Annotated in this window: 55 protein-coding genes (1 of these 55 only partly in view); 35 read left to right on the forward strand and 20 right to left on the reverse strand. The window is 44.7% G+C overall.

Going from position 1 to position 57,126, the window contains the following annotated elements:
- The first annotated feature begins 264 nt into the window (after positions 1-264).
- The 5 genes from gap to glnA all read left to right on the forward strand — a co-directional run bounded on the left by gap (position 265) and on the right by glnA (position 5,063).
- Entirely contained in the window at positions 265-1,275 is a 1,011-nt protein-coding gene (gap, locus tag AALA56_RS03235) for a type I glyceraldehyde-3-phosphate dehydrogenase (protein ID WP_115271082.1), read from the forward strand.
- Between the two features lie 126 nt (positions 1,276-1,401).
- Positions 1,402-2,598, forward strand: a complete 1,197-nt coding sequence (locus AALA56_RS03240) for a phosphoglycerate kinase (protein ID WP_115271080.1) — start codon at positions 1,402-1,404, stop codon at positions 2,596-2,598.
- A gap of 110 nt (positions 2,599-2,708) precedes the next feature.
- The gene (locus AALA56_RS03245; protein ID WP_369908730.1) at positions 2,709-3,239 is read left to right on the forward strand and encodes an FUSC family protein; all 531 of its coding nucleotides are present in this window, start codon (positions 2,709-2,711) and stop codon (positions 3,237-3,239) included.
- 75 nt (positions 3,240-3,314) lie between these two features.
- Positions 3,315-3,686, forward strand: coding sequence for a MerR family transcriptional regulator (locus AALA56_RS03250; protein ID WP_115271076.1), 372 nt, complete (start codon positions 3,315-3,317; stop codon positions 3,684-3,686).
- A 30-nt stretch (positions 3,687-3,716) separates the two neighbouring features.
- The gene (gene glnA / locus AALA56_RS03255; RefSeq protein WP_369908731.1) at positions 3,717-5,063 is read left to right on the forward strand and encodes a type I glutamate--ammonia ligase; all 1,347 of its coding nucleotides are present in this window, start codon (positions 3,717-3,719) and stop codon (positions 5,061-5,063) included.
- Positions 5,064-5,143: 80 nt separating this feature from the next.
- Here the strand turns inward: glnA and rnjA are convergent, their stop codons facing one another.
- Both rnjA and AALA56_RS03265 read right to left on the reverse strand, forming a co-directional pair.
- Positions 5,144-6,883: a ribonuclease J1 gene (rnjA, locus tag AALA56_RS03260; protein ID WP_369908732.1), complete on the reverse strand. Its 1,740-nt coding sequence runs from the start codon at positions 6,881-6,883 to the stop codon at positions 5,144-5,146.
- A 1-nt stretch (position 6,884) separates the two neighbouring features.
- Complete coding sequence (locus AALA56_RS03265) at positions 6,885-7,115, reverse strand: DNA-dependent RNA polymerase subunit epsilon (protein WP_115271070.1); 231 nt, start codon at positions 7,113-7,115, stop codon at positions 6,885-6,887.
- 180 nt (positions 7,116-7,295) lie between these two features.
- Between AALA56_RS03265 and tsaB the strand changes: the two genes are divergently transcribed.
- The 5 genes from tsaB to AALA56_RS03290 all read left to right on the forward strand — a co-directional run bounded on the left by tsaB (position 7,296) and on the right by AALA56_RS03290 (position 10,523).
- Positions 7,296-7,988 carry a tRNA (adenosine(37)-N6)-threonylcarbamoyltransferase complex dimerization subunit type 1 TsaB gene (gene tsaB / locus AALA56_RS03270; RefSeq protein ID WP_369908775.1) on the forward strand — a complete coding sequence of 231 codons (693 nt, stop codon included), beginning with the start codon at positions 7,296-7,298 and terminating at the stop codon, positions 7,986-7,988.
- Entirely contained in the window at positions 7,972-8,385 is a 414-nt protein-coding gene (rimI, locus tag AALA56_RS03275) for a ribosomal protein S18-alanine N-acetyltransferase (RefSeq protein ID WP_369908733.1), read from the forward strand. Before tsaB ends, rimI begins: the two co-directional genes overlap by 17 nt.
- Before the next feature lie 9 nt (positions 8,386-8,394).
- Positions 8,395-9,408, forward strand: coding sequence for a tRNA (adenosine(37)-N6)-threonylcarbamoyltransferase complex transferase subunit TsaD (gene tsaD, locus AALA56_RS03280; RefSeq protein WP_369908734.1), 1,014 nt, complete (start codon positions 8,395-8,397; stop codon positions 9,406-9,408).
- A gap of 100 nt (positions 9,409-9,508) precedes the next feature.
- Positions 9,509-10,213: an AzlC family ABC transporter permease gene (locus AALA56_RS03285; RefSeq protein ID WP_369908735.1), complete on the forward strand. Its 705-nt coding sequence runs from the start codon at positions 9,509-9,511 to the stop codon at positions 10,211-10,213.
- Positions 10,197-10,523, forward strand: a complete 327-nt coding sequence (locus AALA56_RS03290; RefSeq protein ID WP_164683795.1) for an AzlD domain-containing protein — start codon at positions 10,197-10,199, stop codon at positions 10,521-10,523. Before AALA56_RS03285 ends, AALA56_RS03290 begins: the two co-directional genes overlap by 17 nt.
- On the opposite strand, the gene AALA56_RS03295 is transcribed toward AALA56_RS03290, so the two are convergent.
- A complete protein-coding gene (locus AALA56_RS03295; protein WP_369908736.1) occupies positions 10,512-10,913 on the reverse strand; it encodes a MarR family winged helix-turn-helix transcriptional regulator in 402 nt (133 codons plus the stop codon). The two genes, AALA56_RS03290 and AALA56_RS03295, sit on opposite strands and share 12 nt — an antisense overlap.
- 94 nt (positions 10,914-11,007) lie before the next feature.
- Here AALA56_RS03295 and AALA56_RS03300 point away from each other — a divergent pair, with 94 nt between their 5' ends.
- Complete coding sequence (locus tag AALA56_RS03300) at positions 11,008-12,033, forward strand: threonine aldolase family protein (RefSeq protein ID WP_369908737.1); 1,026 nt, start codon at positions 11,008-11,010, stop codon at positions 12,031-12,033.
- 32 nt (positions 12,034-12,065) lie between these two features.
- On the opposite strand, the gene AALA56_RS03305 is transcribed toward AALA56_RS03300, so the two are convergent.
- The gene (locus tag AALA56_RS03305) at positions 12,066-13,238 is read right to left on the reverse strand and encodes an NAD(P)/FAD-dependent oxidoreductase (RefSeq protein WP_369908738.1); all 1,173 of its coding nucleotides are present in this window, start codon (positions 13,236-13,238) and stop codon (positions 12,066-12,068) included.
- A gap of 124 nt (positions 13,239-13,362) precedes the next feature.
- Here AALA56_RS03305 and AALA56_RS03310 point away from each other — a divergent pair, with 124 nt between their 5' ends.
- From AALA56_RS03310 to AALA56_RS03320, 3 genes are all read left to right on the forward strand, one after another.
- On the forward strand, positions 13,363-13,902 hold the full coding sequence (locus tag AALA56_RS03310; protein WP_369908739.1) for a DUF536 domain-containing protein: 540 nt from the start codon (positions 13,363-13,365) through the stop codon (positions 13,900-13,902).
- 60 nt (positions 13,903-13,962) lie between these two features.
- A complete protein-coding gene (locus AALA56_RS03315; protein ID WP_369908740.1) occupies positions 13,963-14,562 on the forward strand; it encodes a 3'-5' exonuclease in 600 nt (199 codons plus the stop codon).
- Between the two features lie 143 nt (positions 14,563-14,705).
- On the forward strand, positions 14,706-15,452 hold the full coding sequence (locus AALA56_RS03320; RefSeq protein WP_369908776.1) for a MerR family transcriptional regulator: 747 nt from the start codon (positions 14,706-14,708) through the stop codon (positions 15,450-15,452).
- A 36-nt stretch (positions 15,453-15,488) separates the two neighbouring features.
- On the opposite strand, the gene AALA56_RS03325 is transcribed toward AALA56_RS03320, so the two are convergent.
- Positions 15,489-15,788, reverse strand: coding sequence for a YbaB/EbfC family nucleoid-associated protein (locus AALA56_RS03325; RefSeq protein WP_369908741.1), 300 nt, complete (start codon positions 15,786-15,788; stop codon positions 15,489-15,491).
- Between the two features lie 224 nt (positions 15,789-16,012).
- Between AALA56_RS03325 and AALA56_RS03330 the strand changes: the two genes are divergently transcribed.
- From AALA56_RS03330 to AALA56_RS03340, 3 genes are all read left to right on the forward strand, one after another.
- A complete protein-coding gene (locus tag AALA56_RS03330; protein WP_369908742.1) occupies positions 16,013-16,600 on the forward strand; it encodes a TetR/AcrR family transcriptional regulator in 588 nt (195 codons plus the stop codon).
- A 1-nt stretch (position 16,601) separates the two neighbouring features.
- Complete coding sequence (locus AALA56_RS03335) at positions 16,602-17,153, forward strand: NAD(P)H-dependent oxidoreductase (RefSeq protein ID WP_369908743.1); 552 nt, start codon at positions 16,602-16,604, stop codon at positions 17,151-17,153.
- A gap of 214 nt (positions 17,154-17,367) precedes the next feature.
- The gene (locus tag AALA56_RS03340) at positions 17,368-17,724 is read left to right on the forward strand and encodes a DUF1304 domain-containing protein (protein WP_369908744.1); all 357 of its coding nucleotides are present in this window, start codon (positions 17,368-17,370) and stop codon (positions 17,722-17,724) included.
- A gap of 27 nt (positions 17,725-17,751) precedes the next feature.
- Here the strand turns inward: AALA56_RS03340 and AALA56_RS03345 are convergent, their stop codons facing one another.
- From AALA56_RS03345 to AALA56_RS03355, 3 genes are read right to left on the reverse strand one after another with little or no spacing between them, the layout of a single operon-like run.
- Complete coding sequence (locus AALA56_RS03345; protein ID WP_369908745.1) at positions 17,752-18,567, reverse strand: DUF4097 family beta strand repeat-containing protein; 816 nt, start codon at positions 18,565-18,567, stop codon at positions 17,752-17,754.
- Positions 18,564-19,145 carry a DUF1700 domain-containing protein gene (locus AALA56_RS03350; RefSeq protein ID WP_369908746.1) on the reverse strand — a complete coding sequence of 194 codons (582 nt, stop codon included), beginning with the start codon at positions 19,143-19,145 and terminating at the stop codon, positions 18,564-18,566. Before AALA56_RS03350 ends, AALA56_RS03345 begins: the two co-directional genes overlap by 4 nt.
- Positions 19,132-19,461: a PadR family transcriptional regulator gene (locus tag AALA56_RS03355; protein WP_369908748.1), complete on the reverse strand. Its 330-nt coding sequence runs from the start codon at positions 19,459-19,461 to the stop codon at positions 19,132-19,134. The genes AALA56_RS03350 and AALA56_RS03355 overlap by 14 nt, the downstream gene beginning before the upstream one ends.
- Before the next feature lie 215 nt (positions 19,462-19,676).
- Here AALA56_RS03355 and AALA56_RS03360 point away from each other — a divergent pair, with 215 nt between their 5' ends.
- Positions 19,677-20,822, forward strand: a complete 1,146-nt coding sequence (locus AALA56_RS03360) for a cobalamin-independent methionine synthase II family protein (RefSeq protein WP_369908750.1) — start codon at positions 19,677-19,679, stop codon at positions 20,820-20,822.
- Positions 20,823-20,877: 55 nt separating this feature from the next.
- Here the strand turns inward: AALA56_RS03360 and AALA56_RS03365 are convergent, their stop codons facing one another.
- The 7 genes from AALA56_RS03365 to AALA56_RS03395 form a co-directional block, all read right to left on the reverse strand.
- A complete protein-coding gene (locus tag AALA56_RS03365; protein ID WP_369908751.1) occupies positions 20,878-21,384 on the reverse strand; it encodes a DinB family protein in 507 nt (168 codons plus the stop codon).
- Between the two features lie 11 nt (positions 21,385-21,395).
- On the reverse strand, positions 21,396-22,919 hold the full coding sequence (locus AALA56_RS03370) for an ABC transporter permease/substrate-binding protein (protein ID WP_369908752.1): 1,524 nt from the start codon (positions 22,917-22,919) through the stop codon (positions 21,396-21,398).
- A gap of 3 nt (positions 22,920-22,922) precedes the next feature.
- A complete protein-coding gene (locus AALA56_RS03375; RefSeq protein WP_369908753.1) occupies positions 22,923-23,645 on the reverse strand; it encodes an ABC transporter ATP-binding protein in 723 nt (240 codons plus the stop codon).
- A 29-nt stretch (positions 23,646-23,674) separates the two neighbouring features.
- On the reverse strand, positions 23,675-24,130 hold the full coding sequence (locus tag AALA56_RS03380; protein ID WP_369908754.1) for a MarR family winged helix-turn-helix transcriptional regulator: 456 nt from the start codon (positions 24,128-24,130) through the stop codon (positions 23,675-23,677).
- Between the two features lie 256 nt (positions 24,131-24,386).
- The gene (locus AALA56_RS03385) at positions 24,387-26,717 is read right to left on the reverse strand and encodes an HAD-IC family P-type ATPase (RefSeq protein ID WP_369908755.1); all 2,331 of its coding nucleotides are present in this window, start codon (positions 26,715-26,717) and stop codon (positions 24,387-24,389) included.
- A gap of 78 nt (positions 26,718-26,795) precedes the next feature.
- Positions 26,796-27,467 (reverse strand): DUF1129 domain-containing protein, encoded by a 672-nt coding sequence (locus tag AALA56_RS03390; RefSeq protein WP_369908756.1) that lies wholly within the window; start codon positions 27,465-27,467, stop codon positions 26,796-26,798.
- A gap of 24 nt (positions 27,468-27,491) precedes the next feature.
- Positions 27,492-28,436: a magnesium transporter CorA family protein gene (locus AALA56_RS03395; protein ID WP_115271018.1), complete on the reverse strand. Its 945-nt coding sequence runs from the start codon at positions 28,434-28,436 to the stop codon at positions 27,492-27,494.
- A gap of 183 nt (positions 28,437-28,619) precedes the next feature.
- Between AALA56_RS03395 and uvrA the strand changes: the two genes are divergently transcribed.
- The 6 genes from uvrA (at position 28,620) to nusB (ending at position 34,733) form a co-directional block, all read left to right on the forward strand.
- The gene (gene uvrA / locus AALA56_RS03400) at positions 28,620-31,448 is read left to right on the forward strand and encodes an excinuclease ABC subunit UvrA (RefSeq protein WP_369908757.1); all 2,829 of its coding nucleotides are present in this window, start codon (positions 28,620-28,622) and stop codon (positions 31,446-31,448) included.
- A gap of 190 nt (positions 31,449-31,638) precedes the next feature.
- On the forward strand, positions 31,639-32,706 hold the full coding sequence (locus tag AALA56_RS03405; RefSeq protein WP_369908758.1) for a M24 family metallopeptidase: 1,068 nt from the start codon (positions 31,639-31,641) through the stop codon (positions 32,704-32,706).
- A 9-nt stretch (positions 32,707-32,715) separates the two neighbouring features.
- Positions 32,716-33,171: a deoxycytidylate deaminase gene (locus AALA56_RS03410; protein WP_115271010.1), complete on the forward strand. Its 456-nt coding sequence runs from the start codon at positions 32,716-32,718 to the stop codon at positions 33,169-33,171.
- 150 nt (positions 33,172-33,321) lie between these two features.
- Entirely contained in the window at positions 33,322-33,882 is a 561-nt protein-coding gene (gene efp, locus AALA56_RS03415) for an elongation factor P (protein ID WP_164683738.1), read from the forward strand.
- Positions 33,883-33,913: 31 nt separating this feature from the next.
- On the forward strand, positions 33,914-34,303 hold the full coding sequence (locus tag AALA56_RS03420; RefSeq protein WP_369908759.1) for an Asp23/Gls24 family envelope stress response protein: 390 nt from the start codon (positions 33,914-33,916) through the stop codon (positions 34,301-34,303).
- Entirely contained in the window at positions 34,296-34,733 is a 438-nt protein-coding gene (gene nusB / locus AALA56_RS03425) for a transcription antitermination factor NusB (protein WP_276770432.1), read from the forward strand. Before AALA56_RS03420 ends, nusB begins: the two co-directional genes overlap by 8 nt.
- A gap of 63 nt (positions 34,734-34,796) precedes the next feature.
- On the opposite strand, the gene AALA56_RS03430 is transcribed toward nusB, so the two are convergent.
- Positions 34,797-35,762, reverse strand: a complete 966-nt coding sequence (locus tag AALA56_RS03430) for a LacI family DNA-binding transcriptional regulator (RefSeq protein ID WP_115270998.1) — start codon at positions 35,760-35,762, stop codon at positions 34,797-34,799.
- Positions 35,763-35,774: 12 nt separating this feature from the next.
- Positions 35,775-37,214: a sucrose-6-phosphate hydrolase gene (locus AALA56_RS03435; RefSeq protein ID WP_369908760.1), complete on the reverse strand. Its 1,440-nt coding sequence runs from the start codon at positions 37,212-37,214 to the stop codon at positions 35,775-35,777.
- Positions 37,215-37,406: 192 nt separating this feature from the next.
- Here AALA56_RS03435 and AALA56_RS03440 point away from each other — a divergent pair, with 192 nt between their 5' ends.
- Both AALA56_RS03440 and scrK read left to right on the forward strand, forming a co-directional pair.
- Positions 37,407-39,350 carry a sucrose-specific PTS transporter subunit IIBC gene (locus AALA56_RS03440; protein ID WP_369908761.1) on the forward strand — a complete coding sequence of 648 codons (1,944 nt, stop codon included), beginning with the start codon at positions 37,407-37,409 and terminating at the stop codon, positions 39,348-39,350.
- 146 nt (positions 39,351-39,496) lie between these two features.
- Positions 39,497-40,378, forward strand: coding sequence for a fructokinase ScrK (gene scrK, locus AALA56_RS03445; protein ID WP_164683733.1), 882 nt, complete (start codon positions 39,497-39,499; stop codon positions 40,376-40,378).
- Between the two features lie 49 nt (positions 40,379-40,427).
- Here the strand turns inward: scrK and AALA56_RS03450 are convergent, their stop codons facing one another.
- Positions 40,428-41,390, reverse strand: coding sequence for an asparaginase (locus tag AALA56_RS03450; RefSeq protein WP_369908762.1), 963 nt, complete (start codon positions 41,388-41,390; stop codon positions 40,428-40,430).
- Between the two features lie 189 nt (positions 41,391-41,579).
- Between AALA56_RS03450 and AALA56_RS03455 the strand changes: the two genes are divergently transcribed.
- A complete protein-coding gene (locus tag AALA56_RS03455; protein ID WP_369908763.1) occupies positions 41,580-42,410 on the forward strand; it encodes a PrsW family glutamic-type intramembrane protease in 831 nt (276 codons plus the stop codon).
- Positions 42,411-42,537: 127 nt separating this feature from the next.
- A complete protein-coding gene (locus AALA56_RS03460; RefSeq protein ID WP_369908764.1) occupies positions 42,538-43,938 on the forward strand; it encodes a Cof-type HAD-IIB family hydrolase in 1,401 nt (466 codons plus the stop codon).
- Between the two features lie 46 nt (positions 43,939-43,984).
- On the opposite strand, the gene AALA56_RS03465 is transcribed toward AALA56_RS03460, so the two are convergent.
- Positions 43,985-44,593, reverse strand: coding sequence for a TetR/AcrR family transcriptional regulator (locus AALA56_RS03465; protein ID WP_369908766.1), 609 nt, complete (start codon positions 44,591-44,593; stop codon positions 43,985-43,987).
- A 218-nt stretch (positions 44,594-44,811) separates the two neighbouring features.
- Between AALA56_RS03465 and AALA56_RS03470 the strand changes: the two genes are divergently transcribed.
- Positions 44,812-49,113: an acyl-CoA dehydratase activase-related protein gene (locus tag AALA56_RS03470; RefSeq protein WP_369908767.1), complete on the forward strand. Its 4,302-nt coding sequence runs from the start codon at positions 44,812-44,814 to the stop codon at positions 49,111-49,113.
- Positions 49,114-49,166: 53 nt separating this feature from the next.
- Here the strand turns inward: AALA56_RS03470 and AALA56_RS03475 are convergent, their stop codons facing one another.
- Complete coding sequence (locus AALA56_RS03475; RefSeq protein WP_115270986.1) at positions 49,167-49,619, reverse strand: universal stress protein; 453 nt, start codon at positions 49,617-49,619, stop codon at positions 49,167-49,169.
- A gap of 185 nt (positions 49,620-49,804) precedes the next feature.
- On the opposite strand from AALA56_RS03475, the gene AALA56_RS03480 reads away from it, so the two are divergent.
- From AALA56_RS03480 to alr, 6 genes are all read left to right on the forward strand, one after another.
- Complete coding sequence (locus tag AALA56_RS03480; RefSeq protein ID WP_369908768.1) at positions 49,805-51,016, forward strand: pyridoxal phosphate-dependent aminotransferase; 1,212 nt, start codon at positions 49,805-49,807, stop codon at positions 51,014-51,016.
- A 122-nt stretch (positions 51,017-51,138) separates the two neighbouring features.
- The gene (gene secA, locus AALA56_RS03485) at positions 51,139-53,679 is read left to right on the forward strand and encodes a preprotein translocase subunit SecA (RefSeq protein WP_369908769.1); all 2,541 of its coding nucleotides are present in this window, start codon (positions 51,139-51,141) and stop codon (positions 53,677-53,679) included.
- A 94-nt stretch (positions 53,680-53,773) separates the two neighbouring features.
- Positions 53,774-54,808 (forward strand): 3-deoxy-7-phosphoheptulonate synthase, encoded by a 1,035-nt coding sequence (locus AALA56_RS03490; RefSeq protein ID WP_369908770.1) that lies wholly within the window; start codon positions 53,774-53,776, stop codon positions 54,806-54,808.
- A 4-nt stretch (positions 54,809-54,812) separates the two neighbouring features.
- Positions 54,813-55,868: a 3-deoxy-7-phosphoheptulonate synthase gene (locus tag AALA56_RS03495; RefSeq protein WP_369908771.1), complete on the forward strand. Its 1,056-nt coding sequence runs from the start codon at positions 54,813-54,815 to the stop codon at positions 55,866-55,868.
- Between the two features lie 99 nt (positions 55,869-55,967).
- Positions 55,968-56,327, forward strand: coding sequence for a holo-ACP synthase (gene acpS, locus AALA56_RS03500; protein WP_369908772.1), 360 nt, complete (start codon positions 55,968-55,970; stop codon positions 56,325-56,327).
- Positions 56,324-57,126, forward strand: the 5' portion of a protein-coding gene (alr, locus tag AALA56_RS03505) for an alanine racemase (RefSeq protein ID WP_369908773.1). Its footprint extends 319 nt past the window's final position; only the first 803 of its 1,122 coding nucleotides appear in the window; its start codon is at positions 56,324-56,326; the stop codon falls past the right edge of the window. The genes acpS and alr overlap by 4 nt, the downstream gene beginning before the upstream one ends.

Consider the following 57,126-nt stretch of genomic DNA (forward strand, 5'->3'; position numbering starts at 1 on the left):
GTGGTGATTACAATTATATCTCTCTGAGGTGTTTTTTCATACTTTTAAGTGGCTAACTTCATTTTAGAACTTTTAATCAAAATAGCAGGACTTACTTTTTTCACTTATATCAGCAAAAAGATTGCAATTTCAGCGAAATAAGTATATAATATGAATTGTTGAAAGGACTTGCATAACCAGTCAAGTTAATCTTTTCACATTGTCTGAGAGCTTGTCTCTCTTAAAAATATTATTTAATTGATTTTCATAAGGAGGAAATCACTAATGGTAGTTAAAGTTGGTATTAACGGTTTCGGTCGTATCGGTCGTCTTGCTTTCCGTCGTATCCAAAACGTTGAAGGTGTTGAAGTAACTCGTATCAACGACCTTACAGATCCAGCAATGCTTGCACACTTGTTGAAATACGATACAACTCAAGGTCGTTTCGACGGTACTGTTGAAGTTAAAGAAGGTGGATTCGAAGTTAACGGTAAATTCGTTAAAGTTTCTGCTGAACGTGATCCAGAACAAATCGACTGGGCAACTGACGGTGTAGAAATCGTTCTTGAAGCTACAGGTTTCTTTGCTTCTAAAGAAAAAGCTGAAAAACATTTGCACGCAAACGGTGCTAAAAAAGTTGTTATTACAGCACCAGGTGGTAACGATGTTAAAACTATCGTTTTCAACACTAACCACGACATCCTTGATGGTACTGAAACAGTAATCTCAGGTGCTTCATGTACTACAAACTGTCTTGCACCAATGGCTAAAGCTTTGAACGATGCATTTGGTATCAAACAAGGTTTGATGACTACTATCCACGCTTACACTGGTGACCAAATGACTCTTGACGGTCCACACCGTGGTGGTGACCTTCGTCGTGCACGTGCTGCTGCAGAAAACATCGTACCTAACTCAACAGGTGCTGCTAAAGCTATCGGTCTTGTTATCCCAGAATTGAACGGTAAACTTGACGGTGCTGCACAACGTGTTCCTGTTCCATCTGGATCAGTTACTGAATTGGTAGCAGTTCTTGACAAAGAAGTTACTGCTGAAGAAGTGAATGCAGCTATGAAAGCAGCTTCAAACGAATCTTACGGTTACAACGAAGACCAAATCGTATCTTCTGATATCGTTGGTATTTCATACGGTTCATTGTTTGACGCTACTCAAACTAAAGTTCAAACAGTTGACGGACACCAATTGGTTAAAGTTGTTTCATGGTACGACAACGAAATGTCATACACTTCACAACTTGTTCGTACACTTGAATACTTCGCAAAAATCGCTAAATAATTTTTGCTAGTAGCAGAAGCCAGAGATTTTCTCTGGTTTCTTTTTTTATTCTATATTCTTTTTAGAAACTTTGTGAAAAATATGGTATAATAAAACGGTAGAAAAAATTATAAGGAGTCTTTACTAATGGCTAAATTAACTGTTAAAGACGTGGATTTGAAAGGTAAAAAAGTCCTCGTTCGTGTTGACTTTAACGTTCCTTTGAAAGATGGCGTTATTACTAACGATAACCGTATCACAGCTGCTCTTCCAACAATCAAATACATTGTTGAGCATGGTGGACGTGCTATTCTTTTCTCACACCTTGGACGTGTTAAAGAAGAAGCAGACAAAGAAGGTAAATCTTTGGCGCCTGTAGCTGCTGACTTGTCAGAAAAGCTTGGCCAAGAAGTTATCTTCCCAGGTGTTACACGTGGTGAAAAATTAGAAGCTGCTATCGCTGACATGAAAGATGGCGACGTTCTTCTTGTTGAAAACACTCGTTTTGAAGATGTTGATGGCAAGAAAGAATCTAAGAACGACCCAGAACTTGGTAAATACTGGGCAAGCCTTGGTGATGGTATCTTTGTTAACGACGCATTTGGTACAGCTCACCGTGCACACGCTTCAAACGTAGGTATCTCAGCTAACGTTGACAAAGCAGTGGCTGGTTTCCTTCTTGAAAACGAAATTGCATACATCAAAGAAGCTGTTGAAAACCCAGTTCGTCCATTTATCGCTATCCTTGGTGGTTCAAAAGTTTCAGACAAGATTGGTGTTATCGAAAACTTACTTGAAAAAGCTGATAAAGTCCTTATCGGTGGTGGTATGACTTATACTTTCTTCAAAGCACAAGGAATCGAAATCGGTAACTCTCTTGTTGAAGAAGACAAACTTGATGTGGCTAAGTCTCTTCTTGAAAAAGCAAACGGTAAATTGATCTTGCCAGTAGACTCTAAAGAAGCAAACGCTTTTGCAGACTATACTGAAGTGAAAGATACTGAAGGTGAAGCTGTTGACCCAGGTTTCCTTGGTCTTGACATCGGTCCAAAATCAATCGCTAAATTTGACCAAGAATTGACTGGTGCTAAAACAGTTGTTTGGAATGGTCCTATGGGTGTCTTTGAAAACCCTGACTTCCAAGCTGGTACTATCGGTGTAATGGACGCTATCGTTAAACAACCAGGCGTGAAATCAATCATCGGTGGTGGTGACTCAGCTGCAGCTGCTATCAACCTTGGTCGTGCAGACAAGTTCTCATGGATCTCTACTGGTGGTGGTGCTTCTATGGAACTCCTTGAAGGTAAAGAACTTCCAGGTCTTGCTGCCCTTACAGACAAATAAAATAAGTTAAAAGAGTTGCTTAATGCAACTCTTTTTCTTGTGGGAAATAGCCTTTTTGTTTTGGTCAAGTTATGTTAGAATAGAACTAATCAAAAAGGTTAGGATTATTTATGTTAAAAAAATACAAGTTTTCTCCTGATAAGTTTCATCTAGGCATGCGGACGGTCAAGACTGGACTTGCTGTTTTTATTGTTCTGTTGGTCTTTCATCTCTTTTATTGGGAGGGCTTGCAAATTGGTGCTTTGACGGCTGTTTTTAGCTTGCGTGAAAATTTTGATAAGAGCATTCACTTTGGGGTGTCCCGTATCGTTGGTAATAGCATTGGTGGTCTTTTAGCTTTAATCTTTTTTCTCCTCAAGATTTGGTTTCACGAAGCCTTTTGGGTGACGCTCTTTTTTGTCCCAATACTAACCATGCTCTGTATCATGATCAATGTCGCTATCGACAATAAATCTGGTGTCATTGGAGCAGTAGCTGCTCTACTCATCATCACACTTTCTATTCCTACGGGCAATACCATTTTATACGTGTTTGCGAGGGTTTTTGAGACCTTCTGTGGGGTTTTTATCGCTACTTTGGTCAATACCGATGTGGACTGGTTGCGCCAGCGATTTCTCAAAAAGAAAACTAAAGAAAAATGATGTTATAAAATATAACATAAAGTCTTGACAGAATGCCATAAAGGTTTTATAATGAAGTAGTGAAAGGAGGACATCATGAAAGGTAAGGAATTACGTCGTAGTATGGCAGTTTTTTCCATAGGTGCTGTCATGAAGTTGACAGATTTATCAGCTAGGCAGATTCGTTACTATGAGGATCAGGGCTTGATTTCCCCAGAGAGAACGTCTGGAAATCGCCGCATGTTCTCATTAAATGACATGGATCGTCTGCTAGAGATCAAAGACTTTCTGGATGAGGGGCTTAATATTGCAGCAATCAAGCGGGAGTATGCTGACCGTAAGGATCGCAATTTGCAAAAGCAACAGGCTCTGACAGACGAGGACGTCAGACGTATCTTACGTGATGAACTCCAAAATCAAGGTCGCTTTGCGACTCCTTCACAAACCATTGGTAAAGGCCGCTTTTAGGCGTTAGTGCAGTAAATCTAAGGAGAGAAGATGGCAATCACAGCAGCAGACATTCGTCGTGAAGTAAAAGAAAAAAACGTAACTTTTTTGCGTTTGATGTTTTCAGATATTGCAGGAACACTTAAAAATGTTGAAATTCCAGCAACACAAGAGCAACTAGATAAGGTCTTGTCAAACAAGGCTATGTTTGACGGCTCTTCCATCGAAGGATTCGTTCGTATCAACGAATCTGACATGTACCTCTACCCTGACTTGGACACATGGACAGTCTTTCCTTGGGGTGGTGAAAATGGTGCTGTGGCAGGCCTGATTTGTGATATTTACACAGCAGAGGGTGAACCATTTGCAGGAGACCCTCGTGGAAACCTCAAATGTGCCCTTAAACACATGGAAGAAGTTGGTTTCAAATCCTTTAACCTTGGTCCAGAGCCAGAGTTTTTCCTTTTCAAATTGGATGAAAAAGGTGAGCCAACGCTTGAAGTGAACGACAGAGGTGGTTACTTTGACTTGGCACCAACTGACCTTGCGGACAACACACGTCGTGAGATTGTTAATGTCTTGACAGAAATGGGCTTTGAAGTGGAAGCGAGTCACCACGAAGTGGCTGTTGGTCAACACGAGATTGACTTTAAATATGCTGATGTTTTGAAGGCTTGTGACAATATCCAAATCTTTAAGCTGGTTGTTAAGACTATCGCTCGTAAGCATGGTTTGTATGCAACCTTCATGGCAAAACCAAAATTTGGTATCAACGGTTCAGGTATGCACTGTAACATGTCTCTCTTTGACCAAGAAGGCAACAATGCTTTTTACGATCCTGAGGATCCTCGTGGTATGCAATTGTCTGAGACGGCTTACGCTTTCTTGGGTGGTTTGATGGCGCATGCTTACAGCTTTACAGCTATCATGAACCCAACGGTTAACTCTTACAAACGTTTGGTTCCTGGCTATGAAGCTCCTGTTTACATTGCTTGGGCAGGACGTAACCGTTCACCACTTATCCGAGTACCTGCTTCTCGTGGCATGGGAACACGTCTTGAGTTGCGCTCAGTTGACCCAACGGCTAACCCATACCTAGCGCTTGCTGTTTTGCTTGAAGCTGGACTAGATGGTATTAAAAATAAAATTGAAGCGCCAGCTCCAGTTGAGTCTAACATCTACGTGATGTCACCTGCTGAGCGTAAAGCTGCTGGTGTCGTAGACCTCCCATCTACACTTCACAACGCTCTTAAAGCTCTTGAGGAAGATGAAGTGGTTAAAGCTGCACTTGGTAACCACATCACAACCAACTTCCTAGAAGCCAAACGTATCGAGTGGGCAAGCTACGCTGCCTTTGTCTCACAATGGGAAATCGATAACTATTTAGACTTGTATTAAAATACAAAAGATTGAAGCAAAGGCTTCAATCTTTTTTGTTAAACCATTTAGAGAAAGTAAAAAATAGCAAGTAATCCTTGCTATTTTTGTTTCTTCTTATTTGCTTTTTTATGTGGTTTTGAGGTCTTTTTTTGTGGTTGTGATTTATCTGGTGTCAATACCATAGGGATGATAATAGGCTCACGCTCTGTACGTTCGTAAAGGAAAGGACGTAGAGCATTGACAATGGCACCGTTGACTGATTGGATGCTGGCTTCTTTGTTTTTAAGCGCAATCCGAATGGCGTTAAAAAGAATGCGTTGGCTTTCTCTGATGAGACTTCCAGACTCACGCATGTAGATGAAACCGCGGCTGAGAATGTCAGGACCTGCTAAAATCATCTTAGATTTGAAGTCGACAGTAGCAACCGCTAGGACAACACCATCTTCTGATAAATCACGGCGATCACGCAAGACAGCAGCTCCGATATCACCGATACCATTACCATCGACGTAGATGTCTTGGGCGTTGAAATGCCCAGCACGACGTGCGCTATCCTTTGTGAGGGCAAGCACGTCACCATTTTCCATGATAAAGATATTATCCTTTGGCACACCAACGTCCTGAGCGAGGCTGGCGTGAATCTTTTGCATGCGGTACTCACCGTGAACAGGCATGAAGTATTTTGGCTTAATCAAGCGCAACATGAGTTTTTGCTCTTGCTGACCACCGTGTCCAGAGGTGTGGATGTTGTTAATCTTACCGTGGATAACCTCAACACCTGCTTCTTGGATGGTGTTGATAAGTTTGTTGACACTTGTGGTATTTCCAGGAATAGGGCTAGATGAGAAGATGACCGTGTCACCAGGCTGTAGAGAGACCTGACGGTGCATGCCGTTTGCGATACGAGCAAGGGCTGCCATCGGCTCCCCTTGGCTACCGGTACACATAATCATCACTTCGCTGGCATGGTAATTTTTAAGCTCACTTGGCTCGATGAAAGTCCCTTTTGGCACTTTGATGTAACCAAGCTCAATACCATTGACAATCGCCTTTTCCATAGAGCGTCCAAAGACAGCGATTTTACGTCCTGTCTTGACCGCAGCGTCAGCCGCTTGCTGCAAGCGGAAGATGTTTGACGCAAAAGAGGCAAAGATGATACGTCCGTGGATACCCTCGATAATTTTCATAATGGACTGTCCAACGACTTTTTCCGAATTGGTAAAGGTTGGAATCTCAGCGTTGGTTGAGTCTGATAGGAGACAGAGGACACCTTCCTCACCCAGCGCAGCCATTTTGTGCAGGTCAGCTGGCTCACCAACGGGTGTAAAGTCAAACTTGAAGTCACCTGTACAGACGATTTTTCCTTGAGGCGTGTCAATCACGATACCTAAAGGCTCTGGGATAGAGTGGGTCGTCCTAAAGAAAGTAACGCTCAAGTTTTTAAAGGTCAACTCAGTATTGGCGTTAATCTCATAGAGCTTAGCGTCACGCAAAAGCCCATGCTCTTCTAGCTTACCACGGATAAGCGCTAGCGCTAGCGGTCCAGCATAGACAGGGATATTGGCTTGCTTGAGTAAAAATGGGATACCACCGATGTGGTCCTCGTGACCGTGTGTGATGACAAGAGCCTTGATACGGTCTTGGTTTTCAACAATATATGAGTAATCAGGGATGACATAGTCAATCCCAAGGAGGTCATCTTCTGGGAATTTGATACCAGCGTCTACGATGATAATCTCATCTTGATACTCAATGCCGTAGGTGTTTTTACCGATTTCCCCTAGACCACCAATGGCGTAGACTCCGACCTCCTCTGGTTTTAAATGTATTTGTGACATATTAGAGCTCCGTTATTTGAAAAACGCCGGTTTCTTTTTCGTATTCTAAATGTTTGTCAGACAATAATTCGATAAACTCGACGTTGTAAGAAGTGTTTTCTTCGATACGTTTGCGAGCGATGATACGTCCTTCAAGTTCGCTTGAAGCATCAATGTCCAAGTAAAGGGCTTTTGTTTGCTCACGACGTGGGCTGCGGTCTTTTGACTCTTGATAAAAAACTTTGTAAATCATGTCAATCCTTTCTAATATCAAAACGGTTTATCAAGCTACTACAAATCTATCAAGCCCCAAGAGGGACTTGATAGCTATCTATAAAATAAAGAAATGGAGTAGTTGATTTCACCTTGATTCGTTGCAATTATCCCAATTATATCATAAAATAATAGAGACAATCAAGTGTAAGGGAAGTTAATCATGAAAGTTTTATCCTTTGATAGCTCTAATAAAGCTTTATCTGTCGCTATTTTGGACAATGAGTCCATGCTGGCAGAGACGACTATCAACATCAAAAAAAATCATAGCATCAGCCTCATGCCGACCATCGATTTTTTAATGGCGTCTGTAGGATTAGAGCCGCAAGATTTGGAGCGTATCGTTGTGGCAGAGGGGCCTGGATCTTATACGGGCTTACGTGTGGCTGTTGCGACTGCTAAGACGCTAGCTTATACCTTAGGTATTGAGTTAGTTGGGGTATCTAGTCTTTATGCGCTTACGGCTTGTGGGAAGGCAGATGAGCTTATCGTGCCTATCATAGATGCGAGACGTCAGCATGTCTATGCAGGCTTTTACCGCAACGGCAAAGCGCAAAGAGAAGATGCTTATCTGTCCTTTAGCGATGTGCTCTCAAGTCTACATGATGAGGAAAAAGTGCACTTTGTAGGGGAAGTTGACGCTTTTAGAGAGCAGATAGAAAAAGCTCTTCCAGAAGCGCAAATAACAGAGACTTTGCCATCAGCTGTTTTGATTGGGCGCTTAGGCACACAGCTCTCACCCGTTGATGTGGATGCCTTTGTCCCACAGTACCTGAAACGTGTCGAAGCTGAGGAAAATTGGCTCAAAGACCACACTGAATCAGAGAACACCCACTATGTCAAACGTGTATAGGGAAGAAAGAGCTAGAGCTGTCTTTGAGGTGCTTACAGACGTTTACGACAGCTCACCTTGGACTTATAAGCAGGTTCTAGCAGATATGACAAAACCTGATACGGATTACTTTTTTGTCTATGACGACAAGGCAATCGTTGGCTTTTTGTCGCTGCAGCAGTTGGTAGGTGAGTGCGAGTTAACCAATATTGCCATTAAAAAAGCCTATCAAAAAAAGGGCTATGGTAAGCTCTTGCTGGCAAAACTAGATGATGTTGCCTGTCCTATCTTTTTAGAAGTGCGTGCGTCGAATACCCGTGCACAAGCCTTGTACCAGAAGGCAGGTTTTGAGGTGATTGGCAAGCGTCGTAACTATTATCACAATCCAGTAGAAGACGCTATTATTATGAAACGATGAGGAGAAAACATGCGTAAAGATCGCTATATTTTAGCTGTTGAGAGTTCTTGTGACGAGACTAGCGTTGCGGTTATCAAAAACGATACTGAGTTGTTAAGTAACATTATCGCCAGTCAAGTGGAGAGTCACAAGCGCTTTGGTGGGGTCGTGCCTGAGGTGGCGAGTCGCCATCATGTCGAGGTCATCACCACTTGCTTTCAAGACGCTTTGAGTGAGGCTGGGCTTAGAGCTTGTGACTTGGATGCGGTTGCTGTGACCTATGGACCGGGGCTTGTGGGAGCTCTCCTTGTGGGCTTGTCAGCCGCCAAGGCTTTTGCTTGGGCAAATCATCTGCCACTGATTCCTGTCAATCACATGGCTGGACACCTCATGGCAGCAAGAGTCGAAAAAGAGCTTAGCTATCCGCTGCTAGCGCTGCTTGTAAGTGGTGGGCACACCGAGCTTGTCTATGTTGAGCGTGAGGGGGATTACAAGATTGTCGGTGAGACACGTGACGATGCGGTTGGTGAGGCTTATGACAAGGTTGGTCGCGTCATGGGGTTGACTTATCCAGCAGGACGTGAGATTGACCAGCTGGCTCATCAAGGCGTAGACAGGTATGATTTTCCACGTGCTATGCTTAAAGAAAATAATCTTGACTTTTCCTTTTCTGGGCTCAAGTCAGCCTTTATCAATCTCCATCACAATGCTGCTCAAAAAGGTGAGGAGCTCTCTAAAGAAGACTTGGCAGCTTCTTTTCAAGCAGCTGTGCTTGATATTTTGATGGCAAAAACTAAGAAAGCACTGCAGGATTATCCTGTTAAAACCTTAGTGGTTGCTGGTGGTGTCGCTGCCAATCAAGGCTTGAGAGAGCGCTTAGCGCAGGAGATGACAGACGTTGATGTTGTCATTCCTCCGCTGCGACTCTGTGGAGACAATGCTGGTATGATTGCCCTAGCAGCCGCCATCGAGTACAAGCAGGCAAATGTTGCCCCCCTTTCTATCAATGCTAAACCAAGTTTAACCTTTGAGCGCCTAGATTAAATTCAAAAGCCCTTCATATTTAGGTGAAAGGGCTTTTAGCGTGTTTACATCAGTAATACTCTATGTTATAATAGACGGAATATTCTGAGAAAGGAAAGAAATGGAAGCATTAACGTTCAGTCAAGGTGTGAAAGCCTCTCTTCCAACGGCTTTAGGCTATGTGAGTATCGGGATAGCCTGCGGTGTTGTGGGTGCCAGCTCTGGCATAAGCCCGCTTGAGATGGGGTTGATGAGTGCTCTCGTCTATGGAGGGAGTGCGCAGTTCATCATGTGCGCACTGCTTGCGGCACATGCACCGGTGTCCTCTATCGTCTTGACCGTTTTCTTGGTTAATCTGCGCAATTTTCTCATGAGCCTGCATGCGACGACGATTTTTGAGAAAGCTTCGCTACTAGACGGTATCTTTATCGGTTCTTTGATAACCGATGAGAGCTACGGGGTTCTGCTCAATACCTACACGCACCAAAAACGAATAGCGCCTATCTGGATGCACGGCAACAATGTGACGGGCTACATCACTTGGGTTCTATCTGTTTTTATCAGCACGATTTTGGGTCAATACATCCCAAATCCAGAGCAGTTTGGGCTAGACTTTGCCTTGGTTGCCATGTTTGTGGCAATCTTTGCTGCACAGTTTGAAGCTATCGTCATCACGACAACTGTCAAAAAGATTGTAGCTGTTTTAGGAGCTGTTAGCTTGTCTTACTTTGTCTTAGCCAGTCTGGTGTCTGAGTCCATGGCTGTTCTTTTAGCGACCTTGATCGGTTGTTTTGTGGGGGTGTCTTATCATGAGCGTGTCAAGTGAGGTTTTAGTCGTTATTCTCTTATCAGCAGTGGTCACGTGGTTGCCAAGAGTAGCACCCTTTTTATTGACCAAGTATCAAAAGCTGCCAGATAGCCTTATTCGTTTTCTGGATTATCTACCGATTTCCATCATCTTTGCCTTGCTGCTCTCAAGTGTCATGACCGAAAAAGTCGGGCAACTGCCTAGTCTTGATATACTGACTTTTCTAGCGGTTATTCCCACCTTGTGGGTGGCGGTTCGCTATAAAAATATCCTCTTATCCGTCCTTGTCGGCGTGCTTGCCATGGCGCTTTTGCGGTTAATAGGTTAACTTTGCAAGGAGAAGCTCGAGGGCTTTTTTTTCCTTATCTGTTAAATGGCTGAGCAGTTTATCAGACTGCTGCTGTTCATAGGCGTGGAGCTTTGGATAGATGTCTAGGCTCTTTTGTGTGGGATAGATACGCTTGATTTTCTGATTGTGAGCGTCCTTTTCAAGGGTCAAATATCCCTGCTTGACCAATTTTTGCACGGCACGAAAGCTGGTTGTTCGGTCAATTTGAATGCTATCTGCTAGCTCATTTAAAAAGAGCCCTGGTGTTTCACAGATACGGATGATGTAGATGAAGAGATTGTTATTGAGCCCCATTTCTTTAAAATAGCGATTGGAGTCCATCTGGATGGTGCGTGTAATTGCCCCTATAGTACGAATGGTTGTAAACATAAGTCCTCCTTTTTCCTTTAGTTTATCAAAAAAAGATTGCTTTTGCAATAAAATATGTTATGATATATTGTAAATACAACAAAAGGAGAGAGCCATGCTACATTTTGAAAATGACTATAATAAAGGAGCCCATCCTAAATTACTACAAGCCTTAGTTGAGACCAATAACCAAGCCCAAGCAGGCTATGGCATGGACGAGTACAGCCAACAGGCTGCGGAGAAAATCAAGCAAACCTGTGCTTGTCCGCAAGCTGAGGTAACTTTCCTAACTGGCGGCACCCAGACCAATCAAGTGGTGATTGACAGCATGCTGTCCTCTTATGAGGGGGTCATCGCAGCAGAGAGTGGGCATGTGGCGGTGCATGAGGCAGGTGCCATTGAGTTTACAGGACACAAGGTCTTGACGCTTCCGACAGAGGATGGCAAGATTGATAGCAGCCAGCTTGAGCGCTATCTGAGTGATTTTTATGCGGATGGCAATCATGAGCATATGGTCTTTCCAGGCATGGTTTACATCTCTCATCCGACAGAGTACGGCATGCTCTACAGCAAGGCTGAGCTGGAAGCTCTTTCTAAGGTGTGTCGTGCCTACTCCATTCCTCTCTTTTTGGACGGCGCACGCTTAGGCTATGGTTTAGCCAGCAAGGAGAGCGACCTTGATTTGAAGGCAATAGCAGAGCTGACAGACGTTTTTTACATCGGAGGGACAAAGCTAGGTGCTCTTATGGGAGAGGCAGTTGTCTTTACCAAGTCCAATCAGCCTAAGCACTTTACCACCATTGTCAAGCAGCACGGTGCTCTGCTAGCTAAAGGACGCCTGTGTGGTGTGCAGTTTGACGCTTTCTTTACAGATGATTTGTATTTAGAGATTGGACGTGAGACCTTGGCACTTGCCGAGCAATTAAAAGCCATCCTAAAAGAAAAAGGCTACCGCTTTTATTTGGAGTCTCCAACCAATCAACAGTTCATCATCATCGAAAACCACAAGCTAGAAAGCTTAGCTAAGCAAGTCGCCTATAGCTTTTGGGAAAAGTACGACGACAATCACACCGTCATCCGTCTAGCCGTCAGCTGGTCAACCACACAAGAGGACATTGACGCACTAAAAGCGATTTTATAAAGTCAAAAAAGCTGGGTAACCAGCTTTTTGTCTTAATAATGAACTGCTCCAGCTACCCAGCCCGTGCAAAGTGCGGATGTGATGTTAAAGCCACCTGTGTGGGCATTGATGTCTAGCACCTCGCCAGCAAAGTGAAGACCGCTCACTTTCTTACTCTCGAGCGTCTTGGTATTGATTTCCTTGAGGTCGACACCGCCCTTTGTGACAAATGATTTTGCCAGCGACATTTTCCCAGTCACTGGGATTGGCATTGCCTTGACTCTTTCGATGAGTTCTGTGATTTGGTGCTTAGGGACTTGTTTGATTTTTTGTGGAAATGGCTGTGCGATAAAGTCTGCCAAGCGCTCTGGCATGAGTGTCTTGAGGACATTTTTGATGGCCTTGTCACGATTTTCTTCAAAAAGAACAAGCAATTCATCACGAGACAGCTCTGGCAAGAGATCAAGCTCAATCACCTCACCACCAGAAACAAAACTCGACATCCTAAGAGCAGCAGGTCCAGACAGACCAAAGTGCGTAAAAAGTAAATCATGCGTGATATGATGTTTGCCACAAGACAAGGTGACATCTGTCAGCGAGATACCTTGAAGTGCCTTGTGGGGAAAGTCCGTCAGCAGTGGGCTTTCAGCCGCTTCTAGGTCTGTGACATGGAGCTTGAAGTGTCTAGCAATCTCGTAGCCAAAGCCTGTAGAGCCTGTTGAGGGATAGGACTTTCCGCCAGTTGTAACGATGAGTTTTGCTGTTGTAAAGCTATCTGTTTGTGACTTGACGTCAAAGAGACCGTCTCTTTTTTTGACGGAGACGACCTCAGTCTGTGTGAGAACTTGTCCGCCGAGCTCTGCAATTTTTTTCTCTAGTGCTTGGATGATGGTTTTGGATTTGTCAGTTTTTGGAAAAATTCTACCGTGGTCTTCTTCTTTGAGTGCAACGCCATTGTCCTCAAAAAAAGCGATAATATCATGGTTATCAAACTGAGAAAAGACGCTGTAGAGAAAGCGCCCGTTGCCTGGGATACCTGCCATCACATCTTCCAGTGTCCCGCTGTTTGTGACATTGCAGCGCCCACCGCCAGTTCCAGCTAATTTTTTACCCAGTCTGCGATTTTTCTCGATGAGTAGGGTCTTTTGCCCGTAAAAGGAAGAGGAGATGGCTGCCATCATACCAGCAGGACCGCCTCCAATGATAATAGTGTCAAAATAAGTCATAATCTTATCATAGCACAAAGCCTGTCAATTTGGTAGTTGTGGCTTGTGATATCTAGCATTCATTGACAGAATGGACGTAATGTGATACTATTTTTAAGAACGATATCACAAAAAGAGGATCGATATGGCAATAGAAAAGACAGTCAGCGAAATCGCTGAAATCTTGGGTGTCAGTCGTCAAGCGGTTAACAATCGTGTCAAGTCATTTCCAGAGGAGTTTGTCTCTAAAAATGAAAAGGGTGTGACCGTTGTCAATCGTGAAGGATTAGAAAAACTAGAAGAAATCTATAAAAAGACGATTTTTGAAGATGACCCCATCGATGAAGAAACACAAAAACGTGAGTTATTAGAAATTCTTGTTGATGAAAAAAACACAGAAATTACACGTCTCTATGAGCAACTAAAAGCAAAAGATGTTCAGCTCAACTCTAAAGATGAGCAGTTGCGTGTCAAGGATGTGCAAATTGCAGAAAAAGACAAGCAACTAGACCAGCAACAGCAGTTGACTCTAGCCGCTATGGAAGACACTAAGCGTCTGCAATTGGAGCTAGACGAGGCTAAAGCTGAGGTTGAAGAAATTCAAACCAAACAAGATGAAGAGCAAGAGACAAAAAGCGAGGTCAAAAAAGGCTTCTTTGCTCGACTTTTTGGTGGCAACGAGTAAATAGCTAAGAGGGAGGAGACTGCAACTTGCCCTCTTTTTTTGTTTTGTTAGGAGGAGAAAATGAAAGCACTAAGCAACTACATTGCCTTTGATTTGGAGTTTAATACGTTCAAGGATGTCAGTCATATCATACAGGTCTCTGCCGTTAAGTTTTGTGACCACAAGGAGGTTGACAGCTTTGACACTTATGTTTACAGCGATGTGCCCTTACAGTCCTTTATCAACGGATTGACAGGTATTACCGCTGACAAGCTACGTGATGCGCCTAAGCTGGAACAGGTGCTTGCTGACTTTAAAGCTTTTGTTGGCGATAGCCCTTTGATAGGCTATAATGCGCTAAAGAGTGATTTACCACTTCTTGACAGTTATGGGCTGGATTTGTCAAGCCAATATGCCCTTGATGTTTTTGATGAAGCTTATGAGCGTAGAAGTAGTGACTTAAATGGCATTGCCAATCTGAAGTTGCACACTGTGGCTAAGTTTTTAGAGATTGACGGCAAAAGCCATGACAGTCTAGAGGACGCTCGTATGACAGCTCTTGTCTACGAGAGATTTCTCGAGTTTGATGATAATAAAGCCTTTCTCACGCAGCAAGAATCACAAGATACGACTAATCCATTTGCCAGTCTCAGCGGTCTTTCCCATTTTTTTGATGAATAGTAAAAAATCCTCTAAGGTTAGGGCTTGCATGTGACCTAAGGTCATGAGCTATGATAGACTTACAAGATAAGAGCACTCCTAGGGAGTGAGACGAGGCCTCCTTATCTTGACAACTATTCTACAATGAAAGTGAGGTGAAGAGAGTGTCTGTCACTTACTCGACAGGTGAGCTGGCAAGGCTGGCTAAGGTTTCTGTTAGAACTGTGCAGTATTATGATAAGTGTGGTATCCTGCCACCAACTTCTCTTAGTGATGGTGGGCGCAGGATTTACACTGAGTCTGACCTGCATGTGTTAAAGCAAATTTGCTTTTTACGAGAGCTTGATTTCTCTATTGAGCAAATCAAGAGGCTGCTCGCAGAGGATAATGCTACTGAGACTTTGCAGTTGTTACTGGTGGACCATATCACTCACCTAAACCAGGATATTCATCATAAAAAGGAGCAGGTTGACATGGCTGTCAACTTACTTGACAGTCTTAAAAAACAGCCTGATATGCCTTTAGAGCAATGGACAGATCTCTCCTTAGTTATGAAAAATCATAGTCTTTGGCGTAAAAACTTTGTATCTAGCTGGGTAAAGCTTGCTCTTCTAACCTTTCTCTTTATAGGAGTGGTGTATGTGCTTGGTTACTATTTTGAGGGACAATTATGGGCGCAGGTACTTGGCGTTAGTTTAGCTTTACTGTTTCTCCTTGTGCTTATCTGGATGGTTTATCGCTATTATCAAAAGGTGGCTTATCTCTGTCCGCATTGTCACAAGCCCTTTGTGCCGACTTTCAAGGCTTTTAGCTTGGCGGCACACACTCCAAAAACGAGATGTCTCACCTGTCCACATTGCCATTACAAGTCCTACTGCCTTGAGATTGCAAGAGCAGATGAAGCCAAATAAAAAGAACCTTCTGCTTGATCGCAGAAGGTTTTTCGCTTAGAAGGGCAATTTACCAGCAAAAGCGCCCATAGTCTTTTGCGTTGCCGCATCCACTTGCGCAAGTGCATCGTTGATAGCTTGCGTTGTCATATCTTGGAGTGTCTCGATATCGTCAGGATCGACAATGGCTTCCTTGTAGTCAATAGAGACCAGCTTTTTATCGCCTGTAAAGGTCGCAGTCACTAAATCTTGGGAGGACTTGCCCACAAAAGTTGTACTAGCAAGCTCCGCTTGCTTTTTTTCCATTTGCTTTTGAAGCTTTTGTGCTTGCTTCATCATGTTCTGCATATTCATCATAAGATTATAAGTTCCTTTCGTAGCAAGGGGTAGACCTTGTTTGTTGTTGCCTGATTTCGCCTTATTGTTTTCCTAAGTTAAGGTGTCTCTAAAGCCCTTATTCATTATATCACGATTATAGGTGAAGGCAAAGGTTTTAAAGGGGTGTTTTGTTTCTTGACATCTAGATAGGTTTTTACTAAAATAAGTTTACAGTGTCTACTTATTATGTGAAAGGAGAGCTTATGCCAAGAAAACCAACACAACTGCGAGAAAAGCTGATTCAAACTGGGCTAGATTATATTGAACAACATGGTGTAGAGACTATTTCTCTGCGCCTGATTGCAGAAAAATGTCAGGTTAGTCATGGTAGTCCCTACAAGTATTTTAAAAATAAGCAGGACTATCTTGATACTGTACTTGCTGAGATTCGGGCTATTTTTGCTGAGGCTTTACTGCAGGGCATTACTGAGGCTGCTAGTGACCGTCAGCGTTTGCTACAAATGGGGACCAACTTTGTTGCTTTTGCTACTTGCCATCCTCACTATTTTAACGCTCTCTTTTTAGACAGCACCTTGGTGCCAGTCAGCTTAGCTGACTTAAAATCAGACAAAAGTGCTCACCTGCCCGCTCTTAGCTATTTTCAAAAAGCCATCACAGCGCTCAATCACGAAGCAAAAAGAGAGACGCAGCAAGCGCTCATTCACCTGTGGAGCTATATTACAGGGCTTACTCTGCTCGTGTCTCGAGATGACCTTATGGATATCAGCCAATTTCAGATTGAGCACAATATCGCACAAATGATTAGCATTTACTTTGGGGAAGGAGACTAATATGCAAACGACCATCATCTATGCCCATCCTTATGACAAAAGCTTTAACCACGCTATCTTGGAGAAACTTCTAGCAAAATATGCTACAGAAGACCTAGCTGTCGTTGACTTGTACAAGGATGGCTTTAATCCTATCTATACCAGTGAGGAGCTGGCTCTCTTTAAGACGGGAGAAACGCTAGACCCACTAGTGCGCCACTATCAAGAGCAACTGATAAAGACGGATAAACTCATCATTGTAAACCCCATTTGGTGGAACAATATTCCTGCTATCCTTAAAGGCTTTTTTGACAAGGTGCTAGAGATGAACTTTGCCTACTGTCCAACCAAGACTGGTGTTAAGGGACTATTGACCAATATTACATCAGCTGAGGTAGTGACCACATCGACGTCGCCGACCTTTTATCTGCGTTATTTTGCGGGAAATTGTATCAATGGCTCGGTCAAATCCACCCTCAAACAAATCGGTGTCCAGCACTTTTCTTGGAAACATTTGGGTGGTATAAGTAAGTCAACAGCCAAAAAGCGGGAAAAATTTCTGGCGACTCTCTAAAGTTTAAGCTTGTTTAAGGTTTCTTTAAGCGAGTCTAGCTATACTATAGTCATCCTAAAACTTTTCTTTTTCATAAATCTCCTGAGAGAGTCCTAGTGCACTGGGGCTCTTTCGTTTTGTCTTGATAAATGAGCAAGTCAGTTGCTTTTTTGAGTGAGCTAGGATATACTTGTCCTTGACTATGTTACATTTGTTATATTGAAGGAGAAAAAGCATGTCACTTATTACTGTTATTTTGGCAACATTGGTTGCTTTAGAGCATTTTTACATCATGTACTTGGAGACTTTTGCGACTCAGTCAGACGCAACGAGTCGTGTTTTCAGTACGGACAAAGAAGAACTCAGCCGTCCGTCGGTTGATAACCTCTTTAAAAACCAAGGGGTCTACAATGGTTTAATCGGTGTTTTCTTGCTCTACGGTCTTTTTGGGGCGCACAGCGTGGAGTTGGTAACGGTCTTTTTGATTAACGTGGTTGCAGTTGCCGCTTACGGTGCCATCACTGTTGATAAGAAAATCATCTTAAAACAAGCAGGGCTTGCTATTTTAGCGCTCTTGAGTTTACTCTTTTAAAAAAACGAACCTGTAAGGTTCGTTTTTTTATTGAACGGTAATATCATCGTCTCTAGCTACGAGGTTGAGTGTGTTTTCGCTAGAAGCTGTTAGGCGCTTTGTGATGTCATCGTCTTCTTCAGCGTTGTGCGTGACGGTGAGGTTATAGTCATTGAGGGAAATGTCTATGCCATCTGCGATGATGCTATTTTTTTGCTTAAAGGTCAGACCATTGCCTTCAAAGTCCCCGTCTTGAATAGTGATATTTGTGTTTATCAATGTAGTTTGCTTCATATCGATGGTGTTGTAGTTGACTGATAGTTTGGTGCTATCGAGGTTAACATTTGTCGTTTCAAAGTAGCTGCTTGTCTCAATGGTGGTGTCTTTAAGTCTTAGATTTTTAAGAATGAATCCGCTGATATTGCTTACTGAGATAGTCTTTAGGTTGCTATTCTTAGGTAAGGTGAGTGTGATTTGATTATCAAAGCTAAAACCCTCTCTAGCAAGGTCTAATAATCCACCAGAAATATGTCTACTTGTTGCATAGCTGGCTTTACTAGTAAGGCTTAGCTCCCCATTTTTGAAGCTGTAGTCTGTCGTATAAATTGAATTTTGGGCTTTGACTTTGGTATAAGTCAGCGTTGGTTTGGTGACATTACCAGATGTCACAATCAGATAATTCTCTCCAGAGACCGTAAGCGAGTCAAGATTATCAAAAGTCTTAGTATACTTTTGGGTAGTAGCTTCTGCTTTGGCTCTAATATCATCAATGCCTCCAGTGTAGTAACCAAAGACGCCAAAGAAAATGCCCAATAAACTAAAGCTCAGTGCAATCCCTAATACCACTTTTGTTCCTGTTTTCATGCTTTTTCTCCTTTTTTAGTCAATGTGTGAATGAGCAGTAACAACCCACGTCCACACAGTTTGATGAGCTGGTAGAGGATGAGACAAGCTAACAGCCCAATCCCAACAGCTAACATTCCTCCGCCAAAGCTGATACTGGCTGCTGACAGCGAGACTTGCTGCCAGAGATTGACCGCATCAACCATGTAAAAGATACCTACAGCAAAGAGCGCAAGCAGTAATATCACACCAATTAACATGATACCAAGGATAAAGAGAGCAACTCCTAAAAGAAAGCCCAATAAAGCAATAGCAAGAGGCAGTCCGATAGGTGCTGCTAGAATGGCTAAAACTGCTATCGTGAGTGTTTGCTTGTAGGAGCGTGGTTTATCCTCAGCAAGGGTCTTTCCAAGGATATTGTGGATAATCTCGCTGGCTGCCTCTTTTGGTGTGCCCAGCTCACGGATGACCTCTTCTTCCTTGTCCTCGCCTGATTCGTCGAAATATTCTGTAAAATATTCCATCGCCTCCTTGTAGTCGGCTTCTGGTAGTTTACGCAGATGGCGGTCTAGCTCCGCTAGGTATTCAGTCTTTTTCATGTCTTATACTCCCTTCGATAATGCCTAAAATCGTTTCTGTGTAAGTCTGCCATTCTTTCTTGAGAAAGGTCAGCTCGTCTTTGCCTGAGTCTGTGATGCGATAGTATTTGCGTTTGCGTCCTTGATGTTCTTGCGAATAAGTCGTCACAAAACCCGCTTTTTCCAGCTTTTTTAAAATGGGGTAGAGTGAGGACTCTTTGATGTCTGCGATGAGTTTTATGGTCCTGCTAATCTCATAGCCATAGGAGTCCTGCTCATCGACAATGGCTAGAATCAAAAACTCAATCACCACAGCAGATGTTGGAAAATGCGCCATGTCAACCTCCTGAGTAGTATGTAAATTTTTGATATATCATATCTTTATATATATTATATTTTTATATATAAGAAATGTCAATAGGTTTTATATAAAATTTTTATATATTATGGGTATAGTTCATATCTATATGAAAATCTTGAAAATAACTATTTTTCAAGTGACTCTATCTTTGTTAGAATAGCAAGCATAATAAAGTTAAAGAGGGAATAGATATGACAAGATCAAGATTTCAATTGGTGGGCTCACTGTTGCGCCCAGAGGAGCTAAAAGCTTATAAAACACAAATCGAACACCGTGACGACATCCGCTATCCTTTCTATGAGGACTTTGACGGCTACAAGGACACAGAAGAAAAAGCGATTCGCCAGATTATCGCTGACCAAAAGGCAAATGGCATTGATGTGGTGACAGATGGTGAGTACTCGAAATCCATGTGGCACCTTGATTTTCTTTGGGGCTTTACAGGTATTGAACGCTACATCGCAGAAAACGGCTATACTTTTAAAGACCATGACGGAGGTCAATACGAAACCCGTAAAGACATCGGACTGCGCATTACAGAGCCCTTGTCTGGTAAAAACCACCATTTCCTAGAGATTTACAAGGATGTTAAGGAGCAAGCAGGCGATACGACGAGCAAGATTACGGTTTGGGGACCTGCACACGCCTTTACCGAGCTATCTGTTTTTGATGGGCTCTACGGAGAGGATGAGGTCTACAAGACACAAGAGGAGCTTCGTGCTGGCGTGATTGACGCTTACAAAGAGTTTTTGACCGATTACAGGGCAGCTGGCGGTGAGATTGTTCAGTTTGATGATTGCCTTTGGGAGCTCTTTGATGAGAACAACCCAGACAGTTTCTTTAAAGAAGGCAACAGTGACCTTGCGGACTTGGCGGATGCCTTTATCGCTATCAATAATGAAGTGGTCGACTTTGCGCATGAGCTTGGTCTGACGGTCTGGACACACAATTGCCGTGGTAACTACGAGAGTCGCTCAGCCTCTGGTGGGACTTATGAAGCTATCGCAGAGAAGTTCCTGCGTGACCAGCACTATGACCGTTTCTTCCTTGAGTGGGATGATGAGCGTGCAGGTGACCTAGAAGCGCTCTCCGTTCTCAAGGATAAGGATGCAGAAGTGGTGCTAGGGCTTCTCTCTAGTAAGACATCAGGACTTGATGATGAGAAGCGTGTCCTAGATAGCCTTGAAAAAGCAGCCAGCATTTTGCCAAAAGAGCGTCTTTATCTATCTCATCAGTGTGGCTTTGCCTCATGTGATAGTGGCAATGAGCTCTCTATCAATCAGCAATGGGCTAAAATCAAGCAAGGTCAAGCCATTGCCCAACAGTTTTGGGGATAAAAAAACAAGCTCAATGAGCTTGCAAGGAGAGCTCTTTCTAAAGGGAAGAGCTCTTTTAATGCCCTAAAACCAGTCGTTTGCTGTAGACGGCTTGTCCAGAGTGCATGACGGCGTCATCAATGGTAGAGACGATGCGGACTTGTCGTGTAACAGCGGGTGTCCAGCTGGTATCAATGATGTCTGATAAGCTTTCTTCGGGCAGATTTTCCAGATAGCTGTGAGCACGTGTGATAGCGGCGTTGAGGTAGTTTATCAAGACTTCTTTACTAGGTGCGATGACTTTGGCAGCTTCTTGTGGTGTGTGCCTCCAGTCCCCTGTATCATCAGGCAAATCAAGTCGAAAGGCTTCTTTGTGCCCGTCAAACCAGACAGGAGAAAGACCCGCCAAGTTTGAGATTTGATAGTCAATGGTGCGACTGGTGTGCCAGATGAGCCAAGTAACCGACTTGATAAGGGGCTGTGGCATGGTGTTTGCCTTGTCCAGTGTCATCTCTTCTAACGTCTCTAAGAAACGCTCTCTAGCACGCTCTAGCGTGTCAATGGATAGTTGTGTAGCCTTCATAGTGGTCTCCTTTAGTTTTTGCTTAGTAGTTGGTGCTTGGTGAGGTAGTTTTTAGCGACGGTAGAGGCAGATTTGCCTTTGACAGCGACAGCGTAGTTCATCTCTTGCATGTCTTTTTCGGAAATTTTTCCTGCCAGTTTGTTGAGGGCTTTTTCGACCTGTGGGTATTTCTTTCGGGTTTCCTCTGTCATGAGCGGAGCTCCTTGGTAGGGCGGAAAGAGCTGTTTATCGTCTTTTAGCGTGGTCAGGTCATACTGCATCAATTCGCTATCTGTTGAGTAGGCGTCGATAATCTGGACCTTACTAGCATTGATGGCTTGGTATCTGAGTGAGGGCTCCATAGTGGAGACCGAAAGGTTTAAGCCGTAGCGGTTTTTGAGTCCTAGATTGCCATCCTCACGGTCGTTAAACTCCAGTGTAAAGCCAGCTTTTGCGGTCGTTTCGACCTTTTTGAGGTCGCTGATGGTCTTGAGATTGTGCTCTTTGGCGTAGCTTTTTTTGACAGCGATAGCATAGGTATTTTGGTAAGCCATAGGCTTTAGGAGCGCTAGCTTGTCCTGCTTTAAAATGCCTGTCTTTGCAGCTTTGTAGACGGATGTAGGGTCGTTTTCGACCTGTGGTGGATTTTTTAAGAGGCTTGAGGTGATGGTGCCGGTAAACTCTGGATAGATGTCAATATCACCTGCTTTGAGCGCTTCGTAGAGAAAGGAGGTCTTGCCAAAGTTCGGTTTTGTAGTGACTTTGATGTCTGTGCTGTCCTCGATGAGGAGCTTGTACATATGGATGAGAATATCAGGCTCAACGCCCATTTTCCTAGCGACGACTAGTGTTTCTTGTTTTTTCTGCGGCTGCCACTGTGGCGCATAAGAAGCCCCAAGCCCTACAATCATAACAAGCAGTGATAGCAAAATGGTTTTAAGCTTTGCCTTTTCCAAAAGACCGATGACAAGGCTAAATAAAAGAGCGAGTAGAGCCGATGAGATGGCGCCGATGAGGATGAGCGAGGGGTTGTTGCGGTCGATACCAAGAAGGATAAAGGAGCCAAGCCCGCCTGCGCCGACCAGGCTAGCTAGCGTTGCAGTTCCGATAATCATGACAGTCGAGGTGCGCACACCAGAGACGATGACAGGCAAACTCAGCGCTAGCTCAAACTTTTTCAGACGCTCCCAGCGTGTCATCCCAAAAGCTGTCGCTGCCTCGATCAGATTGGGGTCAATCTGTCGGATGGCGGTGATGGTGTTTTGCAAAATCGGAAAGATAGCGTAGAGGACAAGGGCGACTGTCGCAGGCAGTGTCCCAATTCCCATAAATGGGATAAATAGTCCGAGTAAGGCAAGTGAAGGGATGGTCTGAAAGATACCTGTGATTTGCAGGATAAGGCTGCTTAGGCGCTTATAATTGCTTGTGACAATGCCTAGCGGAATGGCAATCAGCATGGCAAGGAGCAAGCTCAACAGTGAGATTTGCAAATGCTCAAGGAGGCTCGTCGTCCACTCTCCAAAGCGGTCGGTAAATGTTGAAATGAGTGCAGCCATGGTCTAATCCTCCGTCTCAAAAAGCTGGGCAACAAAGGCGTTTTTCGGTGCTTCTTTGATAGCCTGCGGGCTGTCTACTTGGACGATTTTGCCTTGATTGATGATACAAATGCGATCAGCCAGTCGCATGGCTTCTTTCATATCGTGGGTGACAAAGACAAGTGTCATACCAAGCTCTTTTTGTAGGCTCTTGGTCAAGTCTTGCAGTTGCCTGCGTGAGATGGGGTCAAGCGCTGAAAAAGGCTCGTCCATCAAAAGCAACTCAGGATTGGTGATGATAGCCCGTAAAATGCCGATACGCTGTTGCTCGCCTCCAGAGAGCTCGCTTGGGTAGCGGTGGCGGTATTTGCTAGGAGCAAGCCCCACTTTTTGAAGGAGAGTATCGCTCGCTTCCCTGCGTCTCTTGGCGTCCCAGCCTTTCATCTCCGGGATGAGCTCGATATTTTCTGCCACGGTGAGATTGGGAAAGAGTGCGATTTGCTGCAAGACGTAGCCTGTCTCAAGCCGTAATTGCCTAAGATTGATGGTGTCAATAGCAACGCCGTTTCGCAAAATACTGCCAGCAGTTGGTGTAATCAAGCGGTTGAGCATTTTGAGAAGCGTGGTTTTTCCGCTACCGCTAGGACCTACCAGCACAAAAAACTCGCCTCGCTTGATATGTAGTGTAATGTCCGATAAGACAACTCTCTCCCCGTACTGTTGACTTACGTGTGAAAAGTCAATCATATAATCCTCTTTCTATCAGTCTTTGAAACTTATTTTCCTTTTTTTCTTTTGAGTCCGTCCTCTAGGTTGTGGAGGATACGCTCTAGATAACCGTCTGCCTGCTCAATCTCTTCTTCTGAAAAGCCTTGATAAAAGATGTCGGCTAATTGCTGACTGACCTTATCGCCGATAATTTCCTGTTCTTTTCCAAGTGTTGTGAGTGTGTAGAGTTTTTTGCGCTTATCCTGTGGATGTGACAGACATTGGATGAGTTTTTGGTCTATCAAGCGCTTGAGCATGGCTGTTAGTGTGTTATTGGCAAGTCCTGTATGACCTGCAAGCTCCGTTGCTGTCTGAGGCTCTTTTTCCCATAGGCTTGAGAGGATTTTCCCCTGCTCTGCTGAATAGAGCGCTCGCCCGTCAGCAGCCAAGAGGTAGTTGAAGAGCCTAGCATTTAACAGCTGGATGTGTAAGGTTAGATAACCGCCTTTTTTACTGGCTGGCATACAATTTCCTCTCTCTAAAAAGTTCTATTTAGAAATATTATACCGATAGTACCACACACTTTTAATAAGGTCAAGAAAGATGTCTCATAAAAAGTAACAACTGTCAATCTATGCTTTAAGGTTTTTTTAAGCCAGCGTAGCTATACTATAGTCATCCTAAAACTTTTCTTTTTCATAAATCTCCTGAGAGAGTCCTAGTGCACTGGGGCTCTTTCGTTTTGTTTAATAACCTAAAAAAGCCCTTGTCAAGGGCTTTTTAGCTTGTGTAGTGTTTTTTGAGCCAATGATCTGCCCAAAAGAAGATAAGGCTAGCTATCGCCATAAAGACGATAAGCGGTGTAAAGATGTGGCTTGTGACCTTGATTTGCAAGAAAGGACTGAGGTAGTAAGCTGAAATCATAAAGCCTAGGAAAGACCAGAAAAAGAGCAACAGACCACGCCAGAGGTTGAGTGGCAGACTTGCTCGCAAGACAGAAAGCAGTGTCACAAGTCCTAGGATGTAGTAGGCAAGGGCGGATTGCTCTGGCAAGCTCCAAGAAAGGAAGTGCCCTAGAATGCGACTGGCTAAAAGGCCAGCTGTAATCAAAAGCCCACTTGGAATCGCCTTGAGAACCGCTAAGCGTAAGAAATCTTTTTCAACTAGCTTGTTGTTTCTCTCAAAGCTGAGAAGAAATGGTGGTAATCCCTCCATGAACTGGTCGACAACAGTCACTTGCAGTGGTGTAAATGGAAAAATAATCACATCGCCAAACAAAGGACTAATCAAGCAAAGGAGAGCCAGAGCAAAGGAGTAGACCGTTTTAACCAGAAAGATAGGGGCTACACGAGCGATGTTGTTGACGACACGGCGCCCTTCAAATAAAATCTCTGGCACGTCGTTAAAGTCAGACTCTAAGAGCACGAGATTTGCGACTTGGCGAGTGGCAGGGTCGCCCTCAGCCATAGCAATGGAGCAGTCTGCCTCACGTAGCGCTAGGATGTCGTTGACCCCATCTCCTGTCATAGCGACGGTACGTTCTTGCTCTTTCAACTCACGGACGATTTGGCGTTTTTGCTCAGGTGAGACTCGCCCAAAAATGGTTGTCTCAGGGATTTTGGCAGACAGTTCGGTCTCTGATAGGACAGAGCAGTCGATATAGGACTGATAGTTGTCAAAGCCTGCTTTTCTAGCGATATTGGAGACAGTGACGGGGTTGTCCCCAGAGATGATACGCAAATCAACATCTTGGCTCTTGAGGTAGTCAAGCGTTGAGGTTACTCCTTTTCGGATAGGGTCTGCGATAATCAAGAGCCCAAGCGGCACTAAGTCATCCGCAGGATGTTCAAAATCCGTTCGCAAAGGCTTTTTGCTGTGGCAGAGGACCAGTGTCCTTGAGCCTTGAGTTTGCGCTTCTAGCATGGCTCTTGGCTGCTCGCTCATCAACAGCTCTGGTGCTCCTAGATAGAGTGAACCGATGTCTGAAAAGGAGATAGCGCCCCATTTTCTCTGGCTGGAAAAGGGAATAGTGGTGACGACATGTTGACTGGCACCCTTGCCGTAGACTTGTCTAATGGCACGAGCGGTGGGATTGCTGTCCTCACTTGCTGTGATGTAGGTGGACAGGTAATTTTCAAAGAGTTCGACTGGCGTGTCCCCTAGAGGAATGGTGCGCTCAAGTCGCATTTTTCCCTCGGTAATGGTACCTGTCTTGTCAAGGCAGAGCGTGTCCACATGCGCTAGGGTCTCAACAGAGTACATCTCCTGTACCAAGACCTTCTTGCGTCCCAGCTTGATGACTGCAGTCAGCAGAGCTGTGATTGTCAAGAGAGCAATGCCTTTTGGCAACATCCCTAGAAGTGGTGTCGAGGTGTAGACGACAGCTATCTTAGTTGGTAGATTCTTGAGATAGAGGGCTTCTAGGAGCAGTCCAATCCCAAAGGGCAGAATGATTTTTCCTGTGAAAGACGCCACACGATCGAGTGCTTGGATGATACGAGAGCCGACAGCCTTGTCTTTTTTGGCTTCCAGCATGAGCTTGCTAGCGTAGTTGTCATCGCCAACCTTTTGGACGATAGCCATGATGTGTCCACTGACCAGAAAGCTCCCAGCGAGAATCTCGCTATCTGCTGTCTTAGACACAAGGTCGCTCTCTCCAGTCAGCATGGCTTCATTGAGCTCGGCAAAGCCACTAACGACTCTTGCGTCACTAGGCACTTGATCTCCCGTTGAGAGGGTAATCAAATCCCCCAGTACCAGCTGATCTGGTGGTAATTTTTCTGTTTTGCCGTCTCGGATGACCTCTACCAGATCTTGACTGATGAGATTGAGCCTGTCAATCATCCACTTGGCACGTACCTCAACGAGGATACCAGAGCAGGCATTGATGATGATGATACTGAAAAAGACCGTGTCAGACCAAGCCTTGACCGCAAGCAGTGCAATGACGATAAAAAGGTTTAAGAGATTAAATAATGTAAAGACATTGCGCTTAAAGATAAGCCAGTATGTATTTTGTCCTTGTTTTGAAATTTGATTGATATGACCAGCAGCTTTTTGCTCTTCAACCTGAGCTGCTGTGAGTCCTTCTTTTGACCATGAGTTTTTCATACTATTATTATAACACAAGATAATAAAAAAGCTAGAACTAGGGGCAACTTGCTCACAGTCTAGCTTTTAGGGAATCATTTAATTTTGTACAGGTGCCAAGCTGTTTTGGACATTGTATTTCTTTTGCATGTAGTAGCGTAGACCAAAGGCTGCTAGTGAGATGACAAAGAGTGCCCAAGATGGCAGGTTGCTATTGAGCCCAGCTGGGATGATGAGATTGATGACTGTGATAAGGACGATCCAAGCAAACATAGCAAGTGCAATCATGGCGATGGACTTGAGCCAGCCAGGACGCTCGCCTTTTGGTTTGCCAAGATGGCGATAAACGAAGTAGTAAGTAGCGTACATCGCACCCCCACCCCCAAAGCCGATAGACAGGATTGAAAAGATACCTGAGTTGGTGGCTTTTGAGTTGAAAAGAAGCATTAAGCCGTTGATAAGGGCGATGATACCGATGAAAAGAAGAGAAGTATCCAGCCACATGAGCCAAGGATTGGTGTTTTTTTGTGACTTCTGCTGTTTTTTGTCCTCTTCTTTTGGTGTAAAGCTGCCTGCCCAAACTGTCGGTGCACCTAGAAAGCTTCTAGCAGGAATGCCTTTTTCTTGATTGTCAAGGATACTTGGTAGAATTTCATCAAAGATAGCGTCAATCTCTTCTTGAGATTTGCCGTCTTGGGTGAGTTGTTTACTTGCGATGTGGATAAACTCTTGATTTTTTTTGGTGAGTTGAGATAAGCTTTCAGTATTCATAGGAACTCCTTATATGTATAGTGTTTAGAACCATTTTTTGCGGATGAAGTAGGCAACAACCATCAAGCTAAGCCCAGCCGCAATCAAGACCACGTACCAGAAGGCATAGGGCTTGTCATTGAGTGGCAGCCAGTTGTTTTGAAAGTTCATGCCGTAAGCTGAGAAGATAACGGTCGGGATATCCAGCGCCATTGTCATCAGAGCTAGGGTTTTCATGATGGTGTTTTGGTTGTTTGAGATGATAGCAGCAGAGGTTTCTGTCATGGCATTCAAGACATTTTCATAAATGGTCGCCATCTCAATCGCCTGCTGGGTCTCAATCAAGGTGTCCTCAAGCAAGTCCTCGTCTTCGATGTATTTTTTGAGACTGCTGGCGTTGCCTGAGAGTTTTTTGACGATTCGCTCGTTCATCTTGAGTGACGCCTTTAGGTAGACGATGGATTTTTCCAGCTCCATCATGTCAATCAGCTGCTCGTTACGTGTGGCATTTTCCATCTCCGCTTCCAACTTATCGCTTTGGCGGTCAATGGAACGCAGAGCGGTTAGATAGAGCTCTGCATTGCGGTAGAGAATTTGAAAAACAAAGCGTGTTTTCATAAACGTGTAGAAATTACGCACACGATGGTTGAAAAAGTTGTCAAATAAGGTCAGCTTTTCAATGCAGGTCGTAATGACAGCATTGTCCGTGACAATGATACCTAGAGGAATGGTGACATAGTAGCTCTTATTGTTGCGCTCCTCATAGGTCGGCACGTCCACGATAATCAGCGTGTAGTCGTCCTCAACAGCAATACGAGAGGTTTCTTCGACGTCAAGAGGGGCTCTAAGGTCAGCGATATCAATCCCAAAGCGGTCAGCCACTTGAGCTGACTCCTCCTGCGAGGGGTTCACCAGATTGATCCAAGCACCTGGCTCGAAGGTATCAATTTCATTGAAATCCAGTGCGGTTGATAAAAACAGCTGCTTCATAGCGTCCCCCTTTAACCTTTTTTGCATACAAAGACTATTATACTAAAAAGTTGAGCGTTTGGGAAATGCTTTTAAGGGGATTTTGGGGAGAAAAGCGTGCTGTCAGTTTTTGACAGCACCTTTTTATCGCTTTTTTGTTATAATAGGTAGACAAGTATCAGAAAAAGTTGAAAAGGAAGGAATATGCAAGATAAATTAGTCATTCATGGTGCACGTGCACACAATTTAAAAAATATTGATGTGGAAATTCCACGAGACAAGCTGGTTGTGGTGACAGGCTTGTCGGGTTCTGGAAAATCAAGTCTTGCTTTTGACACGATTTACGCCGAAGGGCAAAGGCGCTATGTCGAGAGCTTGTCGGCTTATGCCAGACAATTCTTGGGCAACATGGAAAAGCCAGATGTGGATAGTATCGATGGGCTAAGCCCAGCTATTTCCATTGACCAAAAGACCACCAGCAAAAACCCCCGCTCAACTGTGGGAACCGCTACCGAAATTAACGACTACCTGCGTCTGCTCTACGCTAGGGTCGGTGTGCCTTACTGTCCAAATGGTCACGGCGCTATCACAGCCTCGTCTGTGGAGCAAATCGTTGATCGTGTCCTAGCCTTGCCAGAGCGCACACGGATGCAAATCCTAGCGCCAGTGGTGCGTCGAAAAAAAGGGCAGCACAAGACCACTTTTGAGAAGATTCAGCGTGACGGCTATGTGCGGGTGCGTGTGGACGGTGAGGTCTATGACATCTCAGAAGTGCCAGAGCTTTCAAAGAGCAAGATGCACACCATTGAGATTGTCGTTGACCGTTTGGTCAATAAAGACGGCATTCGCAGTCGCCTCTTTGACTCGGTTGAGTCAGCTTTGCGTCTAGCAGACGGTTATGTCATCATTGACACTATGGATGGCAATGAACTGCTCTTTTCTGAGCACTATTCTTGCCCAGTGTGTGGTTTTACCGTGCCAGAGCTTGAGCCTCGTCTCTTTTCTTTCAATGCGCCCTTTGGCTCTTGTCCGACCTGTGATGGGCTGGGGAGTCGCCTAGAGGTTGACCTTGACATGATTGTCCCAGACGACACGAAGACGCTTCGTGAGGGGGCGCTTGCGCCGTGGAATCCTATCTCCTCTAACTACTATCCAACCATGCTGGAGCAAGCTATGGAAGCTTTTGGGGTGGATATGGATACGCCTTACAAGGACCTTAGCGATGCGGAAAAAGACCTGGTGCTTTACGGCTCAGGTGAGCGTGAGTTTCATTTTCACTATGTCAATGACTTTGGCGGAGAGCGCAATATCGACATTCCATTTGAGGGTGTTGTCACCAATGTCAACCGTCGCTATCACGAGACCAGCAGCGACTTTACCCGCAATGTCATGCGTGGCTACATGAATGAGCTGACCTGTACGACCTGCCACGGCTACCGCCTCAATGAACAAGCCCTTAGCGTGCGTGTCGGAGGCAGTGATGGGCTCAATATCGGACAGCTCTCAGAGCTTTCTATCGCTGACCACCTCGAGCTGCTGAGTCACCTCACCCTTAGTGACAATGAAAAAACAATTGCCAGTCCCATTGTCAAAGAAATCAAAGACCGCCTGACTTTCTTGAACAATGTGGGGCTTAACTACTTGACCCTATCTCGTAGCGCTGGCACCCTTTCTGGTGGTGAGAGCCAGCGCATACGCCTTGCGACACAGATTGGCTCAAACCTATCTGGTGTGCTCTATGTTCTTGACGAGCCGTCTATCGGGCTTCATCAGAGAGATAACGACCGTCTCATCGCCAGTCTCAAGAAAATGCGTGACCTCGGTAATACCTTGATTGTCGTTGAGCATGATGAGGATACCATGATGCAGGCAGACTGGCTGATTGATGTGGGACCTGGTGCAGGAGCATTTGGTGGGGAAATTGTCGCCTCAGGAACACCAAAGCAAGTGGCTCGCAGCAAGAAGTCTATCACGGGACAATACCTGTCTGGTAAAAAGTCTATCCCAGTGCCGCTAGAACGCCGCAGTGGCAACGGAAACTTCATCGAAATCAAGGGCGCTAAGGAAAACAACCTCAAGAACCTTGACGTCAAGTTCCCGCTTGGCAAGTTCATCGCAGTGACTGGCGTATCTGGATCAGGCAAGTCAACCTTGATTAACAGCATTCTCAAAAAAGCGGTGGCGCAAAAGCTCAACCGCAACTCTGACAAGCCCGGCAAGCACAAGTCTATCTCAGGAATTGAAAACATCGAGCGTTTGATTGACATCGACCAAAGCCCTATCGGGCGCACACCACGCTCCAATCCAGCCACTTACACTGGTGTGTTTGACGACATCCGTGACCTTTTTGCTCAGACCAATGAAGCCAAAATCCGTGGCTACAAAAAGGGGCGTTTCTCCTTTAACGTCAAGGGCGGACGCTGTGAAGCCTGCTCGGGAGACGGGATTATCAAAATTGAGATGCACTTTTTGCCAGACGTCTATGTGCCTTGTGAGGTCTGTCACGGCACACGCTACAACAGCGAGACTCTAGAAGTGCACTATAAGGAAAAAAATATCGCTCAAGTGCTTGATATGACGGTCAATGACGCAGTCGAGTTCTTTGGCGCTATTCCAAAGATAGCCAGGAAACTGCAGACCATCAAGGACGTTGGACTTGGCTATGTGACCTTGGGTCAGCCAGCCACCACGCTCTCTGGTGGGGAAGCGCAGCGTATGAAGTTAGCCAGTGAGCTTCACAAGCGCTCAACAGGCAAGAGCCTCTACATCCTTGATGAGCCGACAACGGGGCTTCATACAGACGACATCGCTCGTCTCCTCAAGGTTCTTGAGCGCTTTGTCGATGATGGCAATACCGTGCTTGTCATCGAGCACAATTTGGATGTGATTAAGAGTGCGGACTATCTGATTGACCTAGGACCTGAAGGCGGTGTCGGTGGTGGAACCATTGTAGCCACAGGCACACCAGAAGAAGTCGCCAAAAATCCAAACAGCTACACAGGACAGTATCTAAAAGACAAACTGAACGTGTAAAAAATCCGAAGTTTTCGGATTTTTTGTGTTTTATGCTTGAAAACGCCATTTACCAACGCTGTTTAAGTCTGATGCAAAAAGTATAGGATGATTTTTTATTTAGTGTTTCTTCCTATAAGATTTTAGTTTTTATTTAGGACTTTTTCTGCTAAAATAGGGCTATACAAGCACATCTAAGGAGGTAATTGCGATGGTATTTGAGAAACGTGTGGATAAGTTGGTGGAGGCTCTTGGTGAAGTTAGCTGTGATGGGCTTTTGGTGACCAATCTCACCAATGTCTATTATTTGACAGGATTTCATGGGACGGCAGGTACAGTTTTTGTCAGTTCCAAGCACCGTCTATTTGTGACGGATGCTAGATATAGCTTGATTGCCAAGGAGAGTATCACTGGCTTTGACATTATCGAGTCACGAGATGCTTTGTCTGAAATAGCTAAGCGTATCAAAGACGACAAGCTTGAGACGCTTGGCTTTGACAGTGAAGTCAGCTACAGTCTCTATCAAACCTTGTCACAGATCTTTGAGGGCTACACACTGCAGGCGACCAGCAATGCCATCGAGAGCCTGCGCATGGTCAAGGACGCGCATGAGGTAGCTATTATCAAGAAAGCCTGTCAGATTTCAGACCAAGCCTTTTTAGATGTTTTAGACTTTATCAAGCCAAATGTCACTACCGAGCTAGAGGTCGCTAACTTTCTAGACTTTCGCATGCGTGAGCTGGGGGCGTCTGGACCTTCTTTCGAGTTTATCGTAGCTTCTGGTGAGCGCTCTAGTATGCCACACGGTGTCGCTAGTCACAAGGTTATTAGAGATAACGAGATGTTGACCATGGACTTTGGCTGCTATTATCAGCACTATGTTAGTGACATGACACGCACCGTTCATGTTGGAGCAGCTAGTGACGAGGAAAAGCACATCTACGAGACCGTCCTTGCTAGCAATCAAGCGCTGCTGGACGCGGCTAAGGCAGGTATGATCTACCGTGACTATGACAGGGTCGCTCGTCAGGTGCTTGATGAGACGGGCTATGGCGCTTACTTTACGCATGGTATCGGACACGGTATTGGCTTAGACATCCATGAGATTCCTTACTTTGGCAAGTCTGATGACAAGCTCCAAGCAGGCATGACGCTTACAGATGAGCCTGGGATTTATCTTGATGGCAAGTACGGTGTGCGAATTGAGGATGACCTTTTGGTCACTGAGGGTGGCTGTGAGCTGTTGACGCTTGCACCAAAAGAGCTGCTCATCATCTAGGAGGTTACTATGACAGATCGTCTATCATGGCAAGATTATTTTATGGCAAATGCAGAGCTGATCTCAAAGCGCTCAACCTGCGACCGAGCCTTTGTCGGTGCGGTTCTCGTCAAGGACAATCGTATCATCGCAACGGGCTACAACGGTGGGGTGTCAAGCCTTGAAAACTGTAGCGAGGTGGGGCATGAGATGGAGGATGGGCACTGCATTCGTACCGTTCACGCTGAGATGAATGCCCTCATCCAGTGCGCAAAAGAAGGCATTTCCACAAACAACACTGAAATCTACGTGACGCACTTTCCTTGTATCAACTGCACCAAGGCGCTCTTGCAGGCTGGTATCACAAAGATAACCTATAAGACGGCTTATCGTCCTCATCCTTTTGCTATCGAACTGCTTGAGAAAAAAGGCGTCGTCTACACACAGCACGACGTTCCTCATGTGCACTTGGGTGACGACAGTTAGGAGTAGGAACTTATCATCAATGAGACGAATCAAGCCAAAATGGCTTGATTTTTTAGTAGCAATAAGCCTCTAGCGCGCAAAAAATATTTGAGAATACAGGCTATTTATGATAGAATGAAGTGATTAAGATTTAACAAAGAGGTAATAATAATGATTGAAGCAAGTAAACTTAGAGCTGGTATGACTTTTGAAACAGCTGATGGCAAATTGATTAAAGTCCTTGAAGCCAGCCACCACAAACCAGGTAAAGGAAACACTGTTATGCGTATGAAATTGCGTGACGTGCGTACAGGTTCAACTTTTGATACAACTTACCGTCCAGAAGAAAAATTTGAACAAGCTATCATCGAAACACGTCCAGCACAATACCTTTACCAAATGGACGGCACAGCTTATTTCATGGATACCGAAAACTACGAACAATACGAAATTCCAGTAGCCAACGTTGAGCAAGAATTGCTCTACATCCTTGAAAACGCTGAAGTGAAAATCCAATTCTACGGTACAGAAGTTATCGGTGTGACTGTTCCAACAACTGTTGAGTTGACTGTAACAGAAACACAACCATCTATCAAAGGCGCTACAGTAACAGGTTCAGGGAAACCTGCGACTCTTGAAACAGGTCTTGTGGTCAACGTCCCAGACTTTATCGAAGCGGGTCAAAAACTCGTTATTAACACACAAGAAGGCACATACGTTTCACGTGCCTAAACCCTAAGTATCATTTTAGAAAGGATAGGCTATGACAACTGAAACTATCGGTGATATTGTTATCTCACCACGTGTCTTAGAAGTTATAACAGGTATTTCAGCCACTAAGGTTGACGGTGTTCACTCACTTCGTAACAAAGGCGTTGCAGATAGCCTTAGCAAATCAACCCTCAGCCGAGGTGTTTACCTCACAACGGACGAAGCAGGCAATGTCGTTGCAGATATTTATGTCTATCTGCAGTACGGAGTCAATGTTCCTGCCGTCTCAATAGCTATCCAACAAGCCGTCAAATCTGCTGTTTACGATATGGCAGAAGTTGTGATTGCTGAGGTTAATATCCATGTTGAAGGTATCGTCCCAGAAAAGACACCAAAACCTGACATGAAATCACTATTTGATGAGGATTTCTTGGATGACTAAAAATGGATTTATCGATTCAAGACGTGATTTACGTGAGCGTGCCTTTCAAGCTCTCTTTAGCTTAGAGTTTGAGGGTGATATGTTAGAAGCAGCTCATTTTGCTTACACTTATGACAAGGCGATTAGCGAGGAGACTGAGGTCAACTTGCCAGCTTTCTTGATGAATCTCATCAAGGGAACTTTGGATGAGCGTGCAGCGATTGACCAAGCTATCTCTGAAAAGCTAAAGACCGGCTGGTCGCTTGAGCGCCTGAGCCTTGTGGACAAAACACTTTTACGCCTTGGTTTGTTTGAAATTAGCTATTTTGAGGAAACACCAGACCGTGTCGCTGTCAATGAAGTGATTGAGATTGCTAAAAAATACGCTGATGAAACATCCGCCAAGTTTATCAACGGCGTTCTCAGCCAATTTGTAACAGATGAAGCATAAAGACAAGGATAACCTTGTCTTTTTGTGCACACAAAAACTCGCTACTTACAAGTAGCGAGTTTTTTAGCTGCTAGAGCCAGCATGTAGCGTGATAGGCAGTACGTAGTCTTTGGCTGTTTTTTCTTTTGCCATTTTTTTCAGCAAGACCTCGACACAGAGTTCTGCGATTTCCTTGATAGGTTGTTTAATCGTTGTGAGTCTAGGGTAGTAGTCTTGGATGAACTGTGTGCCATCGTAACCAATGATTTTCAGGTCCTGCGGAATGCTCAAGCCTAGCTGTTCTGCGACCTTGATGAGTACCATAGCGGTCAAATCATCTGAGGCAAAGACACCGTCAGGCTGGTATTTTGTAAGGGCTGACTTGAGCTGCATTTCTCGTCTGATAGTGGATAAATCTCGTGGGATACGAATGACCTCAGCTTGCTTTTTGAGGTGATAGGAAAAGCCTAGCTGACGCAGCCCTGTTGGTGAGTCGGAGTTGTCATTTCCAGAAATCATGATAATCTTCTGGCAACCATTTTTTTGTAAGGTTTTAGCAGCGAGAATGCCTCCTTCAAAGTTGTCAGAAGCGACAATAGGGACATTTGGCGCAAGGTTGCGGTCAAAGGCAACGATAGGCGCTTCGACCTTTTCGTAGTCGTCAATGCCTAGGTTGTGGCTACTTGAGATGATACCGTCTACTTGATTGGCTTCTAACATCTCCAAATACTCACGCTCTTTTTTAGGGTCGCTTTCACTGTTACAGATAATGGTTTTATAGCCTCGCTTAAAGAGCTCGATTTCTAAGTGCTCAATCAGCTCTGCATAAAAGATATTGCTGATGTTGGGAAAGATAAGCCCCACCAGCTGGGCGGACTTTCCTTGCAAGCTACGAGCGAGATTGTTAGGCTTATAGCCTAACTCTCGCATGGCTGCTCTGACTTTTTGAATGGTCTTTTCAGAGAGATAGCCCTTGTTGTTGATGACACGTGAAACTGTCGTAGGGCTAACCCCAGCCAGTTTTGCGACGTCAGTTAATTTTGCAACCATGTTTGCCCCATTCTAGTTGTGAAGCTCAAAGTATTTTCCAGAAACATTGCCTTTTGTAAGAGCGATACCTGTTTGCCCATCAAAAGGATAGACACGGCTGGTTAGCACTTCCTCACCTTTGTTGATAAAGATTTCAACAATGGATTTATCGACAAAGATGTTAAGTGTGCATGCCTTTTGAGGGATAGGGCAGGTGCGTGTCACACCAAAGTCTGTAGCGTATTGCTCACCAGCTTCTGAGCGGTCAAGCCCAAAGCTGCCAGCTGCTGTATCGATATGAAGGCGAAGTCCTTTTTTGTTGTCATCAGCAAAGAGGACGATTTCAGCTTGCGTGTTTTCTGCCACCTCAAGCTCAAGCTCGTAGGTGTTGTTGGTTGCTTTTTTATCCGCAAAGGCTTCTTTGCTTTGTCTAAGCTCCGCCATGGCAGCGACTGGGTATTGGTAGAGTTTGCCATCTTTGATCGTGAGCTCTTTGACTAGACTCATAGCCCCTTGATAGTCGTATTTGTCGCTTGGATAATCCACATCAGGAAGCCCAATCCAGCTAACGATAAAGGCACGCCCGTCTGGTGTGTTAAAGCCTTGTGTCGCATAGGCTTCAAAACCGTAGTCTAGGTTGTAGATAGCAGAAGGATTGATGAGTTTAGCCTGTTCAGGGTCAAAGCTATCTGCGATTTTATAAGTGTTTGGATAGATATTGTCATAAGCCAGCTCAGCTTTATCTAGTCCTTGTGGGCTGTAGATAAGCACAGGCTTATCATCAACAAAGACAAGGTTTGGACACTCAACCATGTACTCGCTGCCAGTACCAGCAAAGTCTAGATTGCCAACAAAAGCCCAGTCATGTACATCGTTGTTATTTGCCTTGTAAAGCTTGATAAAGCCTTTTTTATCAAGGCTTTGAGCGCCAACGATAGCGTAGAGCTGCCCCTTGTAGTTAAAGACCTGTGGGTCACGGAAGTGCTCAGTGACGTCAGCAGGCTGCTGGATGAGGACATCTTGGAATTTGGTGATATTGCCCTCTTTATCCATGAAAGCGCCGATTTGAAGTGGGTCACGCACCCAGTTTTCGTCACGGACATTTCCAGTATAAAAGAGGAAAAGCTCGTCTCCGATAGGATAAGCGCTACCAGAGTAAGCGCCGTGACTATCGTGAGCTGTGTCGGGCTTGAGCGTGACACCAGTTTCTCTAAAGTGTACCAAATCGTCACTCTCAGTGTGTACCCACTGTTTGAGACCGTGAGCAGGGCCATAAGGCCAGTTTTGATAGAAAAGATGGTACTTGCCATTAAAGTAAGAAAAACCATTTGGGTCGTTTAAAAGCCCAGTCTTTGGCTCAATATGATAAGTGGTATGCCAAGGTGATTTTGCCATATTTTCCTTTATAGCTGCCATTTCTGCGTCTGTCCAGTCCGCATAAGGACGATAGCGAACCTCTGTTGGTAAATTCATAAGTCATTCTCCAAAAAAATCAAAATCTTATATGCCTATAGTAAACGTTTTCGCCTAAAAAATCAACATTTTACTGCTAAAAAAATAAATTTCTGCAAAACGCTTGACATATCCTTAAAAGATGATAAAATAAAAGAGTAAAGTCGTGAAACGCTTTCACGGCGAAAGGAAAAATTTTTAAGGAGATACCAAATGGATTACCCTAAAGTAGCCAAAGAGGTTATCGCTGCCGTTGGTAAGGATAATCTCGTTGCAGCAGCACACTGTGCGACTCGTTTACGTCTTGTCCTAAAAGACGACAGCAAGGTCGACCAAGCTGCTCTTGATGCAAATGATGATGTCAAAGGAACATTTAAGACAGATGGCCAGTACCAAGTTATCATTGGACCAGGTGATGTTAACTTTGTTTATGCTGAGTTGATCAAAGAAACAGGTCTTAAAGAAGTTTCAACAGATGATTTGAAAAAAATCGCTGCTGAAGGTCAAAAGACAAATCCGTTGATGGCTTTCATCAAACTTTTGTCTGATATCTTTGTTCCTATTATCCCTGCCCTTGTTGCAGGTGGTCTTTTGATGGCACTTAATAACTTCCTGACTTCTGCAGGTTTGTTTGGTGCTAAATCTCTTGTTGAGCAATACCCAGCTATTGAGGGTATCTCAAATATGATTCAAGTCATGTCAGCAGCACCGTTTATCTATCTTCCAGTGTTGGTAGGTATTTCAGCGGCTAAGCGCTTTGGAGCTAACCAGTTCCTTGGAGCAGCTATTGGTATGATTATGACGACACGTGACCTTGGTGCTTCTGCCGAATATTGGAACATCTTTGGATTACACGTTAGTCAAACAAATTACGCTTATCAAGTTATCCCAGTTTTAGCAGCTGTTTATATCTTGGCTCATCTTGAGAAATTCTTCCACAAGAAATTGCCATCAGCTGTTGACTTTACATTTACACCATTGCTATCAGTAATGATTACTGGCTTCTTGACCTTTACTGTGGTCGGACCTGTGATGTTGCTTATTTCAAATGGTATTACAGATGCGATTGTATGGTTGTACAACACAACTGGATTTATCGGTATGGCTATTTTTGGTGGAACTTACTCACTAATTGTCATGACTGGTCTTCACCAATCGTTCCCAGCTATTGAAACACAATTGCTATCAGCTTGGAGAGAAGGAACAGGTAACGGAGACTTTATCTTTGTTGTTGCTTCAATGGCAAACGTTGCACAAGGTGCAGCTACTTTTGCGATTTACTTCTTGACAAAGAACAAGAAGATGAAAGGTTTGACATCATCTTCAGGTGTATCAGCCCTTCTAGGTATTACAGAACCTGCCCTCTTTGGGGTTAACTTGAAATACCGCTTCCCATTCTTCTGTGCCCTTGCAGCTTCAGCTGTTGGTGCAGCCTTTGCAGGTTTGACAAAAGTTGCAGCCGTTTCCCTCGGTTCAGCTGGTTTCCTTGGTTTCCTTTCTATCAATGCAAGCTCTATTCCAATGTATGTTGTTGCTGAGTTGATTACATTTGTTCTTGCCTTTGCGTTCACATACTCTTACGGTAAAACAAAAGCTGCTAACGTATTTGCAGCAGAAGCAGCGGACGCAGCTGCGGCAGAGGCAACAGTAGCAGATACAACATCTGAACAATCTGTAGCCGCTTCTGCTGAAAAAACACCTGCTAAAGCAGAAACAATTGTCAGCCCACTTGATGGTGAAACAGTTGCTCTTACTTCTGTTAATGACCCAGTCTTTTCATCAGAGGCTATGGGTAAAGGAATCGCTATTAAACCAAGCGGAAACACTGTTTACGCTCCTGTTGATGGTACTATTCAAATCGCCTTTGAAACAGGGCATGCTTATGGCTTGAAATCAGACGACGGTGCTGAAATCCTTATCCACGTTGGTATCGATACGGTGTCAATGGACGGTGAAGGTTTCAATCAAAAAGTAAAAGCAGAGCAAAAAGTCAAAAAAGGTGATGTTCTTGGAACCTTTGACTCTGCTAAGATTAAGGCGGCTGGACTTGATGACACCACTATGGTTATCGTGACAAACACAGCTGACTATGCAGAAGTAACTCCAGTGGCTGACGGAAAAGTCGCTGTAGGAGACGACCTTCTTTCAGTAAAGTAATCTCGTCTGTGATGAGATAAAAGATAAGAGTTTGAGATAGTTTATCCCAAACTCTTTTTGGGACTAGAGAGTTCTTGCTTTATGCTTGCATTTTCATTATAATAAGCGTAAGGACAATAAAAAAGTTAGAAGATTTGAGGAATAATATGGCAAAATTATACGGTAGTGTCGAGGCAGGTGGGACAAAGTTTGTCTGTGCTGTAGGAGATGAGGATTTTCAAATTGTCGAGAAAGTGCAGTTTCCAACGACAACGCCTTATGAAACGATTGAGCGTACAGTAGCCTTTTTCAAGCGTTTTGAGGAGGACTTGGCAGGTGTTGCTATCGGGTCTTTTGGTCCGATTGATATCGACCAAAACTCAACGACCTATGGCTACATCACCAAAACACCAAAAGAGCACTGGTCAAATGTTGACCTTGTTGGTCTGATCTCAAAAGAGTTTAAGGTGCCGTTTTACTTTACGACTGATGTCAATAGCTCTGCTTATGGTGAGGCTATGGTGCGCACGGGTGTTGACAGCCTTGTTTATTACACGATTGGGACTGGTATCGGTGCTGGCGCTATTCAGCGTGGTGAGTTTATCGGCGGTACAGGGCACACTGAGGCTGGGCACACTTATGTGGCGGTTCACCCACAAGACCGTGCTAATGACTTTGTCGGCACTTGCCCATTTCATAATGGCTGCCTAGAAGGGCTAGCAGCAGGACCAAGCCTAGAAGCTCGCACAGGAACACGTGGTGAGTTGATTGAGCAAAATTCAACGGTTTGGGATGTCCAAGCTTACTATATCGCTCAAGCAGCGGTTCAAGCAACGCTTCTCTATCGCCCACAGGTCATCGTCTTTGGTGGTGGCGTTATGGCGCAGGAGCACATGCTTAACCGTGTGCGTGAGAAGTTTGAAGGCTTGATGAATGACTACCTTCCTACGCCAGATGTGCGTGACTATATCGTAACACCGGCTATTGCTGAAAATGGCTCAGCTACGCTTGGTAACTTTGCACTCGCAAAAAAAGTGTCAGAGCGCTAAGGTGACAAAACAGAAGAAAAAAGACTAGGGTAGCCTAGTCTTTTTGCGTTTAACCTTCGATATACTCCTTCAACGCTTGTCCTTTGAGACCAGCGTTGAGGGCGATGAGGAGTTTTAGTCTGGCTTTTGGGGCGTTTAGCTCCTTGACAAACATGACACCTGCCTCTTGTAGTCTCACACCACCACCCTCATAGGCATAAACAGGCTCAGCAATACCGTTAAAGCAGCGAGAAACCAGAACGACAGGCACACCTTTGGCTGTGAGGGCTTCTATCTCTGCAGCTGCTTTTGGTGGCATATTGCCAGCGCCGAGCGCTTCAACGACCAGCCCGTCGATATTGTCAGGGGATAAAAAGCTGATGATCCCGCTATCGCCCATCCCTGCGTAAGCTTTGACGATAGGGACGGTTCCATAGATAGCCTCTAGGTCAAAGCGCACACGCTTTTCAGCTCTTTTGAAAAAGAGGATTTCGTGCTTCATGACGATACCAAGCGGTCCGTGAGTTGGCGTTTGAAAGGTAGAGACGTTTGTCGTGTGGGTCTTGGTGACGTACTTAGCAGCGTGAATCTCATCATTCATCACAACCAAGACGCCCTTGCCTTTAGCCTGCTTGTGGCTTGCGACACGAAGAGCTGAGAGGTAGTTGTAGACACCGTCGCTACCTAGTTCATTGGAACTGCGCATAGCCCCTGTGAGAACGACAGGAATATCAGGCAGCGTCATGGTATCTAGAAAATAAGCGGTCTCTTCTAGCGTGTCAGTGCCGTGTGTGATGACCACACCGTCATAGCTGTTAGCATTTTGTCTGATTTCGTGGTAGAGTGCTAGCATGTGCTTAGGTGTGATGTGTGGGCTTGGCAGGTTGAGAAAGTCTTTTGCCGTGACTGTGATATGCTCCAAATCCACCGAGACATGGTTCATGGGGTTGTCATTTTCGGGCGTGACATGACCGTTGGTGTCCGCCTGCATGGAAATAGTACCTCCTGTGTGGAGGACGAGAATGTGTTTCATGATTATTTATCCTTTCCTAGTACCTACTATTTTATCATAGAAAGAAAATGAGCAGAGCCTTCATTTGTCAAAAAAATGTCCTCGTCTTATTTTTTAGTCCTCTGATTGTCAAAATATCTTGACAAACTATTGACTTAGTTATATAATACAAGCGTATAATGATAACACCATTAAAAAAGGAGGCATATCGTGAAAAAAGATATCCCAACACTTCGTGACAAGCTGGTCATGCTGGTTCTGGTCTTTTTAGTCGTAGCGGGCATTAGCTATCTCTGCCAGACGCTCATGGTTAAAAAAGGCGCCAATGACCTCTATCAGAACTTTCTTTTAGCCAGCTCTTTGCTCCTCATCTACTTTGTACCTTTTGTGCTGATTATCCGAAAAATCGTCCAAAAAGTGCAGCTCTCTAAAAAAGCGGTCATACTAAGCGCTCTGACGGGGGCTTTCATCTCGACTTATCTAGGGATTTTAGGCAATATGCAGCTCTCAAAACTGCTGATTGAGATGAAGCTGTCTAAAGACTTTTTGAGCGCTTGGGGAGCAGCCCTAACGGCATCATTTACTGAGGAGCTCTCAAAAGGTTTTGCTGTTTTGCTGGTTGTTTTGCTCTGCCGTCGTCTTAATCTCAAGCAAGGTTTGACCATTGGTATCATTGTAGGGGTTGGCTTTGAGATTGTTGAGGACGTCATCTATGTCTTTCAGTCTGTTTTTCAATTCCACGAGTCTGGTTTTGCAACGGCGATTGACCGTGTGGCGTCAGCGACAGTATCTCACTGGCTCTTTGCGTCATTGTTTGCCCTAGGTTTGGTATCTCTGCTTGGTAGGTGCAAGGCTATCTCCAAAGCGCAAGCTATTTTCTGGCTTGTCTTTCCAGTCTTTTTACACTTTGTTCTCAACTCTCCTTTTGAGGACGTTCCAAACTCCAGTGCGATTTTGGCGACTGTTGGCTATGCGCTCTTCTACCACGCTATCACCAAGATTAGCAATATCCCAGATGAAAAGCAAGAACTTGTCATTTAGCAAAAATCTAGGTCAACTCCCCTAGGTTTTTAGGTTTGTAAAGGTGACAAAAGCTCAAGGAGAGGGTATAATAGCATAAAGATATGGTATGTGTTGAATTGAAGAATAAGAAAAGAGCGTAAACATTTTGGCAATTAAAGCAGTATTTTTTGATATTGACGGGACTCTTCTCAATGACCGTAAAAATGTACAAAAGTCCACACGGCGAGCTATTACAAGTTTAAAGGAGCAAGGGATTGTAGTGGGGGTTGCGACAGGGCGAGGACCTAGCTTTGTACATCCGTATTTGGAGAATTTAGGGCTTGATATAGCCATCACCTACAACGGTCAGTATATCTACACTAGAGACAAGGTCGTAGCAACGGAGCAGCTTCCTCGTGCGCTGGTTTACCGTGTGATTCGCTACGCTAGTGAGAAACGCCGTGACATCTCGCTAGGCACAGCGTCTGGGCTTATCGGCTCTGGCATTATTGGGCTTGGGACGAGTCGCTTCGGGCAATGGGTGAGCAGCCTTGTCCCTCGTCGGATGACAGGAACGGTTGGGCGGAGCTTTAAGCATTTGATTAGGCGGTTGAAGCCACAAAACACCAAGGCTCTCTTTACACTCTTGAGAGAACCTATTTATCAGATTGTCATGGTGGCGACAGAGGAGGACACGGAAAAGATAAAGGCGAAGTTTCCAAGCCTTCAAGTGACTAGGAGTAGCCCATACTCTGCGGACTTGATTAGCCAAGGGCAGTCTAAGATAAAGGGGATTGAGACAGCTGGTAGCTACTTTGGATTTGACCTGTCTGAGGTCATGGCATTTGGCGACTCTGAAAATGACCTTGAGATGTTGTCTGGTGTTGGTTTAGGCGTTGCTATGGGCAATGCGGATGACAAGATTAAAGCGTCAGCTGATTACACTACAGCGACCAACAACAGCGACGGTATCGCAAAAGCCTTGTCGCACTACGGACTCATTCATCTGGACAATGAAGCTCGTTTTGATAGTCGAGATAGTAACTTTAACAAGGTCAAAGATTTCCATGAGCTCATGGATGGTGAAACCAATGAAACACCAAGGCTCTACGCTTCTAAGGAAGCTGGGCATAGAGCGGATTTCAAGGTAGAAGAAATCGTAGAGTTTCTCTATGCAGCGAGCCAAGGCGACAAAAAGACCTTTACCCAATCCGTTCTAGACTTGCATGCGGCTGTGGATAAGGCAGCTAGCAAAGTCCAAGCCAAAGAGCACCCAGAGACGCCCTTGGTTGGCGAAGTGGACGCCTTGGTGGATTTGCTCTATCTGACTTATGGTTCTTTTGTCCTCATGGGTGTTGACCCTAAGCCCTTTTTTGACACCGTTCATGAGGCAAATATGGGAAAAATCTTCCCTGATGGCAAAGCTCACTTTGACCCTGTGACGCATAAAGTCCTAAAACCAGACGACTGGGAAGAGCGCTTTGCGCCAGAGCCTAAGATTAAGCGAGAGCTTGACCGTCAGCTGCAAAAAGCACTCAACCGCAGCCAAAACCGCTCTTCTAAATAAACATGATAAAACGCCTCTGCAAGCAGCAGAAGCGTTTTTTGTCCTCTTAGTCACGATTGATATTGATACCCATGACAGTGAGATGACCATTACTGATGAGCTTGATAACGAGCCTTGCCAAGTCTCTAGAGTCTATAGCAAAGTCCGACTCAATCCACCAAAGAAGAGTCCCAACAAAGATACTCGCCAGATAAGTCACGATAAAGTCTGTCGGAACAGGCATTCCAGACTCTGTCACCTGCACCTTGTCAAACAAATCGTCGTATTTTTCATGCAAGAGCCTAGCAAAGTTATGTTGCAACTCCTCACGTGAGCTGCTCTTTGAGACAATTTTTGCGATGGCGGTGTGCTTTTTGAGGTTATTGTAGTAGCTGTAGAGCATTTTTTCAGCCTTTTTGACCTCGACAGAGCTGGGTGTGGTGGCTTGCGCCTTGTCAATCATCTCTGAGAGCTCTTCTAGGATGTGCGTGATGATGAAGTGGTAGAGCTCGTCCTTGTCGGCATAATGTGCGTAAAAAGTCGCACGGTTAATCATAGCCCGATCAGCGATGTCCTGCACAGTGATTTTGTCATAGGGCTTTTCGCTCAATAAATCCGTCAGTGCATCAAAAATCATTTTTTCAGTTCGTAAATAGCGAATGTCTGTCCTTTTCATAACAGCCTCCAAGATAAGCAACACATTGTTGGTCACTATTGCTTAACAAACACTTTTGTCAAAATTAACGGTTGATTTTGAAGATAATCATTTTATAATACTATTATAACAAACGAGTTGTTTAATAAGCAACAGATTGTTGTTCGTATGAAAAATAGGATAGTCTTAGTCTTCTAAGGCACAAGAGAAAGTAGCTGCTTTCTAGAAGAGGAGAAGTTATGTATAGAGCAGGTATTGATGTAGGCTCAACGACGGTTAAGGTTGTTGTCTTTGATGAAGATTATAAGTTGTTGTTTGCTCGCTATGAGCGTCATTTTTCTGATGTCAAAGCGGCAACCATCAAGGTCATGCAAGAGGCGATTGATGAGATTGGTGAGCATGAGGTGAGTATTGCCATCACAGGTTCTGGTGGGATGGGGCTGTCAGACGCATCGCATATTCCTTTTGTCCAAGAAGTGATTGCAGCAACAACGACCGTTGAAAAGTTTATCCCGCAGACAGATGTTGTCATTGAGCTGGGTGGTGAGGATGCCAAGATGACTTTCTTTGGCGAGGCGCTTGAGCAGCGGATGAATGGGACCTGTGCAGGTGGTACAGGTGCCTTTATCGACCAAATGGCAGAGCTGTTAAAGACCGACGCCAATGGGGTCAATGAGCTGACTAAAAACTATGAGACCATCTATCCCATTGCCAGTCGTTGCGGTGTCTTTGCCAAAACGGATGTACAGCCACTCATCAACGAAGGGGCACGTAAGGAAGACATCGCAGCTTCTATCTTTCAAGCGGTGGTCAACCAGACCATCGCAGGACTAGCTTCAGGGCGCAAGATTACAGGAAATGTCGCCTTTCTTGGTGGTCCGCTCTATTTCATGAGTGAGCTGCGCAAGCGTTTCATTGAGACCTTGGATATTCAGCCAGAAAATGTCATCTTCCCAGAGAATCCACAGCTCTTTGTGGCGATGGGAGCGGCACTTGATGACAATCAAACACAGCTGACCTTTAGCGACATTATCACAAATCTCAAAGACAATAGCGCAAGCAGCCTTGTGCCTAAAAATACCCTAGATGTGCTCTTTCATGACGAGGACGAGCTATCCGCTTGGCGAGAACGTCACAATGCAGCTAGCGCTGAGTATGAGGACATCAAGAAGGCTCGTGGACCTGTTTTCTTGGGTATCGACGCTGGCTCTACCACGTCTAAGGTCATTGTGACCGACCCAGATGGTCACATTCTCTTTGAGCATTATGGCAATAACCAAGGGCAACCTTTGGAAAATATCATTGACATCCTAAAGGAAGTCTATCATCAATTGCCAGAAGAAGCTTTTATCGCTAATTCCTGTATCACAGGCTATGGTGAGCACTTGATAAAGGCGGCTCTGCGTGTGGATAATGGCGAGGTTGAGACCGTGGCTCACTACAAGGCTGCCAATTATTTTAACCCAGGCTGTGACTTTATCCTAGATATTGGTGGTCAGGATATGAAAGCCATGCGTATCCAAGATGGTGCGCTATCAAGTATTCAGCTCAACGAAGCTTGCTCTTCAGGTTGTGGCTCTTTCATTGAGACTTTTGCCAAATCGCTGAAATACGACGTCAAAGACTTTGCCCAAGTCGCACTTCTAGCCAAAAATCCTGTTGACCTAGGCTCAAAATGTACTGTCTTTATGAACTCCAAGGTCAAGCAGGTACAAAAAGAAGGCGCAACGGTTGCTGACATCTCAGCAGGGCTGTCTTACTCGGTTATCAAAAATGCCCTTTACAAGGTTATCAAGGTCAAACGCCCAGAAGACCTAGGCGAAAAAATCGTTGTTCAAGGAGGGACTTTCTACAACGAAGCCGTTCTGCGTGCTTTTGAGCTGGTTAGTGGTCGCAAGGTCGTGCGTCCAAGTATCGCTGGACTCATGGGAGCTTACGGCTGTGCCCTTATCGCTCAGGAAAAATACGAGGAAAACGAAGTACCGTCAAGCCTTATGGCGCTAGATGAGCTTGACGCTTTTACCTCTGAGAAAGAATTTACACGCTGTGGGCTTTGTGAAAATAATTGTGCTCTGACCGTGACGATTTTCAATGACGGTTCCAAGTTTGTCACAGGCAATCGCTGTGAACGTGGTGCTGAAAAAGTCACCAAGATGAAGTTTGACAAGAAAGACAAAAAAGAAAATCTGGTTGACTACAAATACAAAAAACTCTTCAAGTTCAAATCTCTCTCAAAACGTGAGGCAAAACACGGTGTCATTGGTCTGCCACGTGTGCTCAACATGTACGAAAACTATCCTCTCTGGCACACGGTGCTGACTGACCTTGGTTTTCGTGTTCAGATTTCCCAAAAATCAGACAAAAAGCTCTATGAAAAAGGGATTGAGACCATTCCTAGTGACACGGTCTGCTACCCAGCTAAAATGGTGCACGGGCACATCCAGTCGCTCATTGACCGCAAGGTAGACGCTATTTTCTACCCAAGCGTCATCTACGAGCAAGTGGAAAATAGCAAAGCGCCTAACCATTTTAACTGTCCTATCGTTCAGTCCTATCCAGAAGTTATTGAAAAGAATATGGACCCTATCCGTGATGGCGAGGTCAAGTATTTCCATCCTTTTGTCAATCTGGCTGACCATGACAGTGTGGTCAAGTCCCTAGCCAAATCTTTTGCTGACTATGAGGACATGACGATTGAGGACATCACGCAGGCTGTTGAGCATGGCTATCAGGTGCTTGCTGATTTCAAGAAAGACTTGCAGGACAAGGCAGATGAGCTTCTGACCAGTCTTTCTATCAATGGTGAAAAGGCCATTGTCCTCTCTGGGCGTCCTTATCACCTTGACCCTGAAATCAATCACGGTATTGCCAACATCATCACGCAAGAAGGTTTTCATGTCTTGACAGAGGACATGGTGTCTGGGCTTGAGGAGGTAGGCGGTCTGCGTGTGGTCAATCAATGGGTTTACCATTCTCGCTTGTACGCTGCGGCGAAGATTGTCGCTAAAAATCCAAACCTCGAGCTGGTGCAACTCAACAGCTTTGGTTGTGGGCTTGACGCTGTAACGACAGACCAAGTCGAAGAAATCATGCGTGGACACAATAAACTCTACACCGTTCTCAAGATTGATGAAGGTAGTAACCTCGGTGCTATTCGCATTCGCCTGCGTTCTTTGAAAGCAGCGGTGAAAGAGCGTGATCAAAAGCTCAAAAAAGCTAAGCTTGACCATATCTTTAACCAAGCCCCTCAATACGATAGCCAAAAAGATAGCAAGACAAAGCAGGAGCCTGTCTTTACTAAGGAGATGAAAAAAATGCACACGCTTCTCATGCCAGTGCTCTCTCCTATTCACCAAAACGGTCTCATCGAAGAAGCCTTCAAAGAAAGTGGCTACAATGTGGTGGTGCTACCTTCTATGGACAAGGGCGCTGTAGATGTCGGGCTCAAGTATGTCCACAATGACGCCTGCTACCCAGCTATCATCTCTATTGGTCAGCTGGTTGAGGCGCTTGAGAGTGGCGAGTACGACCTTGACAATACCAGCGTCATGATGACACAGACTGGTGGTGGCTGTCGTGCGACCAACTACATCCCACTCCTTAGAAAAGCGCTAAAAGACGCTGGCTTTTCCCAAGTTCCTGTAGTTTCCATTTCTATGGGCAATCAAGGAACGGAGTCAACCCCAGGCTTTATCCTCAACTATGGCTTTGTCAAACGTCTCTTTATCAGTGTTCTCTATGGCGACCTCTTTGAGCGTGTCCTCTATCGTGTCCGTCCTTATGAGGCGGAAGAAGGCTCTGCCAACGCTCTGTATAAAAAGTGGCTGGAAAAAGCAAGACACAATGTCAAAAACGGTTCTTACTTTGAGTTTAACCGCAATATGAAGCGTATTATCCGTGATTTTGACACTCTTGCAACCATTGACTTTGATAGCAAGCCACGTGTCGGTGTGGTCGGTGAGATTTTGGTCAAATACGCTCCAACAGCTAATAACGACATCGTCGGTATCATCGAAGCAGAAGGAGGCGAAGCCGTTGTACCAGACTTGATTGGCTTTATGAACTACTCCTTGTTCAATCAAATTTGGAAAGCCGATGAGCTCAACATGAGTCAAAAGTCCAAACGCTTTGCCAAACTCGCCATTGATGTCATCAATATTCTAGAAAAACCGATGAACAAGGCGCTTGAAAAGTCTGAGCGCTTTGAGGGAATTGAATCGATTTATGACATCGCAGAGGGTGCCTCAAAAATCCTCTCTATCGGAAACCATACAGGTGAGGGTTGGTTCTTGACGGGTGAGATGATTGAGTTGCTCAATAACGACGTCAAAAATATCGTCTGTCTGCAACCGTTTGGTTGCCTACCAAACCATATCGTCGGAAAAGGCATGATGAAAGAGCTACGCCGCCAGTATCACGGTGCTAATATCGCTGCTGTGGACTACGACCCAGGCTCATCAGAGGTCAACCAACTCAACCGCATTCGCTTGATGATGACAACCGCCAAGAAAATGCAAAAAGAAAAAGCGCTACAATCCTAAAAAAGAAACCAGCTGCTCACAAGCAGCTGGTTTTAAAGTGGGAACACAATAGATTAGAATGTCTTTTCGCTATCACGCACGATGAGCAAATCCACCTTAGCGTGTCTTAGAATGTACTCAGATGATGAGCCGATAAGCAAGCGCTCAAAGGTATTGAGCCCAGTTGCTCCGACCATGATAAGGTCGACATTTTCCTTGTCAGGAATGTCACGAGCAAGGAGAGTCTTTGGATTACCAAACTCGATGACTTGCTTGATGTTGTCAAGTCCTCTTTCACGTGCTTGTTTTTCATAATCCGCCAAAACGTCTTTTGCTTCCTGCTCTAATTTTTCATAAATGTAGGTGTCAAAAGTTGCTACGCTTTGAAGAGCACGTGTGTCCACAACGTGTGTCAAAATCAGCTCAGCGCCGTTTCTAAGAGCGACGTTAACCCCTTTTTCAAATGCCAATTCAGACTCATAAGAACCGTCAATGGCAACCATGATATGTTGATAATGATGAGACATAATCTTTTCTCCTTAACTTTACTTTGTATGTTTATTATACTCCTTTTTGGAAAATCTTGAAAGCGATTTATGCAATATTTCTGAAATTTTTAAAAGGTCTGACAAAATGCTTAGTTGGACAGTTTATTAAAAATAATTCTCTTTTTGGAGGATTTAGGTTATAATAGGGGAAATGAGGTGAAGGTATGAAACAATTTGATAAATCATCTAAATTAGAACATGTTGCCTATGATATCCGTGGTCCAGTGCTTGAAGAAGCTAACCGCATGCGAGCAAACGGGGAGAAGATTCTCCGACTAAACACAGGAAATCCTGCCGAGTTTGGCTTAGAAGCGCCAGATGAGGTCATTCGTGATTTGATTCGCAATGCGAGAGACTCTGAAGGGTATTCAGACTCTAAGGGGATTTTTTCAGCCCGTAAGGCGATTATGCAGTATTATCAGCTGCAGGATGTTCATGTGGACATTGATGACATTTATGTTGTCAATGGGGTTAGTGAAGGGATTTCCATGTCCATGCAGGCTCTTCTTGACAATGGCGATGAGGTCTTGGTGCCTATGCCTGACTATCCTTTGTGGACAGCGTGTATCAGTCTAGCAGGAGGCAATGCCGTGCACTATATCTGTGACGAGCAGGCAGGTTGGTTCCCAGATATTCAGGACATCAAGTCTAAAATCACATCCAACACAAAAGCTATTGTCCTCATCAATCCTAACAACCCAACAGGAGCGGTCTATCCTCGTGAACTCCTAGAGGAGATTGTGGACATCGCTCATCAAAATGATTTGATTATCTTTTCAGATGAGGTCTATGACCGTCTGGTCATGGATGGTAAGAAGCATATTCCTATTGCCTCTATCGCTGATGATGTCTTTACAGTGACCATGTCTGGCTTGTCCAAGTCGCACCGTATCTGTGGTTTTCGTGTCGGCTGGATGGTGCTCGCTGGTCCTAAGCGCAATGTCAAAGGTTACATCGAAGGGCTCAATATGCTCTCAAACATGCGTTTGTGTTCAAACGTCCTTGCTCAGCAAGTCATCCAAACCTCTCTTGGTGGTTATCAGTCCTCTGATGAGCTGTTACTGCCAGGCGGGCGTCTCTATGAGCAACGTAATTTCATTTACGATGCGATTAAGGATATTCCAGGTTTGTCGGCTGTCAAGCCAAATGCAGGGCTCTATATCTTCCCTAAGATTGACACCAACATGTACCGTGTCGAGGACGATGAAGATTTTGTGCTTAATTTCTTGAAGCAAGAAAAGGTACTTTTGACACACGGTCGAGGCTTTAATATGGCGACACCAGACCACTTTAGAATCGTCTATCTACCACGAGTAGATGAACTCAGTGTCTTGCAGGAAAAACTCACACGCTTTTTACAACAATACAAGCGTTAATAGAAGAGAAGGTTAGAGTAAGCTCTAGCCTTCTTTTCTAAAGAACCCCATTGCTTTCTTGAAAAGCCTTATAAATTGTGATAAAATTGAGTGATTAAGTATAGTTATCGAAAGGAAAAGGAATGGCAAATCTTCTACGAAGTATCGTCGAAAATGACAAGGGTGAATTGCGTAAACTCGAAAAAACAGCTAAGAAAGTAGAATCTTATGCGGATGCAATGAGCGCCCTCTCAGACGAAGAATTACAAGCAAAAACGCCAGAATTTAAGGAACGTTATCAAAATGGAGAAAGTTTAGATGCCCTCTTACCAGAAGCTTTTGCGGTGGTGCGTGAGGCAGCTAAGCGTGTTTTAGGGCTTTTTCCTTATCGTGTACAGATTATGGGGGGAATTGTTCTTCACCACGGAGACATTCCAGAGATGCGTACAGGAGAAGGGAAAACACTAACAGCGACCATGCCCGTTTATCTCAATGCCCTATCAGGTGAGGGTGTTCACGTTATCACGGTCAATGAATACCTGTCAGAGCGTGATGCGACCGAGATGGGTGAGGTTTACAGTTGGCTTGGTCTATCTGTAGGGATTAACCTTGCAGCCAAGTCGCCATTTGAAAAGCGTGAAGCTTATAACTGTGACATCACTTACTCAACCAACTCAGAAATCGGCTTTGACTATCTTCGTGACAACATGGTGGTTCGTCAAGAAGATATGGTGCAACGTCCGCTCAACTACGCTCTTGTCGATGAGGTGGATTCTGTCTTGATTGACGAGGCGAGAACACCACTCATCGTCTCAGGACCAGTCAGCTCTGAGACTAATCAGCTCTATATTCGAGCAGACAAGTTTGTCAAGACCCTTAATCAAGATGACTACATCATTGATGTGCCAACCAAAACTATTGGTCTATCAGACTCAGGGATTGACAAGGCAGAAGCTTACTTTAACCTCAACAACCTCTATGATATTGACAATGTTGCTTTGACGCACTATATTGACAATGCGCTTCGTGCAAACTATATCATGCTTTTGGATATTGACTATGTTGTCAGCGAAGACCAAGAGATTTTGATTGTCGACCAGTTTACAGGGCGTACCATGGAGGGACGTCGCTTCTCTGATGGGCTTCACCAAGCCATCGAAGCAAAAGAAGCTGTGCCTATCCAAGAGGAGTCTAAAACCAGCGCTTCTATCACTTATCAAAATATGTTCCGTATGTACCGCAAGCTCTCAGGGATGACCGGTACAGGGAAAACAGAGGAAGAGGAATTCCGTGAAATTTACAACATGCGTGTCATTCCCATTCCAACCAACCGTCCAGTAGCTCGTATTGACCATCCAGACCTTCTCTATCCAAACTTACAAGCTAAGTTCAATGCCGTTGTTGAGGATGTGCGTGCTCGTCACGAAAAAGGTCAACCTGTCTTGGTTGGTACAGTTGCTGTTGAAACCAGTGATTTGATTTCTAAAAAGCTGGTGCAAGCAGGTGTGCCACACGAAGTGCTCAATGCCAAAAACCACTTTAAAGAAGCGCAAATCATCATGAATGCTGGTCAGCGTGGAGCGGTGACCATTGCGACCAATATGGCAGGACGTGGTACCGACATTAAACTTGGTGAGGGTGTGCGTGAGCTTGGTGGGCTTTGCGTTATCGGAACTGAGCGCCACGAGAGCCGTCGTATTGACAACCAGCTGCGTGGACGTTCTGGGCGTCAAGGGGATCCAGGTGAGTCTCAATTTTACCTCTCCCTTGAAGATGAACTCATGCGTCGCTTTGGGTCTGACCGTATCAAGGCTGTCCTTGAGCGCATGAATATGAACGACGACGATACGGTTATCAAGTCTCGTATGCTAACACGTCAGGTTGAGTCTGCTCAAAAACGTGTCGAAGGAAACAACTACGACACCCGTAAGCAAGTCCTCCAGTACGATGATGTCATGCGTGAGCAGCGTGAGATTATCTATGGTGACCGCTACAATGTCATCGTGGCAGACCACGATCTGACACCAGAGATTCAAGCTATGATTGAGCGTACCATCAACCGTGCTGTTGATAGTCACAGCCGAGCAAGTAATAGCCGCAACGAAGCGCTTGAAGCGATTGTCAACTTTGCCCGCTCTGCCTTGGTACCAGAAACGTCTATTTCCGTTTCTGATTTGCGTAATCTCAAAGATGACGATATTAAAAAGAACCTTTATAACCGTGCGATGAAGGTCTACAATGCACAAATCTCAAAACTCTCCACACCAGACGCCATCCTAGAGTTCCAAAAAGTACTCATCTTGATGGTTGTTGACAACAAATGGACAGAGCATATTGATGCGCTGGATCAATTGCGTAATGCCGTTGGTCTGCGTGGTTATGCTCAAAATAACCCGATTGTCGAATACCAATCAGAAGGTTTCCGTATGTTCCAAGATATGATTGGCTCAATCGAGTTTGACGTGACACGTACCATGATGAAAGCACAAATTCATGAGCAAGAGCGTGAGCGTGCTGAAGCGCATGCGACCACAACTGCGGCAGCTAATATCGCTGCGAAAGCACCGGGTGCAGCCAATGTTCCTGTTGAAAAGCTTGATTTTACTAACGTCAAGCGTAATGATCCATGTCCATGTGGTTCAGGGAAAAAATACAAAAATTGTCATGGACGCAAACAATTTTAGGGAGTTGCAGAAAATTCTGAAAATTTATCCAAAACTCCTCCTAAAAATGGTATAATAAAAAAACTTTACAAAAGTAATAATTAGAGGAGTTTCTATGTCATTTAAATCACTCAGTCCTAAAATCGATGTCAATGAGGTGCGTAGCGTCTCAAAACTTAGCCAAGAAGCTTTAGCGAAAAAAGAACAGCGTGACCGTGAGTTAGAAGCCATCATCAAAGGCGAAGACGACCGTTTGCTTTTAGTCATTGGACCATGCTCGTCTGATAATGAAGAGGCTGTCCTTGAGTATGCTAAGCGCCTAGCTAAGCTGCAAGAAGAAGTCAAAGACCGTGTCTTTATGGTTATGCGTGTCTATACGGCAAAACCTCGCACCAACGGTGACGGCTACAAGGGGCTTATGCACCAGCCAGATACTGATGCAGCGCCTAGCTTGATTAACGGTATCAAGGCAGTGCGTAACCTCCACTATCGTGTCATCACTGAGACAGGGATGACGACTGCTGATGAGATGCTCTATCCAGAAAACTGGCCTTTGGTTGAGGATTTAGTGTCTTACGTAGCCATCGGTGCACGCTCTGTTGAGGATCAACAGCACCGCTTTGTGGCGTCTGGTTTTGACGTACCAACTGGTATGAAAAATCCAACATCAGGCAACCTCAAAGTGATGTATAATGGGATTTACGCTGCGCAAAACAAGCAAACCTTCCTCTACAACAACGAGGAAGTTGAAACCAGCGGAAACCCCGTAGCGCATGCGATTTTACGTGGGGCACTTGACGAAAATGGCAAGAATATCCCAAATTATTATTACGACAACCTTTTAGAAGCGATTGATTTGTACGAAAAACAAGGGCTTGAAAATCCTTTTATCGTGATTGACACCAATCATGACAACTCAGGTAAGCAATATCTTGAGCAAATCCGTATCGTCCGTCAAACCCTTATCAATCGTGACTGGAATGACACAATCAGACGCTACGTTCGTGGCTTTATGATTGAGTCTTACCTAGAGGACGGACGTCAAGACCAACCAGAGGTCTTTGGTAAATCTATCACAGACCCTTGCCTTGGTTGGGACAATACAGAATCCTTGGTTCGTGAAATTTACACAACCTTAGAAAGCAAGTAGAGGAATGGGAATACATCAAAAAAGTGCGACCATTGACATCGCACAAGTCAAAGAATTATCAAAACTTGAAGGGGAATTTTTAGTCCGCAAAGAAGCTCGTGATAAGGAGCTTGCAAACATCATCAAAGGCGAAGATGAGCGCTTACTTTTAGTCATTGGACCATGCTCGTCTGACAATGAAGAAGCTGTTCTTGAGTACGCTAAGCGCTTAGCCAAATTGCAAGACGAAGTTAAGGACAAGATTTTCATCGTCATGCGTGTCTATACGGCAAAACCTCGCACCAATGGTGACGGCTACAAGGGGCTTATGCACCAGCCAGATACGTCTAAGCTGCCTGATCTTATCAATGGTGTGGCTGCTGTTCGTCATCTGCACTACCGTGTCATCACAGAGACTGGCTTGACAACGGCTGATGAGATGCTCTACCCTTCTAACCTTGGTCTTGTGGACGATTTGGTGTCTTACCATGCGATTGGGGCACGTTCTGTTGAGGACCAAGAACACCGCTTTGTGGCGTCAGGGATCGATGTACCGACAGGGATGAAAAACCCAACATCTGGTAACCTCAATGTCATGTTTAACGCTGTCTATGCTGCACAAAATGCGCAGAACTTTATTTATCAAAATGCTGAAGTCGAAACAGATGGCAACCCTCTAGCTCACGTCATCTTGCGTGGTGCTCTTGATGAGCACGGTGACAATATTCCAAACTATTACTATGATGATTTGCTCAAGGCAATCGCAAAATATGAGGATATGGGGCTAGAAAATCCGTTCATCGTCATTGACACCAACCATGACAATTCAGGTAAGCACTACTTGGAGCAAATCCGTATCGTGCGTCAGACGCTGATCAACCGTGACTGGAATGCGAAAATCAATCGCTATGTCCGTGGTTTCATGATTGAGTCTTACCTAGAAGATGGGCGTCAAGATCAGCCAGAGGTCTTTGGAAAATCCATCACAGATCCTTGTCTAGGCTGGGATAAAACGGAAAAACTCATCCGTGAAATTCATGCAACGCTTAGCCATGATTCCTTTGAAGAGTTGATTTTCTAAGTGTTTGTGTAAGAGATAAGAAAAGGCTAAGTCCCCTAGTAAAGAGGTGATTTAGCCTTTATTGCTTGCTGGGTAGCAAATAAAAAGGTGGTAAATGTCATGATAGTTGGACATGGTATTGATTTACAGGAGATTAGCGTAGTGTGGCAGGCCTATGAGCGTAGAGGGCGCTTTGCCTCTAAGGTTTTGACCCCAAAAGAGCTGGAGCGTTTTAAGCAGCTAAGCTCACAAAAGCGTCAAGCGGAGTATTTGGCAGGACGTTGGGCGGCAAAAGAAGCCTTTGCCAAGGCCATGGGGACAGGTATCGGGCAAGTGACCTTTCAGGACATTGAGGTCTTAAATGACAGTTTGGGTGCGCCCTATATTGCTAAGTCTCCCTTTTCTGGAAAGGCTTGGCTCTCGATTTCGCATAGCGGATCTTTTGTACAAGCAAGTGTTATTTTGGAGGATGTAAAATGATTTCAAGTATTCATAGACCAACGCAAGCTTTGATTGATTTAGAAGCGATTGAGCATAATATCGCAGCTGTTAAAGAGCATATTCCAAGTGAAACCTTTGTCTACGCTGTGGTCAAGGCAAATGCCTACGGACACGGTGCTGTGACTGTTGCACGCTCAGTTGAAGCTCGTGTGGATGGTTTTTGCGTGTCCAATATTGATGAAGCAGTGGAGTTGAGACAAGCTGGTATCACAAAGGAAATCTTGGTTCTAGGTGTCGTTATGCCCAATCAGCTCGACTATGCTAAAGAATACGACATCGTGCTGACAATAGCCAGTCTTGACTGGCTGGCTCTAGCGGAGCATGAGGGTATGGCGCTTGACGGCTTACGCTGTCACATCAAGATTGACTCTGGTATGGGGCGTATTGGTGTGCGTACAAGTGCGGACGCTAATCAGCTTATCAGTTCCTTAAAAGCAGCAGGTGCCTTGGTGGAGGGTGTCTTTACCCACTTTGCAACGGCTGACGAGGCAGATACTCAGCACTTTGAGGAACAACTAGCGACCTTTAAGAAGATAGTGTCTGAGCTGAGCGATTGTCCTAAGCGTGTGCATGCTAGTAATTCAGCGACTAGTCTGTGGCATAGCGAGACGATTTTTTCAGCGGTACGCCTTGGTATTGTCATCTATGGGCTAAATCCAAGCGGCAGAGAGCTTGAGCTTCCTTATCGCCTGAAGCCAGCACTCGAGTTGACCTCTAGTATCATCCATGTCAAGGAGCTTGAGGCAAATGCAGCCGTTGGCTATGGGGCGACCTATCG

Source organism: Streptococcus hyointestinalis, from assembly GCF_041225505.1.
Lineage (GTDB): Bacteria > Bacillota > Bacilli > Lactobacillales > Streptococcaceae > Streptococcus > Streptococcus hyointestinalis_B.

Excerpts from the sequence above, each read along its gene's own strand:
- gap (WP_115271082.1), top strand. The coding sequence starts at position 265 with ATGGTAGTTAAAGTTGGTATTAACGGTTTCGGTCGTATCGGTCGTCTT.
- AALA56_RS03240 (WP_115271080.1), top strand. The coding sequence starts at position 1,402 with ATGGCTAAATTAACTGTTAAAGACGTGGATTTGAAAGGTAAAAAAGTC.
- AALA56_RS03245 (WP_369908730.1), top strand. The coding sequence starts at position 2,709 with ATGTTAAAAAAATACAAGTTTTCTCCTGATAAGTTTCATCTAGGCATG.
- AALA56_RS03250 (WP_115271076.1), top strand. The coding sequence starts at position 3,315 with ATGAAAGGTAAGGAATTACGTCGTAGTATGGCAGTTTTTTCCATAGGT.
- glnA (WP_369908731.1), top strand. The coding sequence starts at position 3,717 with ATGGCAATCACAGCAGCAGACATTCGTCGTGAAGTAAAAGAAAAAAAC.
- rnjA (WP_369908732.1), bottom strand. The coding sequence starts at position 6,883 with ATGTCACAAATACATTTAAAACCAGAGGAGGTCGGAGTCTACGCCATT.
- AALA56_RS03265 (WP_115271070.1), bottom strand. The coding sequence starts at position 7,115 with ATGATTTACAAAGTTTTTTATCAAGAGTCAAAAGACCGCAGCCCACGT.
- rimI (WP_369908733.1), top strand. The coding sequence starts at position 7,972 with ATGTCAAACGTGTATAGGGAAGAAAGAGCTAGAGCTGTCTTTGAGGTG.
- tsaD (WP_369908734.1), top strand. The coding sequence starts at position 8,395 with ATGCGTAAAGATCGCTATATTTTAGCTGTTGAGAGTTCTTGTGACGAG.
- AALA56_RS03285 (WP_369908735.1), top strand. The coding sequence starts at position 9,509 with ATGGAAGCATTAACGTTCAGTCAAGGTGTGAAAGCCTCTCTTCCAACG.
- AALA56_RS03290 (WP_164683795.1), top strand. The coding sequence starts at position 10,197 with ATGAGCGTGTCAAGTGAGGTTTTAGTCGTTATTCTCTTATCAGCAGTG.
- AALA56_RS03295 (WP_369908736.1), bottom strand. The coding sequence starts at position 10,913 with ATGTTTACAACCATTCGTACTATAGGGGCAATTACACGCACCATCCAG.
- AALA56_RS03300 (WP_369908737.1), top strand. The coding sequence starts at position 11,008 with ATGCTACATTTTGAAAATGACTATAATAAAGGAGCCCATCCTAAATTA.
- AALA56_RS03305 (WP_369908738.1), bottom strand. The coding sequence starts at position 13,238 with ATGACTTATTTTGACACTATTATCATTGGAGGCGGTCCTGCTGGTATG.
- AALA56_RS03310 (WP_369908739.1), top strand. The coding sequence starts at position 13,363 with ATGGCAATAGAAAAGACAGTCAGCGAAATCGCTGAAATCTTGGGTGTC.
- AALA56_RS03315 (WP_369908740.1), top strand. The coding sequence starts at position 13,963 with ATGAAAGCACTAAGCAACTACATTGCCTTTGATTTGGAGTTTAATACG.
- AALA56_RS03325 (WP_369908741.1), bottom strand. The coding sequence starts at position 15,788 with ATGATGAATATGCAGAACATGATGAAGCAAGCACAAAAGCTTCAAAAG.
- AALA56_RS03330 (WP_369908742.1), top strand. The coding sequence starts at position 16,013 with ATGCCAAGAAAACCAACACAACTGCGAGAAAAGCTGATTCAAACTGGG.
- AALA56_RS03335 (WP_369908743.1), top strand. The coding sequence starts at position 16,602 with ATGCAAACGACCATCATCTATGCCCATCCTTATGACAAAAGCTTTAAC.
- AALA56_RS03340 (WP_369908744.1), top strand. The coding sequence starts at position 17,368 with ATGTCACTTATTACTGTTATTTTGGCAACATTGGTTGCTTTAGAGCAT.
- AALA56_RS03345 (WP_369908745.1), bottom strand. The coding sequence starts at position 18,567 with ATGAAAACAGGAACAAAAGTGGTATTAGGGATTGCACTGAGCTTTAGT.
- AALA56_RS03350 (WP_369908746.1), bottom strand. The coding sequence starts at position 19,145 with ATGAAAAAGACTGAATACCTAGCGGAGCTAGACCGCCATCTGCGTAAA.
- AALA56_RS03355 (WP_369908748.1), bottom strand. The coding sequence starts at position 19,461 with ATGGCGCATTTTCCAACATCTGCTGTGGTGATTGAGTTTTTGATTCTA.
- AALA56_RS03360 (WP_369908750.1), top strand. The coding sequence starts at position 19,677 with ATGACAAGATCAAGATTTCAATTGGTGGGCTCACTGTTGCGCCCAGAG.
- AALA56_RS03365 (WP_369908751.1), bottom strand. The coding sequence starts at position 21,384 with ATGAAGGCTACACAACTATCCATTGACACGCTAGAGCGTGCTAGAGAG.
- AALA56_RS03370 (WP_369908752.1), bottom strand. The coding sequence starts at position 22,919 with ATGGCTGCACTCATTTCAACATTTACCGACCGCTTTGGAGAGTGGACG.
- AALA56_RS03375 (WP_369908753.1), bottom strand. The coding sequence starts at position 23,645 with ATGATTGACTTTTCACACGTAAGTCAACAGTACGGGGAGAGAGTTGTC.
- AALA56_RS03380 (WP_369908754.1), bottom strand. The coding sequence starts at position 24,130 with ATGCCAGCCAGTAAAAAAGGCGGTTATCTAACCTTACACATCCAGCTG.
- AALA56_RS03385 (WP_369908755.1), bottom strand. The coding sequence starts at position 26,717 with ATGAAAAACTCATGGTCAAAAGAAGGACTCACAGCAGCTCAGGTTGAA.
- AALA56_RS03390 (WP_369908756.1), bottom strand. The coding sequence starts at position 27,467 with ATGAATACTGAAAGCTTATCTCAACTCACCAAAAAAAATCAAGAGTTT.
- AALA56_RS03395 (WP_115271018.1), bottom strand. The coding sequence starts at position 28,436 with ATGAAGCAGCTGTTTTTATCAACCGCACTGGATTTCAATGAAATTGAT.
- uvrA (WP_369908757.1), top strand. The coding sequence starts at position 28,620 with ATGCAAGATAAATTAGTCATTCATGGTGCACGTGCACACAATTTAAAA.
- AALA56_RS03405 (WP_369908758.1), top strand. The coding sequence starts at position 31,639 with ATGGTATTTGAGAAACGTGTGGATAAGTTGGTGGAGGCTCTTGGTGAA.
- AALA56_RS03410 (WP_115271010.1), top strand. The coding sequence starts at position 32,716 with ATGACAGATCGTCTATCATGGCAAGATTATTTTATGGCAAATGCAGAG.
- efp (WP_164683738.1), top strand. The coding sequence starts at position 33,322 with ATGATTGAAGCAAGTAAACTTAGAGCTGGTATGACTTTTGAAACAGCT.
- AALA56_RS03420 (WP_369908759.1), top strand. The coding sequence starts at position 33,914 with ATGACAACTGAAACTATCGGTGATATTGTTATCTCACCACGTGTCTTA.
- nusB (WP_276770432.1), top strand. The coding sequence starts at position 34,296 with ATGACTAAAAATGGATTTATCGATTCAAGACGTGATTTACGTGAGCGT.
- AALA56_RS03430 (WP_115270998.1), bottom strand. The coding sequence starts at position 35,762 with ATGGTTGCAAAATTAACTGACGTCGCAAAACTGGCTGGGGTTAGCCCT.
- AALA56_RS03435 (WP_369908760.1), bottom strand. The coding sequence starts at position 37,214 with ATGAATTTACCAACAGAGGTTCGCTATCGTCCTTATGCGGACTGGACA.
- AALA56_RS03440 (WP_369908761.1), top strand. The coding sequence starts at position 37,407 with ATGGATTACCCTAAAGTAGCCAAAGAGGTTATCGCTGCCGTTGGTAAG.
- scrK (WP_164683733.1), top strand. The coding sequence starts at position 39,497 with ATGGCAAAATTATACGGTAGTGTCGAGGCAGGTGGGACAAAGTTTGTC.
- AALA56_RS03450 (WP_369908762.1), bottom strand. The coding sequence starts at position 41,390 with ATGAAACACATTCTCGTCCTCCACACAGGAGGTACTATTTCCATGCAG.
- AALA56_RS03465 (WP_369908766.1), bottom strand. The coding sequence starts at position 44,593 with ATGAAAAGGACAGACATTCGCTATTTACGAACTGAAAAAATGATTTTT.
- AALA56_RS03470 (WP_369908767.1), top strand. The coding sequence starts at position 44,812 with ATGTATAGAGCAGGTATTGATGTAGGCTCAACGACGGTTAAGGTTGTT.
- AALA56_RS03475 (WP_115270986.1), bottom strand. The coding sequence starts at position 49,619 with ATGTCTCATCATTATCAACATATCATGGTTGCCATTGACGGTTCTTAT.
- AALA56_RS03480 (WP_369908768.1), top strand. The coding sequence starts at position 49,805 with ATGAAACAATTTGATAAATCATCTAAATTAGAACATGTTGCCTATGAT.
- secA (WP_369908769.1), top strand. The coding sequence starts at position 51,139 with ATGGCAAATCTTCTACGAAGTATCGTCGAAAATGACAAGGGTGAATTG.
- AALA56_RS03490 (WP_369908770.1), top strand. The coding sequence starts at position 53,774 with ATGTCATTTAAATCACTCAGTCCTAAAATCGATGTCAATGAGGTGCGT.
- AALA56_RS03495 (WP_369908771.1), top strand. The coding sequence starts at position 54,813 with ATGGGAATACATCAAAAAAGTGCGACCATTGACATCGCACAAGTCAAA.
- acpS (WP_369908772.1), top strand. The coding sequence starts at position 55,968 with ATGATAGTTGGACATGGTATTGATTTACAGGAGATTAGCGTAGTGTGG.